Raw genomic sequence first — 57,671 nt, 5'->3', positions numbered from 1 at the left:
ATCATTAAACTCTACCACCGCTTTCTCACTGGCATAATTTACTGCCGCATGTACACCTGGTAATTTGTTGAGATTCCTTTCAATTCGAGCCGCACATGCCGCACAAGTCATCCCTTCTATCGGCAACTCAATGTGTTTATGCGTAAGTATACTCACCTTGATCCTCCTCACTTTTATTGCAAAATTAAGCTCATCGTATACCCCACATGGGTATGTGTCAATATACTTAGAGACCAGCAACAAAAGAAATGAATGCGGAATGAACTGCCAAACGGTTTATTTCTGCCTTTTTTATCTCTGTTTTTCTTGGCAGTTGATTTTTTGTTCAATAAGATCATTTTCCATGATTCAACAATTTTTTAAAGCAAACTTTAACTTAATCATAAGATTAAATATGAAATGAAATACTAAAGAATAAAAAGGTATCTATACAAAAGATTGATTTATTAATAAGTTACTAGAAAGCAAATAGACGCAAGCTTGACCTTCTCACAGTATTTCCTTTGAACCTATTTGGGTATTCCCACACTTATTACTTATATCCCGTACGGCTGCATGAAGTAGAATGTTACTGCCGACCTGGCTGGACATTGTTCATGCTTTCTTATACCAGTCTATCAGTCATTTTAAGTATGAGCATTTCCGCACTACGCTTGACTAGCGATTAGTTCTGATGATATGTGGCGCAACTTTTATCGCTATCGGTTCATTCGCTATAAAAATTAATTACCGGATTTCTGCATTAAATCAATCGAACAAACAAAAATATCTATACCTTATCAATTAATTGATTGATTGATTGTATAGTAGGTAATCTTAATAATCGGATACGATATGTGAATGCCTCAATTCGATTGATAAAGTAACTTCCAGAAGCAGCTTCAGAATGGTAGATTTGTTATAAGGAGTTAACATGGAGCTTAATTCAAAACTTACCAAGTTGAAGGTTGATCCAAACACACAGGTAAACTTAATCAATTGGCCAACCAACATTAGACCACTCTATTCATCCAAAAAGAAACACCAAGAACTTTTAAATGAATCACATGAAGAATTAGGTGCGCTTCAGGATATGCTTTATGCGCACAATCGCTATGCCATATTACTCATTCTTCAAGGCATTGATTCAGCAGGTAAGGGAAGCATTATCAAGCACGTCATGTCTGGCATCAATCCACAAGGATGCCAGGTATACAGCTTTCAACAACCTACCGCTGAGGATCTTGATCATGATTTTCTATGGCGAAGCAACAATCGCCTTCCTGAAAGAGGACGTATCGGTATTTTCGATCGGTCTTATTACGAAGAAGTAACTTCAGTTCGTGTGATACCGGGGTTATTGGAGCAGCAACATTTACCCATGGAGCTTCTCGACCCAACAAAATTCTGGCAGGAACGTTTCCAGGATATTGTTAACCTAGAAAGCTACTTGCATCGCAATGGAATCCGCATTATCAAAATTTTCCTTCATATATCAAAAGAAGAACAACGACAACGTTTGCTTGCCCGCATTGATGAGCCAACAAAGAACTGGAAAATCAGCCATGCTGATATGGAAGCCCGCCAACATTGGGAAGCTTTTCAAACAGCCTATGCTGAATGCCTGAGTGCTACCAGTACAGAACATTCACCTTGGTATATCGTGCCGGCAGATGATAAACGCAATGCCCAATTGCTTGTATCTAAAATTGTAAGGGAAATAATGAAAGCGCTCCAGATGAGCTATCCCATTGCTACTGAAGCTCATCGGAAAGAATTAGCGGAAATGAGGGATACTTTGGAAAAGGAATAATTTATTAATTGATTAAGTAGAGAACCGCACAAAACCGTTGATCTCCTGCATAAAGCAAGTGTTCATCCTTACCTGACCAGCTTATTCCATTTCCCAATCAAAAATGACACGAAGGCGAGCCGCAGACAGTATAAATAATACGACAAAATGAAGCCCACAAAGTCAGTTTTGATTTAGAAATGAAATTACTCTCAGACAAACTGAATAAGGACATAAGAGCAATCAATTTCTTCTTTGCTAATTGTTACAATAGAATCAATAAGAACTTTATTCCCAGCAATTCTCTGACAAAGTATTTAGCAGAGAATTGCTACTAATAGTATGCAAAAATGTAGCTTGAATAAAAACTTAGCTTACCGGTTTCTCATTTTTACGTTTAGCCCTACGCGCGATTTCCACCTTAAGTTCCTCAAGGAAGTTCATATTGATTTTGCGCTGTTTTTCACTTTTGTACCAGCTGTAGCAAGTGATCACACCGAGTATGATCAAGATAATACTCATCGCGCTAATACCATCAAAGAAAATAAATACTACCCCTGTTGAAATTGCTATAGCTCCGAGTACAGCAGTTAATAGCCACATGCGGTTTCCCCAGCTTGGGGTAGCATGCTCAAGGCACCAAGCATCAAGCTTATCGCGTGTTGAAGAAAGCTCCTCATCAGTCCATTTATTAATATTCATGATTTTCCGAATATCCTTTCATTTATCTATATCAAGAAGATTTTTATCTTACAGTTAATATTTAACTTTATGTAACAGTAAGTATTATTAGAATCAATAATCAAGTTATAACGCTTTAACCTACTATTGTAGGGGTAATGATTTACTTTCACTCTTTATAGCTTCTCATTAAGCTCAAAATATATCAGTCATTTTTTAGTAATTTTGGCCTATTTATGGTAAAAAGTAAGGTTAATATAAATTGGTATAAGTCATTTTAGCGTTATTTCATGAGCAGTCTATTAAGAAGATAAAAGGAGTTTTTTCTATTTCCACATTAAAGATATCCCTACCAACTAAAATTCTAGCGCTTCAAGCAGTCTTCTTTATTATTGGAATATTTTGCTTACTCCCCGCAATTGCCAAAAATCCCCCTTCAATTAATGCTGAAGCATTGCAAAATCAGCTCGATAATCTGTCTACGGTATCAAATGAGATTGATATAGCTATTTTAAAATATTTTTATGCGATGCGCGATTATCAACCCGCCTGGATACAAAATGACAAATTATCACCTGAACTCGATATAGCAATAGCATTTATTGGAACTGCCGAACAGGAAGGTTTAGATAACGAAGATTATCAGCTTGAACAACTATTGCACTTACGCAAACAAAGCAGCGAGCATTCTATTCTACTTGAACTCGAATTGCGCACTACTCAATCAATTTTGCTGCTTGCTCGAGATTTACGCAGGGGTCGCCTGATAGCATCGGAAGTTGACCCAGATTGGCATATTCAACAGCAAACATTCGATGCCGCAGCTTATTTGCAAAAGTCCATTAGTTCAGGGAATTTAAAATCATCTCTGGCAGATTTACCTCCTAAAACCCAGGAGTATCAGCTGATGAAGCAAGCTTTAGCCAAATACCGTGAATTATTGAGACGCGGCGTTAATTGGACCATTATTCCGGAAGGCCCCTTAATTCGGCCCAACATGAATCACGCGGTTACTCCGCTTCTCCGTTCGCGAATTGCGCAAATTTTTGCCATGCACGACAATTCTGGCTATGATATCGTTCCGAGTAAAAGTAAAAGCGAAAAGTATGATAATGAATTAGTAAACGCGATTAAGGTATTTCAGGAACAGCATGGACTGAATGCTGATGGGGTGATCGGACCAAATACACGCGCGGCATTAAATAAAACACCCGAGCAGAAAATCAGGCAATTACGTATCAATATGGAACGCTGGCGATGGATGCCAAGAGAATTAGGCGATCGCTATTTGTTGGTCAATATTGCCGGATTTCGATTGACTGCTATTGAATATGGGAAGCATGTTTTAAATATGCGCATTATCGTAGGACGTGATTATCGCTCAACACCCAGCTTCAATAGCCGCATTTCTCACCTTATCCTGAATCCATACTGGAATGTTCCAAACAGTATTGCGCAGCAGGATCTACTACCTAAACAACAACATAATTCTAATTTTTTTACTTCACAAAAAATTAGAGTTTATGTAAACAACGCCGGTCATTACGAGGAAATTAATTCAGATTTGATTAACTGGCATGCGGTTGGCAAGAATTTTCCTTATATGTTAAGGCAGGAGCCAGGAGAGAAAAATGCGTTAGGCACTATAAAATTTATGTTTCCGAACCCCTTCAGTATATATTTGCATGATACACCTTCTAAACAATTATTTCAGAAAGATATTCGAATGTTTAGTTCGGGTTGTATCCGGTTGGAGAAACCATTTCAATTAGCTGGGTTTGTTTTGAATGAACCCAATGCAGTGACTGATATCGTTGACAAGATAGAGAGCGGTAAAACAATTACGGTTAATTTATCTAAACACTTACCCATTTATTTAATCTATCTCACGACATGGGTTGACGATTCAAATAATATTTATTTCACGTCAGATACTTATGGACGTGACAAGCGAATTCTAGAGCATGCTCGCTGGTAAGCGATAATATCTTTTCTAGTTTAAATATAATCTTGATATCTTATGGGAGGACTCAAAGTGTTGTTACAACGAGTTAATAATCATAATCATCAACTAACAAAACTAGGTGCTAGTCGGCGCTTTTTTATTAAAACAGGGTTAAGCGCCTGCACACTGCTAGCGTTACCAGCAGCCTATGCCCGCAAGCCAAAAACACCAGTTAAACAATTGGCGTTGCTTAATTTGCATACAGGTGAAAGAGTAAAATCTGTTTACTGGGAAAAAGGCCGTTATATCCCTGGCGTACTCAGAGATATCGAAAAAATACTACGCGATCATCGTACCGGGAAAACCCATGCTATTGATCTCCGATTGCTTGACATATTGCAACTTCTGTATAGTCGAATGGGGGCGAGGAAAGAAATTCAAGTCATTTCCGGCTATCGCTCGCCTGAGACCAATAAAATGCTCGCCTTGCATAATAATAGCGTCGCTAAACAGAGCCTGCATATGCAAGGCAAGGCAATTGACATTCGATTACCTGAATTCTCCCTGGCTGAATTGAGAAAAGCAGCTTTATCGTTAAAAGTCGGTGGCGTTGGATATTATCCCGACTCCAACTTTATTCACCTTGATACAGGGCATGTGCGCTATTGGTAAAACTATATATACTCTGCTGCATAAATGAATTGATCTTTACAGTAAGCTAAGCGAAAAAATAATGAGCAGGTCATGAAGGAAATACAGCAAGCCCAATTTATGCTGGAAGCCATTAGTCTTTCAGCTTACGGAATAATCCATAATGAGGGTGGGCCGTTTGGTTGTGTCATCGTCAAAAATAACTCTATAATTGGAAGAGGTAGCAATCAAGTAATCTCGTCGAATGATCCTACTGCTCATGCTGAAATTGTCGCGATACGAAATGCTTGTCGGCATTTAGGCACTTTTCAGCTTGATGGGTGCCAAATCTTTACTTCCTGCGAACCTTGCCCGATGTGTCTAGGCGCTATTTACTGGGCGCGTCCAGAAAAAGTATTTTTTGCATGCACCAGGGCCGACGCCACCGAAATTGGATTCGACGATCAATTTATTTATGAAGAAATCATGTCTGATTTGCCACATCGTAAGATTCCAATGGAACAAATACTCAGACCAAGAGCGCTGAAAGTCTTCTCAGAGTGGTCAGCAAAATCAGACAAAATAATTTACTAAAAAAGGATAATGCACGAACAGAGCCATTTGGAGCAGCGAAAGCTCATTATTCTCAAATTGATTTCCTTACTTTCCGGCATACTACGGTACTGATTGACCTACATAAACAATTTCCAGTATCACATCATGATCGCTGCTATTCGCATCCTGCATTCAGATGCTTATTCCATTTCTAAATCAAAAAATAACACGAAGGCAAGCCGCAGACAGTATAAATAATACACGGCAAGGTGAAGCCGACAAAGTCAGTTTTGATTTAGAAATGGAATTATAAACAAGAAATTGCGGAGACAATGCATCATCGATGCCGGTCTCAATTCAACCCAGATGTCCCATTAGGAAGATTTTCTAATGGAACATCTGGGATAAACATCAGAATTTGGCCTGGCTCTATGTGTTTTGTAACTTAGTTTCATCTGATATCGCCTTTTCTATTAGATCGCCATAAATTTCCTCAACTAGCTCATTCATGTGTATAGCTAATTTTAGTTGCATCATTGAGATAAAATGCGTGCGTAGCCCATAATTGTTGAGAATTAAGTATTCCGAAAAGCCTTGGAGGTCTACATCATTCTCGTACTTCAAACTTAAAGAATCTAACACTTGCTTAAGCAAAGCAAGTGTTTTTTCTTTTCTTTCCATCGTTGCAAATCCGGGTAAAATTTATAATAACTCCTTGCCTTTTTTGAAGAGGAGTAGATTTATCTTTCATAATACCCAAATAGGCTATATCTGCAAATTCAGCATACTGCCAGATTGGGTAAAATACGCTAAGATGGATATCAAATATCAACTTTGCTCTGATCGATAGATTTATAAATTTGCTTTAATTAAACTTTTTATGCCTATTAAATCCCGTATTCGCACCATTCCTCATTACCCTCATGAAGGCATCATGTTTCGCGACGTTACCACATTGCTGAAAGATGCTGTTGGCTTACGTACCACCATCCAGGAAATTGTCAATCGCTACCGAACGAGCAATATCGACAAAGTTGTCGGCATTGAGTCGCGCGGCTTCATTATTGGTGCTCCCGTTGCGTATGCGTTGGGTGTTGGTTTTGTGCCGGTACGCAAACCAGGCAAATTGCCAGCTGAAACCATGGGCTGCGACTATCAATTGGAGTACGGCAGTGATCGGATTGAAATTCATACCGATGCGATCCGAAAAGGAGAACGGATATTGCTAGTGGACGATCTTATTGCTACAGGCGGTACCATGGAGGCAGCTGTCAAGCTTATCCAGGAGATGGGCGGAGAAATCATCGAATGCTGTTTTGTGGTCGATCTGCCTGAAGTTGGCGGCAGAGCTCGTCTAGAAAAGCAAGGGCAAAAGGTATTCGCATTATGCCAATTTGAGGGAAGTTGAGCGAACACACTTACTTCGTATATTTACTTGATTGAACCGACCATTATCAATTTGACAGAATTGTCAAATTCCAAGTGACTCAAATTGATCGATCCATTATGGTGAAGTATCAGCGCTGTTCGGCTGAACCAGTCCAAGCCAGCTCAAATTTTTATCGATTCAGTGTGAACAGACTTTATTCCATTTCTAAATCAAAACTGACTTTGTCGACTTCAGCTTGCCGTATTATTGATACTGTGTGCGGCTCGTCTTCACGTCATCTTTGATTTGGAAATGGAATTAAACCTCAAACATAAGAAATATTGTAATTACAGACATTAATCTGTCCGGTCAGTTAAGATGAGCCACTTCTTTTGGAGTAATACATGTTAGACATTCAACAATTACGCACCGATCCAGAAAATATCGCTTCACGACTAGCCAAACGTGGCTACACCTTCCCAGTTGCACAATTCCAATGGCTGGAAACGCAACGCAAATCGATCCAAACTCAAACACAGGAATTACAGGCAAAACGCAATACCACTTCTAAGCAAATTGGCATTGCCAAACAAAAAGGCGAGGATGTGACTACGATCATGGCAGAGATTGCTCATCTAGGAGATGAACTTAAACAGACCGAAAGCCAGCTCGAGCGCATTCAAGCCGAGCTGCAGCAGCTATTACTAACTATCCCTAACTTAGCGCATAGCAGTGTTCCAGAGGGAAAAAGTGAAACGGACAACCTTGAAATACGGCGTTGGGGAACGCCCAGATCATTCGATTTTGCCATTAAGGACCATGTCAGCATAGGTGAAGAATTGGGTTTACTCGATTTTGAAACTGCAGCCAAACTGAGTGGCGCACGATTCAACGTGATGAAAGGTGGCATTGCTCACCTACATCGTGCGCTGGCACAGTTTATGCTGGATACGCATACTCAGGAGCATGGTTATACTGAAATTTATGTCCCCTATCTGGTCAATGCAGATTGCTTGCAAGGCACAGGACAATTGCCGAAATTTGAGGAAGATTTGTTTGCCGTGCATGCGGGAGCTAGCGATCATATGAGTGCAGCCATATCAATTGATCATGATTCGTTCAAATTATACTTGATCCCCACTGCTGAGGTACCCTTAACCAATATGGTGCGTGATGAAATTATTCCGCTTGAACAGCTTCCGCTGAAATTTGTTGCTCATACTCCTTGCTTCCGTTCTGAAGCAGGCAGCTATGGCAAGGATACGCGTGGCCTGATTCGCCAGCATCAATTCGATAAAGTTGAACTTGTGCATATCGTACATCCACAAAAATCCTATGAAGCATTGGAACAGCTCGTCAGCCATGCAGAAAAAATTTTGCAAAAATTGGAATTGCCTTATCGAGTGATGACATTATGTACTAGTGATATGGGTTTTTCGGCTGCAAAAACGTATGATATTGAAATATGGTTACCTGCACAAAAAGCTTATCGGGAGATATCTTCATGCAGCAATTGCGAAGCTTTTCAGGCACGACGCATGCAGGCACGTTTTCGCAATGAGAAAGGAAAACCGGAATTGCTCCACACGCTAAATGGCTCTGGTCTGGCGATTGGACGAACGTTAGTGGCTATTCTTGAAAATTACCAAAATAGGGATGGCAGCATAACTATTCCATCTGTTTTACAGTTTTATATGGGTGGCCTTGACCGACTTACCATTGAAGACGGAAAATGAATCTGCAATATGACATATTTATTTAAATCCGGAGGTATCTAAAATGCAAAATGAAAGCAATAGAACGATGCATGACCAGGATGATATGGCGCAACTCGAAGCCGATGTACGCGAAGCAATTATACATGGCGGTGACGTCAAGGAAGCTGTACGGCGATTAACGCTCAAGTCAATGCAAGCACATCGTTTAGACATTCAATCGTTGGGTCGGATTGCTACCGCTGTGATGCAAGGTGTGCACGACGGTGCGCAGCAGAAATTGGAACAGACCTCGGAACAATCCCATACTGCTCAGAGCCAAATATCCCATGCAGTTTCAGGGTTGGACACCGCCTTCGCACAATTTGCCGAGGCTTCAAAATTGGTAGTAGAGGAAGCGGCCGGGAAAGCCCAGCAATTTTCCCGTGAAGAGCTCACAAAGACGCGCGCTGATTTAGCAACTCTGGAAGAGTTATTTATGGATATATTGCAACAATCAGCATCTGTTGCAAAAGGTGTAATCGCTGAAACGTTAAATGATTTATTCACTCATGCACAACGCAACGGAACCACGATCGGTGCTCAACTCCAGGAAACACTCGCCACCTTTACCCATCAGATATCTTCGGTCGGGCAAGCTCAGTTTGAAGCTGGATTGCAGCTTTCTCAAGCAACAGCCGATCTGTTGCATAAAATTGCTGCTGGCGTTTTATCAGGAATTTCAGAACAAGCCAAGCACGAGAAAAACAAATAATTAGGAACTGCTAGGCTAGCTACCTGCTTGCAAGCCCCACTCAGCCACGCCACTTCTTGGCGTCGGCTGAATAATTTGCTACATAAAGCAGCTGTTTTATCCAAGTTTAACCTGAAAACTGCTCGATGACTGAAAATCATCACAAAATATATAGCTGATCCCATATAAAATTTAAATCATTTTATATGGGATCAGCTATATCAAAAAGGGTTATTAAGACAAGACCTTGGTTTTATTGATATTTGAGGTTCTAATGGAAAATCTGGGATAAAATAAGAACAGGAAATTTTATAAATCGATGAATGATCCAATTCAGTAGCACTGCAATCTACTGATCCGGAAACATTGAAAAACGATTGGAAAAGTTTCGGTGATTCCAGCCTGGACAGGCTAATGAATCGGACTTTGTCAACTGATCTCAATTTCAAAATAATCCTGGATTACATCAATCAGGCTCGTTAGAGCGTCTTGCATCGCACTTGTCACCCTATGCTCCACTCGGTCAACTGAAGATTCCAAGATAATTATTCCATTTCTAAATCAAAACTGATTTTGTCGGCTTCACCTTGCCGTATTATTTTTTATACTGTCTGCGGCTCACCTTCGCGTCATTTTTGATTTGGAAATGGAATTACTACGTGTTTACACGTATTTAATTGTCTTCTATTTTTCGATAAATTATTAGGATTGTTAAATCACGTTGTTAGCATAGTGATGTAACACCAAGATTATATTTGTCTATTATCTCACTAATTGTGGTTGCTTTATTAAAGAAGAGGCAAACGTCACTCACAGGCAGCGAATCTCTTTTCATTTCCAAATCAAACATGACACGAAGGCAAGCTGCAGACAGTATGAATAGTACGGCGAAGTGAAGTCGACAAAGTCAGTTTTGATTTAGAAATGGAATAACAGTATGCAACTGAAGGAAGATCATTACTCTCGTAGTGCTGTTTCAATTTATCACAAGACGCAGGCTAGAGGATCTGAACCAGGACATGAACTGGGTGATTGGTTGGCTACAGAAACGGAGGAGAAACAATGAGTACCAGTAACATGAAACCAAGAAATAATTTTGATATTAAAACTGAAAATATCGAAAACGAGCAAGCAGTTTTGCTACTTTCTGATGATGGTTTGATTCGCGATTGCAACGAAGCTGGCGCAAAGTTATTGGGTTATTCGCCCAAGAATTTTCCGAAGCTCCATATCTCCAAGCTATTGCCAAAGCTGGCAAAAATCGAGCTATTAAAAGGAGAACGGACTAACCCCTATTTGCGCTTTCTTTCACGCATAGGGCATCATTTTGAAGTAGTGAGTATGAATGGAGTACATTTTGCCGGAAAATTATTTTTCAGCGATGTAAAAAGTCGCGGTTTACACCGCCTGATTGTTATGATCTCTCCAATCTATCAAGAAAATACTTTGCATTAAAAAACTAGACGGGTTAGTACCATTGGATTAACGGTTCTCACCCGCTTAGTATTCCAACTGTAGCATAAAGCATTCATTACCGCTTGTTTCTCCTGTGTGCGTTGTCGCCACGGGCGGACTATGAACTTCTCTGAGATTGTGAAAATGCAAAAGCATGCTATCGGTAAAGGAAAGAGCGCAAAAAAAAGCTCATGAAGATGCCTCGCTTGGTGATGCATTACTTGCAGGATTTGCCCGCTGAGCTGTTGCCACTACTTGAACAGATTACAGACTTGGCTACAGACCTGCGCTGGACCTGGAGCCATGCTGGCGATGAGGTATGGAAAACAATGGACCCACAATTATGGGAACAGAGTGAAAATCCATTTGTAGTATTGCAAAACTTGTCGCGCGAACGACTAGATGAATTAAATCGAAGCACGCAATTTAAGCAACACCTTGATAGTTTAACCAAGGCGCGCAATGGCTACTGTGATTGCTGTGGTTGGTTTGGAGAAGTACATGCTGAAGCCAAACTTAAAGGGGTCGCCTATTTCAGTATGGAATTTGGTTTGGGTAAGGCCTTGCCATTATATGCAGGCGGGCTGGGTATTCTAGCGGGGGATTATCTCAAAGCTGCCAGTGATCTGGCCGTGCCTGTAACCGCGATCGGCCTTCTCTATCAGGAAGGTTATTTTCGACAAATATTGGACGGGAATGGATGGCAGCAGGAAATTTATTCTTATAATGATTCTAGCAGTCTACCATTACGTCCAGTATTGGCTCATAACGGTGCTTGGTTACACATCCCCATCGAATTGCCTGGCCGAACGGTACGCTTGCAGGTTTGGGAAGCAAGAGTAGGACGGGTTAGCTTGTATTTACTCGATAGCAACAATCTGCTAAATAGTGCGCCTGATCGTGGTATTACCAGCAAACTCTATGGTGGCGGAAAGGAAATCCGGCTGGTGCAGGAGATCATTCTGGGAATAGGTGGCTGGCGGTTAATTGAAGCATTAGAACTGGAAATTGATATCTGCCATCTGAATGAAGGTCACGCCGCTTTCGTGGCACTGGAACGTGCCCGCTGTTTTCAGGAGAAACGGCAAGTGGATTTTTGGGAAGCGCTTTGGGCGACGCGTCCTGGCAACATATTCACTACGCACACCCCAGTGGCAGCAGGATTCGATACCTTCCCACGTGAATTGCTCGCAAAATATGGCTTGATTTATGCCAAGAAACTAGGCGTAGCGCCTGAGGAATTAGTGAAACTAGGCCGCCGGAATGGGCAAGATGATAATGAGCCCTTCAATATGGCCTACCTGGCGGCACGATCTTGTGGCCGGATAAATGGGGTTAGCCATCTGCATAGTAAAGTCAGCCAAAGTATCTTCCAGGATCTCTACCCCCATTGGCCTGAATGTGAAGTACCCATAAGTTATATCACCAACGGCGTGCATGTACCATCGTGGGATTCTCCCTGGGCGGATGAGATTTGGACACAATCTTGCGGCAAAAACCGCTGGCTCGGCACAGAAGAAATGCTTACTGCCGCAATTAACAAATTGGATGACGCCAAGCTTTGGACTTTGTGCGGCCAAGAACGTACCGATTTGGTGCGTCAAGCGCGACAACGGCTTCGCTTGCAATTGAGTCAACGAGGTGCAGAGAAAGAAATTATTGATGAGGCCGACCAGATTCTTGATCCCAATGTGTTAACAATCGGATTTGCAAGACGTTTCACTGCTTACAAGCGTCCTAACCTGTTGCTGCATGATCCTAACCGTCTGATCCGAATACTTACTGATACGCAACGACCAGTACAAATCGTTGTCGCTGGCAAGGCTCACCCTGCCGATATTGAAGGAAAACGCCTCGTTCAGCAGTGGGCTCAATTTGCCGCTCAACCGATTGTTCGTAAACGAGTTGTCTTTCTCGAAGATTACGACATTGCCTTAGCCCAGGAATTGGTGCAAGGTGTGGATGTATGGATCAACACCCCACGTCGACCGTGGGAAGCGAGTGGCACCAGCGGTATGAAAGTATTGGTAAACGGTGGTTTGAATCTTTCGGAATTGGATGGATGGTGGGCCGAAGCTTACACACCGGAAGTTGGCTGGGCGTTAGGTGATGGCAAAGAGCACACTGAAGCCAGCTGGGATGACGTGGAAGCTGAACAACTCTACCAGCTTCTGGAACAAGAAATTGTACCGATGTTCTATGATCGCGACGCAACGGGTATTCCCAGAAGCTGGGTTGCCCGCATGCGCGCCAGCATGGCTCATCTCGCTCCGCGGTTCAGTAACAATCGCATGGTACGTGAATATGTGGAAAAATTGTATCTTCCCGTTGCTATCAATTTTCAACAACGAACAGCCCAAGGAAGCGTCATTGCTAAAAAACTTCGCCTGTGGGATGAACAGTTAAGACGAAATTGGCATCAAATACATTGGGGCAATCTGACGATATCGGAAGAAAAAGATGGCTGGGCCTTTGAAGTACAGATTTATCTAGGGGAAGTTTTACCCGATTCTATCCAGATCCAGCTATATGCAGACCCGCTGGATAGCGAAACGCCTATTTGCGAGACAATGCGACACTACGCCAGCATCCCGGGTGCTTTAAATGGCTATCTTTATAGAGGTAATTTACCTACCACGCGTCCCTATACTGATTTTACGCCTCGCTGTGTGGCCTATCACCCAGATGCTTGTACTCCAATTGAGAACAACCTGATTCATTGGTGGTCAGGTACGGCAATGTTGCATGGAAATTCACCATAATAGTGTTTAACCAGTGATTGAGCAGGCATTACGCATTGAGCTCAGCAATGGCAATGGCAACGGCTACCACAATCCCAGGAACCTGACATTAATGCCATGAACTAAAATTAGGAGGTAGGTTATGAATGTTAATCCATTACTTCAGATCAAAGCACTCGGCCAGAGCATCTGGCTCGACTATATTCAGCGTAATATGCTAAAAAATGGTGAAGTTGCTAGAATGATAAAGGAAGACGGCTTGGCAGGGATAACGTCCAACCCGGCCATTTTTGAAAAGGCAATTAACGAACACCATGACTACGATGAAGCTATTACATTGCTTACGCACCGTGATACGCCGCCCAAAGAAATTTATGAAACACTCGCCTTGGAAGATGTCGCTCGGGCTGCCGAGCTGTTTCGACCACTCTACGATGAATCAAACGGCCGCGATGGTTTTGTCAGCCTGGAAGTTTCACCCCATGTTGCTTATGATACGCAACAAACCATCAACGAGGCTGAGCGGTTATGGGCAGCACTTAACCGGCCTAATGTCCTGATCAAGGTGCCGGCAACCCAGGCAGGATTACCTGCCATCACGCATCTGCTTGCCGCGGGTATCAACGTTAATGTAACGATCTTGTTCAGTCTGGAACGTTATCGGCAGGTAGTCGATGCATTTTTGGCAGGATTGGAAACCCGTGTAGCTCAGCATAAGCCTGTTGATCATATTACTTCCGTTGCCAGTTTTTTCTTGAGTCGCATTGATGTATTGGTGGATAAACGTCTGGATGAGCTTATCCAAATTACTGGCGACAAATCGGTGAGTGCTTTACGAGGTAGAGCCGCCATCGCTTGTGCACGTCTTGCCTACCAGCACTATCTGCAATGGATTAAAGATAATCGCTGGCAATCCTTATCGAGCCATGGTGCCCGCGCCCAGCGGCTGCTATGGGCGAGTACCGGAACTAAAGATCCTGCTTACAGCGATACTAAATACGTCGAACCTTTAATTGCTAAGGATACGATTAATACGATGCCACTCCAAACACTGATCGCTTATCGTAATCATGGTCAACCAGCAGTGCGTATCGAGCAGGAATTAGATGAAGCTCGTAGCCTGCTAGAAAAACTACATCAAGTTGGCATTGACTTGGAAGCAGTCGGCGAACAATTGGAAGCGGAAGGCGTACAAAAATTTGCTGTCCCTTTCGATAAATTGCTGGAACGAATCAAGCAGTGGTGATCTCTGTTTTAGCTGGCAAGTGGGTAAGGGTATTCGCGATGTCTTTTTCGTTAATTTATTTACTTATTTACGAACAAGAACATAATGACAAACCAATTTGTTCAGTTTCCAAAGGTCATTGCAATGACCTGTTCTTTATTCCTTGTCATACATGCTTCGGGCTGCGTCAGCTTCGGCAAAGGAGTCGCTGAGGCAGTCCTGAGTGTACAAGGCAAGAAAGAGGATACCCGAAAGTGCTATATACGGGGTCGTGCGTTCGAAGGGCTAGAAGCAAAGTTAAAGTGGCAAGAGCAGCTGTCTCAAGCAGGCAAAAATGACCGTCCTGTGATCAAAGTGCTCGTAGTGCATGGGATTGGTTCTCATCAGCCAGGTTACTCTACCCGTTTGGCCGAGAACTTGGCGCAGGCCCTCTCTCTCAATCGTGTCCAGGAAACGATCAAGGAGATTACTATCACTCATCCTAAGTATCCAACCCAGGAACTGGGATTGCTTCGCTTGATACGTTACATGAATGCTGATGAAAGCAGGGAAATTATTTTCGCAGAACTTACTTGGGATTCGATTATAGCGAAGGAGAAACAAGCCATACTCTTTGATAACTCCGGTGAGTATTCCTTCCGACGTGCACCCTTTAACAATATCATGAAGGTATTTGTCAATGACACCATTCCTGATGTGATGATGTTCAATGGTACCTCACGGCAAAAAATCCATATTTCCGTGGGTCAGTCACTGTGCTGGCTCATGAGTAATAGCTGGAATTCACTTAAGACCAAGACCACCCAATTTTGCGATGGGACTGCTCCTACCAGCCTTGACAGGCTGGATGATGAGTTTGTTTTTATAACGCACAGTCTTGGTAGTCGAATTACTGTGGATGCTTTGCAATGGATAGCCAGTATCGTTAGTGACACCACTCAGCTGGAAGCCGCTCTTGCAGAGAATTTGCAGTTTTCCCAAAGTACCACCGCAATCTCTCTTCAAACAAATATAATGAAGAATTTCCTGGAAAAAAAGCGCCTGTTACAACAAAAGGAATTTACGGTTTTTATGCTTTCCAACCAACTACCCCTCTTGCAAATGGGGCAGCTCAAACCGGGAGTTACGGGTCGAATTGCCGATATCTGTAGCCCGAACGCTACTCATGCTGCGGAAAAACTTTTCAGTAAAACTCATCTCATCGCCTTCAGCGATCCTAACGATTTATTCAGCTACGCGCTTCCTCCCAGTTTTATCGATGAGTATGTGGATTCACGCCTTTGCCCAACCCTGACTAATACCATTCTGAACGTGATCAGTATTACAGATATTTTTGTAGGACAGTTTGCTAATCCCTTTACTGCTCATACCGAGTATGACAACGATCCGAGAGTGATCGGTCTTATTGCTAAAGGAATTGGTCATAGGGAGATCGATCCAGAAGTAGCTGAGCGTTGCACTTGGCTTGAATCTGTACCAGATGGTCAGTAATTGCATTTCTAAATCAAACCTGATTTTGTCAGCGTTTCCTTGTCGTATTATTGATATTGTCTGCGGCTCGCCTTCCAACCTGCATGATTTTGAAATAGAATAATGAGGCTTCAGCTCATATATCTTCCTCGCACTTCAAGATTTGGTACGACAAGACCTTCTTTCAATGGAAGAAGGCAGATGAGGACTAGGAACAACCAAATTTTGACGTGGGAAAAGTATAGCTGCAGCAAAAAATAAACATCATGGAAAAGCTTATCAGGCTGCATACCCTCATTATGATGTTCTGAGTCACTCTGGCTGGTTCCCCATGTAGCGTAACATTCATCATCCTGGTCCGGATAATTGATAGAAGTTAAGGTATGATTTATTGTTTGGAGGAACTCCCTATGCACAAGATTGTTTTATTTATCTTATTATCAGGAACCCTGTCAACTTTGAGCTGGGCGGAGGACATTATGCGGCCGGGATTATGGGAGGTAACGACTAAGTCTGATTTGTTGGCGTTGGTGCCCCATATTCCCTCGGAGCAAATGCAGCAGTTGACTAACTTGGCCAGACAGTATGGATTAGAGATACCGCAAATCCGCAATGGTGCGGCTACTTCCAATGTCTGCATTACACCGGAAATGGCAAAGCAAGAGGTGCCCACTTATTTGTATGAAAACCAATCTGGCTGTACGGTCACAAATGCCAACCGAACAGGCAATCGCTATCAGATGGAACTGATGTGTGATAACCCGCAATTTAAAGGTAATGGCTACGCGGAAGGAATTTTTATGTCCCTTGAAAGTTTCAGCGGGCGAACAGAATTCGACAGCGTTGTGCGAGGCGCGCCGCTCTATGCTAAAGCCGATACCCAGGGCCGCTGGATCGGCGAGCGATGCGAAGTAGCAAAGCCTCTGCGATAAAGTATCGAAAATGGCAATAGTAATCGCATTATTCCATTTCTAAATCAAAACTGTCTTTGTCGGCTTCACCTTGCCGTATTATTGATACTGTCTGCGGCTCGCCTTCGCGTCATTTTTGATTTAGAAATGGAATTACATAGAGTCAGCCAATTAATTGCTTTTTTCTTTTTCATCCTATTATCCGAAATCGTTAAGTAGTGACAGCACACAAAAGCTATGGAATGACCTGGTGGGGAACGCAGTGGCTTAACTCACTCTCGCAAATCGATTATGACAACCGTCTGCCACGCGGACGTAGTTATGCCAACAAAGGGGCAGTAACAAAAATCGAGATTCAGCATGGAAATATTCATGCCAAAGTAAAGGGCTCCCGTCCACGCCCTTATGACGTCACAATTAAAGTACCTCCTATGCCTTCGCAGCAGACCAAGGCTTTGCTTGACGCAGTGGCGCTCGATCCGGTCATTATCTCGAAAATGCTCAATCGCAAGCTTGACCCCGCGGTGCTGGAGCATGCCAAAACGCTCAAAGTGGCTATTTTCCCAACACGCTGGACAGATCTTTCCATGTCCTGCTCCTGTCCGGATTGGGCAGTGCCCTGTAAACACCTGGCTGCAGTCATTTATCTGATCAGCCGGGAAATCGATGGTAATCCCTTTATAGTATTTTCTTTAAAGGGAGTTGATCTCACTCAGGAACTGGCAGCGCGTCATATTTCAATCGAACGCGAAGCCAAGGCGACTTTGCCGACGGTAGAGGATCTGCTGGATCAGCCGCATCATCACGAATCCTTGGTGCAGAATATGTCTGACTTGGATGACTATAGCGCACTTGATTATTCCCTTTTGCCCGATCTCGCTGCTTCCCTGGTGAGTGTATTGCCTGCGAATCCAACTTTTTTTCAACCGGGCGATTTTCGTATTACTTACGAAAAAGTGATGAAGCGAGTAATCAAGCAGGCCCGCCTTGCACTTAAAACCGCTACCACAAGCAATAATAGCACTGACATTCGCTCGGCAGTCATCACCCCCGCAGACAAACCCCATGTGATGCTTGATCAGCTGTATCAACCCACTCTTGCGGGATTAACGCTGCAAGCCCACTGGATGGACTGGGTAGCCGCTCTGCAGCAGCTTACCGAAGCTGATTTACCTGATCTCCAGCCGGAAGTAGCAGCTATGTATCATGCTCGTATGGCTTGTCTGCATCTGCTGGCGCAAGGCTCGGTCCTACCCCAAGTGTTCCAGGCAGGCAAATTGGAGGTAGGCCTGCGCTGGCTACCAGCGATACTGGATGGAACGATGAACGCTTTGGTCAATCAACTGGCAACACTACTGCCAGCAGGATTGCTGGCTTACTGCAACGGCAAGAAAGTAACCAATCTCTCTGACGAAGTGCAAGCCATCGCATTATGCAGCTTATTTCTGGGTGAGTTCATACGTTATTGGAGCGATGTTCGCCATGAGAAACCGTATGGCAACAAACTGCTTGGCCTGTTTTTCGGCCACGGCAGCGCTCGGTTTAATGGTCCCGGTGAAGGGGAAATCAGTGCCGGGGTGCAGTTGTGGTTGTCGCGCTTTCATATTGGCCAGCAAACTTATACGCCGGTGTTGCAGCTCGAAGATGGCGGTGTCGGATTCAGCTTGTCGCTCGGCGTCGTGGCACGGAATGCTTCATTGCAGGAGCCTGTACCATTTGCACGCTTGCTAACGGATAAAGCATGGCAGGCAAATCTATACAGTGTATTGCAAACAGTCTCATTACTGGCAGAATTTTTTCCACCCCTCAATCACTATATCAGTGCTGGTGCTACCACCCCGATCGCACTGAATCCTGAAGCCCTACCTGCTTTTCTGTTCGATACGCTGCCGATTATTCGGCTGCTTGGAATACGCGCATTATTGCCCAAAGCGCTCGATCACATCCTGCGTCCACGCTTATCAATGAAGTTATCTGGTAAAAACACAGGCAGCACAGGTTTTCTCAATGTAGGCGATATTTTAGGTTTTGACTGGATGGTGGCGATTGGCAATAACCAGCTCACCCGGGCCGAATTTGATGAATTGGTCAAGAATGCCCAAGGCATCGTGCGCTTCAAGGGTGAGTATGTCTATCTTGATCCTGCCGATATTGAACAGTTACGCTTGCAACTGGAAAAACCACCCTCCACTACCCCGGCAGAACGCTTGCGTATTGCCTTGAGCGAGGAATATCTCGGCACGCCCATCATCCTGGATGCAAAAGCACGAGACATCATTCGCGAGTTGATTGAAGTGGGTAATGTACCGCTACCCACTACGCTCAATGCCACCCTGCGACCGTATCAGGAACGCGGCTATGCTTGGTTATATCGCAATATTCGTGCAGGGTTTGGCAGCGTCATCGCTGATGACATGGGCTTGGGCAAGACGCTGCAGATGATCACCACTTTGCTGAAACTCAAAGAAGAAGGAAGTCTGCATGAGGCAAAAGCGCTGGTAATTGTGCCGACTAGCCTGCTTACCAACTGGACCAAAGAAATCGCACGTTTTGCTCCGACCCTGACAGTAGCCATTTTCCATGGCGCAGAGCGCGCATTGACAAACGAACGGGCAGATGTACTACTTACCACCTACGGCATGGCGCGCTCTGACCAAACCAAACTCAAGAAACTCTCCTGGCGCATCGTCATCATCGATGAAGCTCAAAACATCAAAAATGCGGCTGCCGCACAAACCAAAGCTGTTAAATCCATTCCAGCTGCTACCTTTGTTGCCTTGACTGGGACCCCGGTGGAAAACCGGCTGGCCGAATACTGGAGCATCATGGATTTTGCCAATCGCGGCTTTCTGGGTAATCTCACCCATTTCACCAAAGAGTTTGCCGTCCCGATCCAGAGTCATCATGATCATCAGGTAGCACAGCGTTTCAAGCGCGTCACCAGCCCCTTTTTGCTGCGACGGCTTAAATCGGATAAAAGCATTATCAGCGACTTGCCAGACAAGATCGAACAGAATCAATACTGTGAGCTGACCAAGAAACAGGCGGCATTGTATGAAACCGTAGTGCGTGAAGCCTTGCAGGTGATCAATGGCGAATCTGACACGTTCAAACGTGAGGGATTGATTCTGCAGATGATCCTGGCTTTGAAGCAAATCTGCAATCACCCAGCACAATATCTTAAAACGGGAGATAGCGAGGCAAGTTTATCTGGTAAAGCAGAACTGTTTCTCGATCTGCTCGAATCTATTTATGCCGCTCATGAAAAAGTACTGGTATTTACGCAATTTCGCGAAGCAGGAGAATTGCTGACGGTATGGATCAAAGCTCGCTTCGGGCGCGAGCCCCAATTCCTGCACGGCGGCGTTACGCGAAAAACGCGTGATAGCATGGTCGAGCGCTTCCAGCATGACCGCACCGAACGCGTTTTTCTGCTATCGTTAAAGGCAGGCGGTACTGGCCTCAACCTGACAGCAGCTGCCAGTGTCATTCACTTTGATCTCTGGTGGAATCCCGCGGTTGAGGCGCAGGCAACCGATCGAGCCTACCGTATCGGCCAGCTTCAGAATGTGCAAGTACATCGCCTCATCACCCGCGCCACCTTCGAAGAACGCATCAACGACATGATCCAATCTAAACGCAATCTGGCTGACTTGACTGTGGGTATCGGAGAGAAATGGATTGGCAATCTAAGCAATGCAGAGCTTAAGGATGTATTCAGTTTGGGGTAAAAGTTATCCTGTTTTTACGGTTTTAAAATCGTTTGATAAGATGACATGTGGATTCAAATTCGAAGTGCAACTTCCGAAGGCTGATGTGGCTTATAGGTTCCTAGATGAGAAGTTTGCTGATGGAAAGGAAATCCATAACATCCTGCTTAAAAAAGTGACCAAGGAAAAAACTTTCCGAAAACGAAGTTGTAGAACTCATTAAAAATAAGGGTTTCAAGAAATTTAACTAAACAGCCCATCAGAATTTTTGGAAGGAACGCTAGCCTACAGCAGCGGCAAGAAACTCTCATTCAAATGCTAAAAATTATGGTGAGCTAATAATAAATAACGTGAGTTCGACATAAGGATTACGCTACCACAACTGAAAGAGTTTGAGGGAGTCTGATATTAAGTGAGGGTTTCTTCTCCCGAAAAGTATAAGCCACCAGCCCGGCTATCAGATTAACAAAGAAATTAACTGGGCTGCGATGACGGGAATGCTCGATTTGCGAGATATTCTTCAATTGATCATTGACGGTCTCAATAACGTTTGAGATTGTGGACGCTTCATCCATCGTATCTGGACGCACGTCGGCTGGTCGCGCTGTGGCGCGAAGCGCTACTTGCTCAAGCAGTGCTCAGCCGTACAACGGGAGGATATCAGCATCATCCGCAGCTGGCCCGCTTCAAGGCTTGTACCGAACCCAACGACAGCCATTGCGGTGTATCTTCAGGAGGTCTATGCGGAAGCCACCCAGCGGAGCTACCGCTTCAACGCCAAACTCATTGGCCATTTCGGCCCAGTAGAACAGATTCCCATGACCGAAGGCCAACTCGATGTCGAGTGGCTGCACCTCAAGGAGAAACTTGAAGCCCGCGATCAAGCCTGGCTGAAGCAGTTTCTGAACGTTCTCAGGCCCGATCCACATCCACTCTTCGTGATCGTGCCGGGTGAGAAAGAATGGTGGGAGCGTGCAAGCCCAGGCAAGCAGGGGTAGCCGCTCCTCTGCGCCACCCCTTTTACTCCTGCTCACTCACGGAACATTCCGCAAGCATTGACAAAAACTCACCGTCTGACCCATGTAAAAAATACTAAGCCAAAACGACAGAAGTCAGTCAGCATCTTTGCGCTATTTTTTGTCTGTAAGGTTCTTCGGCCGAGAAGCCCCGTCCAGGATGATCAGCGACGGATTCACGAGCAACCTGGGGTCCGGACCCCGGGTTGAGCCCGGCACGACATAATCCCGCTGGACGAGCTTGAGTTCACCGTCTTGGGGAATCATGTCCTTGGTAATTTCATGGCAATTCGGCAGATCCGTACAGTCACGCGCGAAGTAGTGGACGTAGAATTTTTCGGTGTTGTTGACCATTTCAGCAAAGGCTGATGCACTTCCCTCAAGATCGACATCCGACACGTCCAAGACGCCCTCGAGAGGGGGTATCCAATTGGGCGACAGGCTCACGTAGGTGGCATTGCCAGTGACAGTGCCGAGGGTACCCACCACGGCAAGGATTTCGCCCGAGTCAAGGCGCGCCGTCGGACTGATCTGGTAGTCGGCGTCTGAGTTGTCACCGATGCAGTTCATGGGACGGGGAAGGCAGTGCTCGCCGAGGAGATCCACCTTAAGCAGCAGGCTCTCGAACTCTCCCACCTTGGAATTGGGCTGTCCCCAACGCTGCTTGACCGCATCGACCAGATCTTTGGCATCGCCTTCCAGCTCCAACTCGGATTGAGCAATTCGCTCCTCCCGGACAGGGAACGGGAAGGGCTCGGTTGCGCGCGCTGTGTCGGGATCCCTCACCCGGAACACAGCGAGCGGAAGTTGCTGACGCCATTGGTCACCGGCCACCTCGTCCTCCGGATGCGTATAACGGGCAATAATCATCAGGTCGTCCGCTTCAGCGCCAAGCCCCAACCGGGCGACATCAGGCGAGACGGGCTCGGTGAACACCTGGTTGCGATCCGGGACACCCGCGCGCAACAGCGCCTGAGTTAGCTTGCGCTTCATTACTTTATCCGGCGTGATGATGAAGAAACGCTGCTGATCAAAGGCCGCTCCGGACTGCTGTTCAATGACGACGTTGTTATTGTTGTCGCCCACACTCGCGAACGTCAGCAAGCGGGACGGATTGGGTGACTTCTTGAAGAGGATACTCTGCATGAAGGGATCAGCTTGCACGGACTGATAGATCTCATCGTTAGTATTTATTTTTCCTTCGCGCGTAAAGACATAGGTCTCTAATGAAAAATACTTTCCGGGCGGTGGTAGCTGTGCCAGCACTACCAGCGCTTCACGCTCGTCGAGGCGATATGTCCACCAGGTGTCCCCCTGGGTCGGCCCGAGCAGGTCTTTCATCTTATCGTCCACGAATTCATCCGGCCAAAGCGGAAGAGTGGGGATGACGTAGGGAGCTGCAGGATTGTTCCCCATACAGATTCCGATCGTCTCGATTGGGAACTTGCAATCTTCGATCGTAAACAAATTCCAGTTTCCCTGGGCGACTTGATATCCTCTTGCCTCAAGATCGGTGCGAAAGTTCTTGACCTTCTGCTCAAGTGACTTTGGAAGCTTATTGTCGTTATTTGAGTGATTGTTCGAGCCGCTCAACGCGGGCGATGATGCAAGCATCGCAGTGAATAGAAAGCAAAAAGTGTGGAATTTCATGATGTCTCCTCCTTATCAACAACGACCATCGCGGTCATAGCAATAACAAAAAGCGCAAAACGCTCTGTGATAGAACATGGATTCGAGTAGATATGATGAGGTTTGGCATAGGAATATTTTTATGCCTGCATAAATTTATTCGATTACAAAATCTGGTTTTTTGTTCCACCTTGGTTCCGCTTGTGTAGTCAGAGTAAGATACCATCTAGTGCGCTGAATGAAAAATAGCTGGTGCAATGCGTTTCGCTTATTGCACCCTACACTACCGATGCTGCCCAACAAACCTAATTCCATTTCCAAATCAAAAATGACGCTAAGGCGAGCCGCAGACAGTATAAATAATACGGCAAGGTGAAGCCGACAAAATCAGTTTTGATTTAGAAATGGAATTAGATGCATATCTCAGCGTGGAGGAATTGCCACAAGGTTAATTACAGCGAAAACAGTGCGTAGCATGCCTATCAATGTCAGCGACCAGATTAGCAATGCAAACCAGCCCCAGTATTGCGAGATCATCGCCAAAGAGCCAAAGCTTGTTACTTTTGCCAGAGAAAGGGTGCTGGCCGTATACATCCCCATGGGGAAAACTCTGCTCCAGCAAGGAGGATCGTAAGCATGAGATTGCCTGCCAAATGCGAGTCTGACCCATGGAAAAGTTTTTAACCATAGCGGTGCTGAATCTGCGATGTTCACACGAGTGAATTTCAGGATATCCATGACCAAGAGATAAGGAATCCACATCGTTCCAATCATCCAGGCAAACACCGTTATCCACAAGGTAGCCAACCAGATGCCATGCCAAGCTAATAAGCCTGGCATGCGCAAGACAAACTCGGCGCCTCCCAGAGTAATGATGGCCGTTGCTCCCATGCAAATCCAGTAAGGGGCATCCCATTCGGCAGGTTGAAACCGTTGGAAAAACAGCCGGTAAATTAACAACGTTACAATCATCAAATAAAAGACAAAAGCCAGTGCCCAGAAACTCCCTGCTATAAAATAAGCATAGCCCGCATGGCTACCTGTTGCCTCCAGAAGACGGACGCCTAGCAGGGATATCGATACTGTGCTGACGACAATCAGTAAGGTAGCGCCATTTACGATTTCATGTAGGGGTTTTCCCTGCATAAGGATAAAACCGAGAAGAATGAAATAGAGGCATACAACCCAACCAATCAATGCGACAAACCATAATAAAATGGCTAATTCTGTCGCTTGATGAAAAGTAACAAGTTGCATACCGATGGTATTGGTGCCCACCACAAACGTCAAAAAAGGCACGGCACGCCGTAAAACCCTGAGGTCTGCCATCACATCTGGCAGAAAAAACGCTATGCGTATGGTCAGAATGGTGCACAAAACCAGATAAAAAACCAGATTCAGTGCAAACAGTGTGCTCGCAATGCCAGTAAAAGCCATCGCTTCAAATGCAATCGACACGATACCAGTCGCCATCACCATGGCAAAATAAGCCGGGTGAAAATTTCTTATGCCGTCGAGGATGATAGAACTGCGCTGTTTCATGAATGCGCCAACCTAATCTAATTGCGATCTACTTGACAGTGACAAGACCTCAAATCTTACTGACTCGATTTCTTACTCTTCTCTTTAGTAATCGGATTTTGTAAAGTATAACCATTCTCTTTCATTTTATATCCCCCGTAAGCACCCGCGCCCGCCGCGACCAAAGTCCAGCAACCGGATAATAACGGCAGTATCAACAGTAAAACAACCATGCTCAATATCTGCTTTTTCTTCATTATGAATTCCTGCACAGAATTAGATTCTAATGATTAGACTCTATTTGATGAAAATATTTTCATGGGCATATGGTATAAATCATTATTCACTTTTAAATCAAACATGACGCGAAGGCGAGCCGCAGATAGTACAAAAATAATACGGCAGAGTGAAGCCGACAAAGTGACTTTTGATTTAAAAATGGAATAATAATAGAAAAAATGGTGATAACTCCATTATTCCTAGCTCACATTGCATGACTTCCCTTACGTCGCTAATTAATGAAGCGCATGCCTGTACTCTTTGCGCCGAGCACTTGCCACTCGGTCCACGTCCGATTTTCCAAATACATGAGTCGGCCCGCATTCTGATGGCAAGCCAAGCGCCAGGCAGGAGAGTTTATGAAACGGGTATCCCGTTCAATGATCCAAGCGGTGATAGATTACGCGCTTGGTTGGGTATCTCGCGCGAGATATTTTATGATGCCAAGCAGGTAGCCATCCTGCCTATGGGCTTCTGCTTTCCTGGCACAGGTAAATCAGGCGATTTGCCTCCCCGGCCCGAATGTGCGCTAAAGTGGCGAGCAGCATTGCTGTCACACTTGAAAAACCTCAAACTGACGCTGGTATTAGGACAATATGCACAGGCCTATCACCTTCCGCATACAGGTACATCGTTAACCGAGACCGTTCGCGCATGGCGAAAAAACTGGCCTTATATTGTTCCCCTGCCTCATCCAAGTCCACGCAACAATCTGTGGCTCAAGCGCAATCCGTGGTTCGAGCAGGAACTTATTCCTGTTCTTCAAGTCCGGGTAGCAGAGGTACTCAAACATGACGGTTAACTCTTTCATTAAGAAAACTGCCAGCGGCTTCGTTATAGCTTATTCCATTTCTAAATCAGACATGACGCGAAGGCGAGCCGCAGACAGTATCAATAATACGGCAAGGTGAAGCTGACAAATTCAGGTTTGATTTATAAATGGAATTACCCCGCTGAACGGTTGCTTAACCGAAACGCCTTCGGGCGCTTTTGTGCACCCGTTTTGGAATCGGTTTCAATTGGCTAGTGGTTAGCAACATGCTTAATTCGCAGCTTTGCGGTTGAGAAAGCGTTTTGTTGGAATAACTAATTTAGAGATGATCTGGTCAGATCTGATGAAGGCAAAATTAATTAGCTACCCCAAAAGCAGACGCTACACGGTAAACGGATTGGAAATGTGCATAGATTTTACTTCGTTACTGCCTGACGTCCGAAGCGGGATGCGCTGAGCTCCACATCGGCACGTGCCCAAGCCTTCTTGAAACGCGCTTCAATCAACACTGCCTGATCGTCTTTCTTCTGTGCGCGCAGTGCCTGCATCAATCCGTAAAGCGCCCAGCCATTGTTACGATTTTTCTTCAGGTCATCCCAATACACTGTTTCCGCTTCGTCCGGACGCCCTGACTCCAGCAGAATAGCCCCCAGAGCTAGCCGCGGCGGAAAATGAAATTCCAATGGCTCCGTATACACCAGGGCATCTTCAAAGCGTACCGCTCGTTCAAGGTGCGTGATGGCCTGATCGAATTGACCTCGCGCAGCCGCGATTTCACCGGCGAGCACTTCGGGTGCCGCGCGTAAGACGGTTCGTGGAGTATTCTTCGATAGCAGCGAGCCATCCAGTGATGGATCATGCATAGTCTCACGCAGCGTTTCCAGTTCTTGCCCGGCTTGTTGCAATTGCCCTGTGGCGACAAATGCGAGACCGCGTACATAATGCCAGGTTCCTTTCAAAAATGCGCTAGTGGGTGGCGGCGCAGGCTCGGCAAGAATCTCCTGCCAGCGTCCGAATCTTGCCAGTGCCCAGTATGGCTGCATACGGAATAGTGCGGTCAGTGTCAAATCTTTTAGTATGGTATCGTCTATTCTGCTGGCTGCTTCCCGGGCCGATTCGATCGCGATCCTGCTTTGCCCATCCATCGTTGCAGCAAACGACAGGAAATGGATGTTATGTGGATAATAGACCATCGGATAAATTCCCTGCGCGTGGCTCTGCGTGATGTAACTCTCATCCGCAGCGATGGCCAGTTGATTGCTTTTCATCGCGTCGGCATAGCGGCCCACGCGTAGATAGATATGCGAAGGCATATGTATCATGTGTCCCGCGGTAGGTATCAGCGTCAGCAGCGTGTCGGCCGCCTTTTCTGCCCGTTCCGGCGTACTCGTCGGCTCGACGAGGTGGATATACATATGCAACGCGCCCGGATGCTGCGGATTGCGCCATATTACTTCCTCAGTGAGCGCGACGATTTCAGTCGTCCTTTTTTGTGCATAACCATCACGCATCCAATAATCCCAAGGATGGATATTCATCATTGATTCGATATAAAGCGTTGCAATATCATCATCGTCCGGAAAACGCTGATGTACCTCCCGCATCGCATCCGCATAGGCTTTGTCATTTGCCGCCCGTTGCTCAGGCTTTCCTGTATAACGTTTTTCAAGCGCATTGATAAGCGCCTGCTCCCGCACTGATGCTGCTGCCTTGCTTGCTACAGCCTTCTGGATGAGTTCCAGCGCCGGTGCTTCATCCTTTGGATTCATCGGCGCATTGATATTGGGACCCAGCACCAGTGCCTGGCCCCAATAAGCCATGGCGAGCGCGGGATCGAGCCGCGCCGCTTCCTGGAAGGCGCGATGTGCTTCCGCATGGTTGAATCCATAGGCAAGATTAAGTCCCTGGTCAATGTACTGTTGCGCTAATTTGTTGCGGGTACTGACCGGAAATGTGTGAGAACCCAGATTCAGCAAGTTTGGCGCACACTGATCATCCGGACCTAACTTAGCCATTATGCCGGATTGCACATCATGCTTGTGGCCCGCGTTAGATTTTATGGCAGCTGCACGATTTTTGGCCGAAACCGCTTCGCCAGCCTCTGCGAATGCACCAGAGACACCGACAGCAGCTAAGGTCAGACCCATTATTATTAGATTGATGGCATGGCGTTGCATGAACATGATCTCCTCCTTAATAAGTTTTCTGTGCTCTTTGGAATTAATTCTCGGCAGTGGTCGGATCAATCACGGCTTTGATTCGAGAAATACGGTTCGCGGGAAACTCACCCTGATCAGCATGCGCCCTGATGGTCGCTTCGTCGGGCGCGATGTAGATGCAATAGACTTTATCGTCCGTTACGTAGCTTTCCAGCCATTGAATTTGTGGGCCCATCTTGTTCAGAATGCTGCAGGATTTCTGAGAAATAGCCTGAAGTTCCTGTGGCGTAAGAGCGCCAGCGCCAGAAATGTCACGTTCGATAATATACTTCGGCATTTTTTATCCCCTATAAAATAAATTTTTAATATATGACCGGTCGTCTTATTTTGTCACAAAAAATTTAAGGTTTGAAAAAACCTTCCAACAGATCTTTGCAGCATTGCTTAACTGGAGCAGATGATTTTTCTATTTTCATCCTCAGTAAAGCTCCCTGCCAAGTATTTATAAGTAAATCCGCCATCTCTTCAGCCGATTTGTCTGATCTTACCGTGCCCTGCTGCTGCGCTTTAGCCAGTCCAGATTGCAATAAATCCCGATAACGTCCAACGGCAGACTGAAGAGATTTCCGGCAAATTTCACTGGTATCGCCTATTTCCCCCATCAAATTACCCAGTAGACAGCCGCCTTTAAACTCATTTTTTTCAAGTTCTATGATGAGTTCATCAAAATAATGCTGTATCGCGCTCAACGCGTCAATCTCGGATTGTTGTAAATGTGCCGCTAATTGCGCAATAAAGGGCTCAACATAGTGCTGAATGACTTCCGCACCAAAATTTTCTTTACTGCCAAAGTAATTATAAAAAGAACCTTTAGGAATATTTGCCGCATCAAGGATTTCCTGTAACCCCGTGCCATGATAGCCATGCCCCATGAGCATGGCTACCCCCTGATTCAACAAGTTTTCTCGCTTGAGCTCTTTTTTCGTCACTTTAGGCATGTATTTATAATATGACCGGTCGTATTAATATGTCAAGAGAAAATGAGGTTTGCTTGCACTTAATGGGTTTGTCGTAAAATTCAAAGAAATTGATATAAATAAAGAATCCAGCAATATCAGCCAAGGAAATCGCAAAATTAGCGGAAGCTTTACGAGACAGATGGTGTAAAATTGGGAAGTATTTACGATAGCTTCATTTCTGAATTCAATCTTCTGGAGGCCGAAATTGTAATAGCGCCACCGGAAATGATGTGAATAACGCGGAAGCAAATAGCTCGGGTAGGTCATTTGTTTGAGCCACTGTCACGATTTCACCTGTCAATACATTCACACCCTGCGCTCCTGCGGTAAGAATGGGCACTTCAATTGTTGTTGCACTCCACATGGTATTGCTCAGAGGGACCTGTTCAGATGCTGTAGGCATGAGTCGAGAAAACCAGCGCGGGGCAACCACTATCAGCATAATGTCATCTGCATGACGAGCAAAAGCGCACAGATGATCCTTGCGCGACCCTGCTGTCGTGAGGGGTACATATGCACCATTCTGGAAAACGTGTGGCCATTGCTTGCGGCTATGCAGCAATCGCCAGGTTAAAAACAACTTGGCACGCCCATCCGACATGTGATCAAGCAACTTTCGAACTTGCTTTGCTAGCGCATCTTGGGGAACAGTCATATAGGTTTCTTCCAGTTCCTTTAGCAGATGTTGACGCTGGACATAGTCCACAGGACGGCGATTGTCTGGATCCACCAGGCTAAAATCCCAGAGCTCATTACCCTGATAAATGTCTGGCACCCCTGGTGAAGTCAATTTGAGCAGGGTCTGCGAGAGCGAATTAAACATCCCCCAGTAAGTCACACGCTGCTGGAAAGGAAGAAAATCAGCCAGAAAGGTATTTTTTTTAGACAGATCCATTACTTTCCTAATAAAAGCTAATAGACCCTCTTCATAAGGTATATTGGGATTGATCCAACTAGTATGTTGTTTTGCTTCACGCACTGCCTTGAGCATATAAGCCTCAATGCGCGCCAGCAAAGTTTCATGCTCAGCTTCAGTCAGCTCTCCAAATGGCCAGATACCAACTAATGTTTGGTAAAGCAAGTATTCATCATTAGCACTCGGGATTTCCTCACGATCGACCAGCAGCTTTTTGCTTTTATTGAGATGCTGCCATCGCCGCACTTGCTCCAGCCATTGACTAGGTATTTCTGATAATACATTGATGCGGGCACGCACATCTTCGCTGCGTTTGTTGTCATGGGTGGAAGTAGTGAGCATAGAATAAGGCCAGCGTTCCAGCCTTTTGGCATTCTCAGCATGAAAGGCCTTGACCGAAAAGCCGAAAATACGTGGATCACCGCCTACCTCATTGAGCGAAATCAGGCGATGGTACAGATAGAACGCAGTATCTTCATATCCTTTGGCCATCACTGGGCTGGAAAGCTGCTGAAACTTCATGGCAAATGCAGTAATGGCAGCGACATAAGATGGGTCTTTGTCAGTCGCTGCATCCAGCAGGAGAACAGAGCTGAGAAAATCAAAGATACTGGTATCCAGCACCTGTGTGAATTTCTTCGCTTGCGCCACCGCCCATTCCACATAGCGTCGGTCCAACATTGTAGCCTGCCCGTCGCGCACATACGTGCGATAGACCGGAAGTCGGGCAATCACTTCAGCAAGCGCGTTGCGCAAGCTGTTAGTAGTAAAATCACGTGTATGTGGGCGCAATTCACAAATACGGCTCAATTGTCCAGCCATGACGTTCAATTCACTGGCCATGGCATGTGTCATGATCTTGTGCTTGCTGCGGTAGACAAGTTCTTCGAAGTTAGGCCATGTATGAGTAAACAGACGATAAGCGCGTTCCAGCATTGTTTTAGCTCGAAGATCGATGAACAGCCTGTTGACCAGATTGCAAAAGTCATAGCCGGTAGTACCATGGATAGCCCAGTCTTCACGCAATGATTCATGATCAGCCAGAATTTTTTCTACCACGATGTAGATGGCTTTTTCTCCTTCCATCGGTAAGGACCGCACAGCGACGTGGTCCTGCAGTCGCTGAAAATACTGCAGTGGATCATATAATCCATCTGGATGATCAATGCGCAAGCCATCCACTTTGCCCTCGGCAATTAATTCCAGCGCTAACTGATGAGTTGCATCAAAAACATAACTGTCTTCCATACGTAAGCCAGCGAGATCATTAATGTCAAAAAAACGGCGATAGTTGATTTCATCGGAAGCAACACGCCAGTTGGCAATACGCCATGGCTGTGCTTCAAGCAATCCATGCAAGAGAGTAAATGATTCAAAATCGCCCAAATTACCATTGTAGTCGTTGACCGTATCCAGTACCATTTGCTTGATGGGCGTGGAGACGCTGACCAATGCTGCCAGGCGACGTTTGAACAACTCCTGGTCGCGGTGTCGTTCCAGGATCTTATCGGATGTAGTGACCTCCTGCGATGGTAAATTGTCGAAAGCCGTAATCAGGCTGGCGATTTCCTGCAAATCCGGGCTATCTGGCCGCAATTGCGCTTCCAGCAAGGACAAGCGATGCCGCAACAGCCGGGGATATTCACGCGGAGCGATGGGCAGGCGGTGCTGGTAATACCACACGCTGAAGCTACCACATTCCTCGTCAAAGCTGAGTTTTATTTCACCACTTTCTAATGTATCGCCATATGAACGTCCCAGAATAGGCAATAGCACCTTACCGCGTAGTTCTTCTTTGAGGGGTTGCCAGTCGATATCAAAAAAAGGAGCGTAGAACGAGGCCGGACCACTTTCCAGCACATCCAGCCACCATTGGTTGTCTGACCCCATTATTCCCATGTGATTGGGCACCAGATCCAGGATTTGCCCCATGCCATGCGTATGCAATGCAGCACAAAAAGCTTCAAATTCTTCCTTTGTACCAATTTCCGGATTCAATGCGTTGTGATCCACGATATCGTAGCCATGGCTACTGCCGGGACGTGCTTTCAGATAGGGAGAACAATAGACATGACTGATGCCAAGCATCGCTAGATAGGGCACCAGTTGCGCCGCTTGGGAAAAAGTGAAATTCCGGTTGAGCTGAAGGCGGTAAGTAGCAAGTGGGATACGTAAGCGCCGTTTCGGCATAGGTGCAGAACGGATATGAGGACGTTCCTGCCGCATTGCTGCAGCCAGCGCGAGCACTCTGCGGTCAGCCCCCCAGGCTTCGAGTTGAAGAGGTAATTTACGTCGCCAATTGGGATGCTGAGTGGTAGTAGAAGGAATATTGATTTGATCCAGTACTTCCAGGATATCTTCGAGCTGTATCATCATTATCCTGGCTGGACTTTGGGCTAGATAGGTATAGACTGCCTGGATAAATTCCGGTGTCGCAATAGATAATGACAATGAATTAACCGTCGCGTCTTCCGGTAATAATCCAGCTTCTTCCAGCATCAGTAAAAGATAAGCACGTTCCTGGGCGCGCGCAATCACTTGACTGCGACGAGCCTCATCGGAACTGAACAATTGCAATTGCGTGCGTTGGATGATATCCCGTCCTTGCCAAAAGCCCGGCAGGGTGGGTAAATCATGCGTGGAAACCGCGGCAAGTGCTTGCGCGGGATAATTCATGGGTGCCACGAAATTACCATCAGCTTCTTTTTCCAGTAGCAGCAATCGGTAGGAGAGAACATTCATAGGGGATAAGGCAGTACGCACTTCTTCCGGAACAGTTCCCAGATCTTCACCGACTACTAAACATTGGTTACGCTGACTTTCCAGCGCCAGGATGCCGAGCAAATCGGCGAAAGGATACCGCACATACGCACCTTCGGTAGGGGGAACCCCAGCAGGTACCCAGTATTGGCGCATTAATCCCATGACATGATCGAGGCGCAAAGCGCCTGCATGCCGCATGTTATGCCGCAACGTCGCAATGAAAGGCGCATAAGCTGCCTCACGCAAGCGGTCTGGCACAAAGGGCGGCAGCCCCCAGTTCTGGCCGAGTTGATTGTGGAGTTCCGGTGGCGCGCCAACCCCTACACCAATGGCATAAAGTGCTTGATTGGACCAAGCTTCTGCTCCACCATTGTCCACGGAGATCGCAAGATCAAGATAGAGACCTACTCCAAGTTCCAATTCGAGCGAGCGCCATCCTACGGCACCAAGTTGTAAATCAGCTTGCCACTGGAGATAGGTGAAAAACTCGATGCGCTCCCGATTTTGACTTTCAAATTCACGCACCTCTGCCGATTCAGCATGGCGATAGGGTTCCGGCCATACAGGCCAACCCCATATAGTGGGATCTTGGTTATGGAAATACTCTTGCAATGCCTCGAACAGGGTATGGCGGTATAGTCTATCTCCCTCACGCGCTTGGAAGGCTCGAAACGCGGTGGCACGCTCACTACCTTTCGCTAAATGCTGCTCACAGAAATAGTGATACAACATTTCCAGCATGGGAAGCTTGAGCGCAGCGACACCTGTGTAATCGACTATATCGCTTGCCCGTAATCCTTCCAGCCGTATCTGAAACTCAGGAGTACGAAGTATGGCGCGCGCTGCATCGCATTCGTGAAAATCAACAATAGCCTCTACATCAAGATAAAGAATATTGAGAAATAAACGACTTGAAGGGCTGTATGGACTGGCATGTTCTGGATTATGTGGAAACAAGGCGTGCAGCGGATTAATGCCGATCACATCCGCACCTTGTGCGGCCCATTGCTCCAGCAGTAACCGTAGATCCGTAAAGTCACCCATTCCCCAGTTACGCTCGGATCGTACTGTGTACAATTGTACCGCTGGCCCCCAGATGCGGCCAGAATTGGCAACTGCCTCAGGCTGATAACACGTAGCAGGAGGCACAATCAGTAATTGTTCTCCCAATTGCTTCTCTGCGCATAATAGTCTCAAGCGGTGATAACCTGGAGGAAGATGTTCAGGTAACACTAACCGCCAGGCAGTATGGGCAATCCCTTCAATATTTTTGGTTTCAATTTTTGCTAGCGCTTGGGGGCGGAACTGACCCTGCTGATTACGACCATCCTCGCGCTCCAGGCGCCACCCCCACTCTACTCCAGCACAGGTATCTTGCACGACCAAACGCACCCACGGCGGTTGGTCTCGTACCACCGATACGGGTTCAAGTGCGCGCCGCCAAGGACGTAATTCACGCTCTTCAATAGCTGCAATAATTTTTTCCGGCGTGGAGACATCGAACCCCATGGCAGTCAGCAACATACGCTGAGTTGCAGGAGAAGTGATATGGCGTTTCTGCCAATTATCGGTATAGGCTGGCAAGATTCCCGCTAGCTCGCTTAAATGGGCCAGTAATTCAGATTCTTTTTCAAGTTCATCCATAATCTTCCCTATAGCCCTCCTTTAAATACCAGCCTACGGTGAATGCAGGCAGAATGCCAGACGACAGCTGGCAATCAAGATCTGCCTTGCTACCGTAAAATAATTTGCCTTGTGGCGAGGCAGTCAAACTAGCAGGGGTTGCTCCCAAATTGGCATAAACTACTATCCCCGTCTCATCGCCAAGCTGCCAACTGGCATGCAGCGCGTGTGACGTCAACACCTCAAACCCACCTCCACGCAAGAGACATAAGCGCGGAACAATGACGCGTTGCCGCAAAGTCAGCAGATCTTGATATAAGGTAAGCCATTCACGGTGCAGTGGATGATGCTGTGCCTGCCAATTCAGTTTTGCCCGCTCAAAGGTAGATGCTGCGCACGGATCGGGGATCGCTTCACACGCAACCAGATCGTGGAAGCGTTCAAAGCGGGTAAATTCCTTGCGCCGTCCAATGGTCACTGCTTGAGCCAGTTCGCCGCTGAACCCACAAAAAAAGAGAAAAGATTCTCGTGCACCCCATTCCTCCCCCATGAACAACAAGGGTACCGAAGGTGACAACAGGAATAGGATCGTAGCAGCACGTAATGCTTCAGGCGCAGCCAGTGTAGTAAGGCGTTCACCGAACGCACGATTGCCAATCTGATCATGATTTTGTAGAAAGGTAACAAAGGCCGAGGGGGGCAGATGTGCACTGGGCTCACCCCGTGATTCACCATGACGATACGCAGAAATTTCACCTTGATAAGCAAAACCTTCTGTCAGGCAGCGGCCCAAATGATGGATAGGTGCGTCCGCATAATCTGCATAATAACCATCGTACTCATGAGTCAATAGCACATGGCAGGCATGATGCACATCGTCATTCCACTGCGCATCGTAGTGGATGGCTTGTCCATTCGGTCTACGTGTAAGGTAATGAGCGGCATTATGATCATTTTCCAAAATGAGATGGATATGACGTTTCGCACCGAATGTTGTGCGTACCGTCTGTGCTAGCTCTTCCAGAATATCGGGTTGACTGTCATCTAACATCGTGTGTACTGCATCAAGGCGCAGACCATCAAAATGATATTCTTCCAACCAATAAAGCGCATTGTGAATGTAGAAATCGCGCACAATACGACAGCCTTCACTATCATAGTTAATGGCGGCCCCCCAAGGCGTATGATGCCGTTCGGTGAAAAATTGGGGCGCATACACATGTAAGTAATTGCCTTCCGGCCCGAAATGGTTGTAAACGACATCGAGCAGTACCATCAAGTGGCGGCGATGAGCGCTCTGGATCAGACGTTTGAGATCGTCGGGCGTACCATATACCTTGTCCGGTGCGAACAGTAAGGTGCCGTCATAACCCCAATTGCGTTGACCAGGAAAATCAGCAACAGGCATCAATTCGATAGCGGTCACGCCCAGATCCGCCAGATAGTCGAGTTTTTGCTCGAGCGCAGCAAAAGTACCCTGTGGCGTGAAGGTACCGACATGAATTTCATAAATCACGGCCTCTTGCCAAGGTCGACCGGACCACATCTCATCTTGCCACTCGAAAGCAGCAGGATCAATTACCTGGCTTGCTCCATGTACATCATCAGGGTTATAGCGTGACGCGGGATCGGGTACACGCAATCCATTATCAATTTGATAACAATAACGACTGCCCGCATGCGCATGCTCGCTTATCCACTCATGCCATCCATTTCCTTGTGCTTGCAAAGACACCGGGACTCTATCATCAATAAACAGCATGATCTGACGCGCTGCTGGTGCCCATAGGCGAAACCGTACCTTACCTTCTCGCGTAATTTCAGCACCGAAAGGCATGCAGTGTCGTCGTTTCACGTTTTCACCTTACAGGTAACGGCCGATAGAGCGGTCGTACTTTCCTTTCGGCACGACCACAATTCCTGAGTCAGTAACGGTGAAATACTTCGCATCTTCTTGTCGATCATAGCCGATTCGACTATCTGCTCCAATCAGATTATAACGATCTATAATGGCTCGTTTAATGCGTGATCCGCGGCGTATAATGGCATAATCCATGATGATGCACTCATCGATCTCAGCCCCCTCTTCTATTAATACCTCACGGCGTATGATCGAATTGCGAATCTTCGCGCCCTTTATAAAGCTGCCATCATCGATGATGCTGTTCTCGATTTCGGCACGCATGAACTTTGCTGTAGGCCCTTGATATTCACTGGAAGCAACCCGCCACTGCGGATTAAACAGATTGAATTTTGGCTCAAGTCCCAGCAAATCCTGATGGGCAAGAAAATAGGCATCAATTGTGCCGACATCTCTCCAATAGGACTGCTCCTCGTAATCGCGTACGCCAGGTATGCGATTATCGGCGAAATTATAAGCAAATACACGATGACTCTGGCACAAGCGCGGCAACAGGTGTTTACCGAAATCCTTTTCGCCACGACGTTTGCCTTCCTCCAATGCGGCATACAATACCTCAGTACTGAACAGGTAATTACCCATAGAAGCATAAGCGCGGGCAGGGTTTCTCGGCATGGTAGGGGGATGTTTTGGCTTTTCATGGAACTGATGAATACGTCCATCCTCACAACACTCAATTACGCCAAAAGAACTGGCTTGCGTGATATGCACTGGCAGCGCTGCTACGGTTACATCAGCATTATTTTCCAGGTGAAACTTTGCCATCTGCTGCACATCCATGCGGTAAATGTGATCAGCTCCAAATACTGCCACAAGCTCCGGCGCATGCTGTCGAATCAGGTTAAGGTTCTGATACACCGCATCTGCTGTCCCCTGAAACCACTCTGGCCCTTCGCGCATTTGTGGCGGCACCACAGTAACGAACTGCTCCGGGAAAATAGGTGCTAACCCCCAAGAACGGCGGATGTGCTCAATTAGCGACTGCGATTTGTACTGTACAAGCAAATAGATCGCAAAAATATGGGAATTCACCAAGTTAGACAAAACAAAATCAACAATACGGTAGCGCCCTCCAAAAGGAACCGAAGGTTTGGAACGTTCGCAGGTAAGCGGATAAAGGCGTTTACCTTCACCACCGGCCATCACCATCGCAAGTATTTTCTGATTAGGCATACTTATTCTCCCCAGCAAATAGTGCTGTTTGTTCAATTAAGTCGAGCAAAAGCAACATGACAGATTCCAACCCGCTGGACCGTTCATCTAGAGCCAAACTCAGTTCATCCAGAATTTTTTCCAGCAGGAACAATTCGAGTAGTTTTTGCGCTTCAACCAGATCGGTCGGGTAAGCGCAGCAGCCGGCAATGGATGACTGGTACCCAGACATGAATGCATTAATGGCAAGACGTTCCCACTGACGTGCATAGCTTTCCAACAAATCCCGATGATTCTCGCGTTCCGCACGATGCCGCTTCAACGCCAGGCGCGCCTTAACTTTAATCGAATAGCATATGCCAACAACATCCTTGAGTGGTGATTGCTTGGCGCGTCGTATTTCTAAAGGCTGGTTAGGATCACCCTCGAAATCGATAATAATAAAATCATTATGGCTGATTAAAACCTGATCAAGGTGATAATTCCCATGTATGCGGATTTTGTGCAAAGCAAATTCATCAGACAGTGAATATACAATACGGTTAAGCATTTGCGAGCGCAAGCTGAGCAAGCGCTCACAAATCCTGTATGACTGCTCAGATAGCTGCACTAATGCTTGTTCCAGTTTGTTGAAAACGGAGATAAAATTCTCCTGTAACTGGGCTACCAGCGCCGCAATTTCACTAGCAGTCTGGCGCTCTGGATCGAATGCAGCATTGCCTGTAGTCTTCGCCAGTGCCTGATGTAATTCAGCTGTGCGCTGACCAATGATGTTTATTTGTACCATTTGGACTGCATGCACATCAGGTTCTTGGGCGCGGTCAGGTTCATCTACACATAATTTAAAGTAGCGGCCTAAATAGTCTTGCGTGTGGTTCCCAAAGGTACCCCGGTTCGTCACATAGCGGTGCAGTACTGCAATAGCAGTAACGGAATCTCCACTTTGATATTTTAGGCTGCCTGCCAGCGGTGCTACGCTTGCGCATGGCGAAATTTCGGTCAGAAATTGCCCCATTTCCAGCTCTGGGTTGATACCTTCTTGTACACGCCGATAAACCTTGAGTATGGCTTGATCGCCATAAATGATGGAAGTATTGCTCTGTTCCTCTGCCAGATGAATCACATCAATGCTTTCAGGCAATTCCGGAAAAGCTGATGTTCTGGAACAAACCATCTCACCCGAGGCAAAAGGCAGGTGCATCTCTGCCATGATAGCATCCAGCAAGAAGCGGCAAAAAATATCTTCACCTAGAGCATCGTATAGCATACCCTCTTGCGCATGTTGTCTGGCCTTGGCGAGCATCCAGGGTGACAAGTCGTGGTATTGCTGATCCGCAGCTTTTCCGAGCAGTAGACCCAGCGGAAGAAAATAGGTCTGTGATCTATCTCCATCGAATTGCAGCTTGATTAAAAGTGGTAACCATTCTTTACCATCACTGACTTTCCAGACTTGATTCAAGTGTAATTCCAGTTGAGTAATCGGTTGCCCCGGTCCGGTGAACCAGCGCTGAGCAGCAAGAAATGGTGGTAACACTTGTGTTTCCAATTGAGCGCGCGTTTTGCGGGCAAGCACATCACTTACTTTTCCTTCAGGCTTTAGCATCAACGCACTCAACAACCCTTCAGGCAAAACCAGTACTGGCAGTAATTCACGAGGTAACTTATCAACGTGCCAGACAGGCGCTTCTACATTGCCGGACAAACGGAACCAATAAAAACTGTAACTGGGTAAGCTCAATAAATAAGGCAGTTCACCAATGGCAGGAAAAGCAGTACGCCCCATTAACTCTACTGGCACACGACCCTTGTACGCCGCGAGATTCAGTTCTACTGGCTGAGCGCTATTGGCAAGATTAGCCACACATAAAATACTTTCGTCTTGATATTCGCGCAGGTAGGCAAGTATCTTGCGATTACCCGGATGTAAAAATTTAATAATGCCACGGCCAAAGGATTTGACTGATTTACGCGTGGCAATTAAATGTCTCATCCAGTTGAGTAACGAATAGGTATTGCGGCTTTGCGCTTCCACGTTGATTGCTTCATAACCATAAAGCGGATCCATGATGGGTGGTAGATAAAGTCGCTGCGGGTCGGCGCGGGAAAATCCTGCATTGCGATCGGGGCTCCATTGCATCGGAGTACGCACTCCATTACGATCGCCCAGATAAATATTATCGCCCATGCCGATTTCATCACCATAATAGATAATCGGGGAGCCCGGCAGGGACATTAGCAGGCTATATAACAGTTCGATCTTATGGCGGCTACTTTCCATCAGCGGTGCCAAGCGCCGCCGGATACCTAAATTAAGCCGCGCGAGCGGATCGGAAGCATAAGTGAGGTACATATAATCACGTTCACGGTCGGTGACCATTTCCAGAGTCAATTCATCGTGGTTACGCAGAAATACTGCCCATTGGCAATTCTCTGGTATTTCGGGTGTTTGTCCCAGTATTTCGATGATAGGGTGGCGATCTTCCTGGGCTACTGACATGAAAATACGTGGCATCAAGGGAAAATGAAAAGCCATGTGACATTCATCTCCATCGCCAAAATATTCACGCACATCTTCCGGCCATTGATTAGCCTCTGCAAGGAAGATGCGATTAGCATAGTGCTGGTCCAGCTCAGCACGTAAATATTTGATGATGGCGTGAGTTTCAGGAAGATTTTCATTAATGGTGCCATCGCGCTCACACAGATAGGGTATGGCGTCCAGCCGCATACCATCCACTCCCAAATCGAACCAAAAGCGCATAGCACGCAGTACTGCTTTGGCTACACGCGGATTATCAAAATTGAGATCCGGCTGATGTGAAAAGAAACGATGCCAATAATAGGCTTTTGCCACTTCATCCCATGCCCAGTTTGATTTTTCTGTATCGGTGAAAATGATACGTGTTCTTTCGTATTTTTTGGGGGTGTCGCTCCAAACATAATAATTACGCTTGGCAGAACCGGGTTGGGCTACGCGCGCTGCCTGGAACCAGGGATGCTGATCAGAAGTATGATTGATAACCAATTCGATAATGACTCTGAGATCGCGTTTGTGCGCTTCTTGCAGGAAAGTACGAAAGTCAGCCAATGTACCGTAATTGGGATGAATACCGCGGTAGTCCGAAATATCGTAACCATCATCGCGCAGGGGAGAGGGATAAAATGGCAGCAACCACAGCGTATTGACCCCCAGTTCCTTCAAGTAATCCAGCTTGGAAGTCAATCCGGCGAAATCACCAATGCCATCGCCATTACTATCACTGAAAGCGCGCACATGTAATTGATAAATGATGGCATCTTTGTACCAAAAAGCATCCTCTTCACTAGGCATACATCCTTCCTATTATCTGTCAATTGGCGCATGGGGCCCGCAGCCCCTCTACTCGTGATCATGTTTGCAATTAGCTGGCTAAAATACCTATCTTTTGCCCAATTTATTACCGCCTGCCATTAGCCCATTAGCTTGGGCGCTGATTGAAATTTTTTGCACACGCATACTGCGTGTTTTTATTTAGAGCCTTTTTTTATTAGATCTTACCTATATCAGACGCTAATTCCATTTCTAAATAAAAACTGACTTTGTCGGCTTCACCTTGCCGTATTATTGATACTGTCTGCGGCTCGCCTTCGCGTCATTTTTGATTTGAAATTGGAATAAAACCCATAATTGCTTATTATCCAGAGAGGTTGCTGCTTTGATCATCAAAGCAGTTAATCGTCCAATAAAAAATCAGACAAATGTGAAGGAAATAAAATCCCGGAAATAATGGTTAATGAGAGCTTATTCTTTTATTACTGAGTAAGCATGGTACGGCCAAGCCATTTCGCACTTTGGTATCAATTTCAGCAGGTATATTTCAAACCTAAATTTGAGATCAAATTGATGTTATTAATCAAAAATGATGCGTGCTAAATGGCCCACTGCGCGAAGCCGCTCAGCCAGCTCAAATTACTCCTGTTTCAGTTTTGCCAATATATCATTCTTGTCTGCTTGAAAAAAGTATGGAGGGTCTGAGCTCGAACATGCCTCCGGCACCAATGCTCGCCAGGAAAGTCTTCATAAGTTTATCGTCAAGAGCTTCGAATATAAAATGCCTTTCCCATTAAAAACCAAACTTTTTGGCCGTTTTCCTTGCTACCTCCGCCCGTTTGGTAGTGCCACTCATATCATAAACTCCATACTCAGCAAACCCTGATCTGATCGCTTGGACTGATTTCAGCAAGAGGCCTTGATAGTTTACCCTTAAACATTTTTATTTATTTTATAAACAGTCTTGTGATTGGTATCTTGTGTCTTAATCAGGTATTCTGCTCTCTGTATTCCAGAATTCGAGGCGCTGAACTGAATTTTCTTGTATCGTCAATCTCCATGCTCATTAGATCTAATTCCATTTCTAAATCAAAAATGACACGAAGGCAAGCCGCAGACAGTATAAATAATACGGCAAGGTGAAGCCGACAAAGTCAGTTTTGATTAGAAATGGAATAAAAAAGAAAAACATCAGCAATTCAATTTATTTACGGACCTGGTCGACCTCGGAGTAGATGCGTGAAAATATTAAACCTTCCAAAATCAATTTTGGGAGAACGGCAAGACTCCCTTTTCATCACTTTGAAATTAAGCAATATTCGTATATACCGATTAGTTAATAAGCGCTGTTCAGTAAAGTGTCGTCGAGGCTATGTATTGAAATTTTCAATCAAGCTTGCTCGCTTTTTCTGCGTGTGCTTGCTCACATTAGGCAGCATTTCTGTGGTGCAAGCTGAGGATAATTCATGTCAACAAATCGGCGAGACGCATATCTGGATCTCTCCTCTTAATCCTAAAGTCGATAAACAGATTAAGATCATGGCTGTGTCCACGGATGGTCTCGTGTCGGAACTCGCGCTGATTGACAATCAAGGTCAGCGTATACCGCTTCGCTCACACCGTCGAGGTGGCCCACCTTGGAGTCTTGTCGCTGAATTGGCAGGTGTCAACGAAGGTCATTATCGAGTAGAGGCGGGCCGAAATGGAAAGCTAATCGCTTGCCATTCACTCCTCATTGGCGAGTCAGGAGCTCAGAAAAAAGAGGAAAGAGCCAAAACATGGAATCTTGCTACGGAAGCTTTTTATTCTGCCTGGATCGAAGGGTTGTTTGGCGCGCCACCTGAGGAAAACCTTCATTTCCCTTCTTTGGAACCCGTGTTGCGCAACGATGAACGCAACTTCCTGCACAATTATCTTAGCCTCAATGAAGATCATAACTTGCCACTTACCCCCGATTGTGCCGATCTACCCTACACCTTGCGGGCTTATTTTGCCTGGAAAATTGGTTTGCCAATCTCCTTCCGCGCTTGTGGGCGTGGCTCAGCCAAAGCGCCACCACAATGTGGTGCGGCTACCATCATAACCGAATTTACCCACGGCATCAGCTCACAGGCCGGTTTCAGAAAAATCAGTAGGCAGTTGGTGAATACAGTCCATTCAGGCTCATTGCGGACAGGATTGGAGAACGAGTCGACGGATCTGTATCCCATCCCTGTCAGCCGGGAGACGCTCTGGCCGGGCACAGTTTATGCCGATTCCTACGGTCATGTGCTGGTGCTGGTTGAATGGGTTCCGCAAATAGAAGGGCACCCTGGCATTTTAATGGCCGTCGATGCCCAGCCAGACAACTCGGTTGCGCGCAAACGGGTCTGGGAGGGTACCATGCTGTTCACGAATAATGAAAGCGCCGGACCTGGCTTTAAAGCTTTTCGCCCTTTGGGGCCAACGCCCTCAGGGGGGTTACGGCTATTCTCCAATGACGAATTGATCGACCACCCCGATTTCACCCCTTTCTCCTTGGAACAAGGTCAACTCTCTGCAGACAATTTCTATGCCAAGGTAGCGAAGCTCATCAGTCCTGCAGGTCTTGAACCCAAGCAAGCTTACGAAGCCATGCTGGATGCCTTGATAGAACAAATCGAAACGCGCGTGACTTCAGTGGACAATGGTGAAACCTATTTTCGCAAATATTCCGGCAGCATCATCCTCATGCCTAGCGGCACGGCAATTTTCCAGACTATCGGCCCGTGGGAAGATTACTCCACTCCGTCCCGTGATATGCGCATGATCATTGCCATCAATGTGCTAAACGGCTTGCCTGAGAAGATCGTGCGCTACCCAGAATTATTCGTGCTGAAAGACCAGAGCCCCGAAGAAGCCAAGGCCGAAATCGAGCAATACCACGCAAGGCGCATCCATGAACACAGCATTCGCTATACCCGCACTGACGGTAGCCCATGGGAGCTTTCCATAGCTAAGGTGTTAGCACGGAAGCCAGCCTATGAAATGGCTTATAATCCCAACGATTGCCCTGAAATACGTTGGGGCGCACAGCCAGGAACAGAAGAGTATTCCACCTGTCGCCGCCAGGCACCCGCGGCACAGCGCGCAAAAATGGAGCAATATCGCATCTGGTTCCGCGAAGCACGCAGGCCGGCACCATGAAAACCCTCTTATTTAATTTCCTAATCAAACATGAAGCGAAGGCGAGCCACAGACAATATAAATAATACGGCAAGAAGAAGCCGGCAAAATCAGGTTTGATTTAGAAATAGAATTACTTTAAGCAGGAAAATAGTAGCAAGAAAAAATCATCTTTTGCAGCAATAACATTTTTACCTGATTGAAATTAACTCTTATTAGAGAAAAGGGAACATCCTCAACCGGGAATTAGGGTAGGCAGAACCGGATCAACCAAGTCTCCATTTCACGCCGCAAACCATGAAAATATCATTATATATTTCCGTTTTATCTATCCCAATTGATCCGTACATTCCCTGCGATAACCTCATGAATATGTTTCATTGTTGGATGAGTATCATACTTCTTAGTGACGACTTCAATATAGGCACCTGTTCCCGAACTTTCAGCCCGCGCGAGGGCTGCATCCAGCTCTCCACATGTCGTCACCCGCGCTGTGAACCAGTCGCTGCAACCTAGAGCGGCCGGAAGCTGGTGATAACGCCATTGTGTAATGTCATTGTATTCCATATCGGGATTCTTACAAAGCACCCGCTCAATAAGATAACCGTTGTTATTCAGCACAAAGATGATCGGTTTCAGCCCGTACCGTCCAAACTGGCCGACTTCCTGGACAGTCATTTGATGGGCGCCCTCACCTGTGATAAGCACCAGCCGCCGTTTTGGATCGGCGATTGCAGCACCAAAGGCAGCAGGCGTTGCCCAGCCAATCGCGGCCCACAATAATTGATTATGAAACACAGAGCCCTTGGGCATGCGTGCGCAAAACATCGGAAAAGCGCTGGAGCCTGTTTCCTGAATCAGAATGTCGTTCGGTTTCAGGAATCGCTCCCAGCGCGGATATAACGCATGAGCTGTTATCGGGTCATTACCCTTACCTTCCGGCTCACCCAGGCCTATAGGCGTAGGTCCTTTGACGTCTGTGCGTTTGGGCAGGCGCCGGATCAGTTCTGCGAGGGTGTCAGCCATCTGGACATTACGAAAAACGGCATGCCCTACCCTGACTGCATGCAGCTCAATGTTGATGGTTTTAGAGCGGTCAATTTTCCCGAAGAAGAAATCAGTCATGTAAGCGCCGAGACCTAATATACAGTCCGCACCTTCGACAAAGGTTTGCGTCGCATCGGGAATACCCAATCGTCCGGACCATATGCCGATGAAATTCGGATGTGTTTCGTCGACATCGGTCTTATCTGAGGCGATTGTGGCACAAGGCAACCCTGACGAATTGATAAGCGCCATGACTTGGTCCTTTAGTCCAAGGCGCGAAGTGATGTTTCCTGGCATAATCACTGCGGTATTTGCTTCGGATAGCATAGCGATCATTGCGTCGACCGCAGCTGATAGTGATATGGGGTCGCTCAGAGGGGTTGGAATAGGTTCAGCCTGGCCCAGTACCTGCATGGTTGCATAGTCAAGCGGAAATGCCATATACACTGGCTGGCGATTATAACAGGCAGCGGCAATCAATCGCTCAGTCTCGCTTGCGCAGTTTTCCGGTGTCATGATGGCACGGGCACAGGCGACTGGCTCTGACATCTTGTAGAATAAGTCGAATTCCCCGTTACCCAGAGTGTGATGCACTTTCCCTCGCGACTCCATCATCGCCTGCCCCGGGATGCCGACCAGGTGAAACACCGGCAAGTTCTCGGCATAGGAACCGGCGATGCCGCAGAGAGCGCTTAGCTCGCCTACACCATAGGTTGTGCACAAAGCTCCGAATCCCCTGATGCGTGCGTAGCCATCCGCAGCATAAGCCGCATTTAGTTCGTTGCAGCAGCCGATCCAACGTATGTTTTTATCGTTGCAGATCGCGTCGTTAATTGGAAAAGAAAAATCACCGGGTATTCCGAAAATATCCGTTATCCCAAGATCTCGAAGACGTCCTAACACATATTGAATAACTGTTATTGTCATATCGTCTTCTCCTATTTTTACGTTGGTGACCGTTATGCTTCACATCCTGCTTAAAGGATAGTCTCTTGTCCAAGCCCCATACTCTCCTTGCAGAGACGCAATACTCCATTCCTTATTCCGAATTATTCCTTTAGTCAGGCAAAATCTGCATCCAGCACGACACGGTAACGCGCTTTGCCTGAGCGGAGATGTTCCAGCGCTTGGTTAACTTGGCTCATCGGAAAATGCTCCACTTGCGGTGCAATACTGGCCCGCGCGGCAAATTCTATCATCGTGGCTATCATGGTGGGACTACCTACCGGTGACCCTGAAACACACTTATGTCCTAAAATCAGATCGATGGCTATAATCGGTATCGGCTCAGTCACTACGCCCAGAATATGCAATCGACCTCTGGGCTTCAGTGTTTTTAACAGCGCTTGCCAATCCTGCGGCACGTTGGCGGTCATGATCAGCAAATCAAGCGAGCTGGAGATTGTCTCTAAGGCCTCACTATTATGGCTCAACACCACATGATGGGCGCCAAAACCTCGTGCCTCATCAGCTTTGGATTGATGAGAAGTAAATGCCGTCACCTCGCAGCCCCAAGCTCTGGCAAATTTGAGGGCCATATGACCCAAACCGCCGACACCGAGCACACCGACGTGGTCAGTTGATTTGATGCCAAAGGTTACCAATGGTGAAAATACTGTGACACCGCCACATAACAGCGGCCCTGCAGACGATATGTCGAGTATGTCTGGCAGCGGAACGGTCCAGGCCCAATGCGCACGAACACGGTTCGCAAAACCACCGTGGCGCCCGACGATTGTCGGCGCGACCTCGAGGCAGAGGTTATTGTGACCAGTCATGCATTCGTGGCAATGCATGCAACTGCCGGCATTCCAGCCGATGCCGACCCGTTGACCGATTCGCAAGCCCTTGGTGTGATCGCCCAAGGCTACGATTCGCCCAACCACCTCATGCCCTGGAATAAACGGATAACGGGACCAGCCCCACTCATCATTGATCATCGCAATATCGGAATAGCAAATACCGCAGTATTCAACGGCAACTTCCACCTCTTCCGGCCCAAGGGGTCCTGCCTCATAAGTAAATGGCTTAAGTTTCTGCTTGGGACCGTGCGTGGCCCAGCCGTGAATTTTAATCACTAGGCATTTCTCCGGACTATTGATGAACGTTCAACCCAGGAGATTGTTCCAGCATCAAGTTTACAAAAGCATCGTTCGGGCTAAGCTCATCGAAAGTTGATGTAATAGGGTTCGACAAACTCCGCCAACGGTAAAAAATTTATTGAAACGATCTACTAGATTCTGTTTATCCGAATCAGCAAGAATTTGAATTCATGGATGCAAACTCATCAACGGATCCTCAAAACATGAAGACTCACTCCTGCGTGAATTATCTGTTTTCTTTAAATCACTGGGTCAACATAACTTAATATTTGAATTATATTCTGCTTGACTCCCAAGACCATGTAGAAACAACAAATCGATTCAGGCAAACCTTATTATATGAGTAAACTATGGCATAGCAAATAAGCTGGCAATAATGCGAATGCATACAATTTGAGCTAAATTAACTATGAGCGTCAGAAACTTCGCCAGGAGCTTAGAAAAAATAATCAGATGATCTGACTATCTCACTATTAAGAATGGGCACATAAGACTTGGGGCCAAAGTAACTATATATTTAGTTACTCTGACCCCAAATTTTCAACCTTAACAAGAGGGGGTATACTCCCCTCTAATACGCTATTAACCTTCCGCGGTAATCACGTTATCCCAAGTAGGTGCTTGACCTACTAATGTAATCGATACATCGTCGCCAAAGTTGACGATGAAGGTATCAGCCTCAATTGTGATATTTGTAATCTGACTCGCTATCTCATCACGAGTTAAACCATACTCAGTGAAATCCAGCTTGTCTCCTTCCTGCCCATTATAATTGTCAATTCTCCAGTGCCCCTTGTCATGGAAGACAAAATCTTCTGCTCCTTCTTCCCCACGGCAAGATTCACCTGGACGTGTGTCGACATGTTTACCACCATGGTCTTTACCATCGCGGCCTTCACCACCGTTGCTGGCTACATTATCACCACCGTTGTTGGCTGCATTATCACCACCAGCGTTGTTACCATCTTGAGCGGCGTCATCCTGGCCTTTACCATCATGACCTTTTTTACCATCATGGCCTTTACCATCACGGCCTTCACCACCGTTGTTGGCTACATTATCACCACCGTTGTTGGCTGCATTTTCGCCACCAGCGTTGTTACCATCTTGAGCGGCGTCATCCTGGCCTTTACCATCATGACCTTTTTTACCATCATGGCCTTTACCATGGTGATGGTCTTTGCCATCGCGGCCTTCACCACCGTTGCTGGCTACATTATCACCACCGTTGTTGGCTGCATTATCACCACCAGCGTTGTTACCATCTTGAGTGGCGTCATCCTGGCCTTTACCATCATGACCTTTTTTACCATCATGGCCTTTACTATCATGACCTTTTTTACCATCATAGTCTTTACCATCACGGCCTTCACCACCGTTGTTGGCTACATTATCACCACCGTTGGTAGCTGCATTTTCACCACTAGCGCCAGAGTTATTTCCTTCACCTTCCTGGTCACCACCCGTAATGACATTATCCCAAGAGATATCATCAGACTGAACATTTGCCAGCTTGATCTCTACATTATCGCCAAAGTTAACGATAAGATTATCAGCTTCAATTCTAATACTTGTGACATTACGCGCTAATTCTTCACGGGATAGGCCATAGCTACTTAAATCCAGCGTATCTCCTTCCGACGCTTTAAAATCACCAATTTCCCAGCGTCCTTCACGATCATGGAAAACAAAATTATCTGCTCCTTCTCCACCACGGCAATGTTCACCTGCGTGGGCTGCGATAGTATCGTTTCCGTTCGTGCCATTATTAGCTCCATTTTCAGCACCAGCGTTGTCGCCCTTAGTAGTATTGTTGCCCTCAGCGTTGTTGCCTGCAGCAGCGTTGTTGCCTGCACCGTTGTTGGGTTCAGCAGCGTTGTTGCCTGCACCGTTGTTGGGTTCAGCAGCGTTGTTGCCTGCACCGTTGTTGGGTTCAGCAGCGTTGTTGCCTGCACCGTTGTTGGGTTCAGCAGCGTTGTTGCCTGCACCGTTGTTGGGTTCAGCAGCGTTGTTGCCTGCACCGTTGTTGGGTTCAGCAGCGTTGTTGCCTGCACCGTTGTTGGGTACAGCAGCGTTGTTGCCTGTACCGTTGTTGGGTACAGCAGCGTTGTTGCCAGCACCGTTGTTGGGTTCAGCAGCGTTGTTGCCTGCACCGTTGTTGGGCTCAGCAGCGTTGTTGCCTGCACCGTTGTTGGGTACAGCAGCGTTGTTGCCTGTACCGTTGTTGGGTACAGCAGCGTTGTTGCCTGCACCGTTGTTGGGTACAGCTTGGCCACCCGCAGCAGCTCCAGTTTTGCCACCCGCAGCAGTTCCAGCTTGGCTACCAGCGTTGATGGCTGCATTTTCACCACCAACACGATGATCTTTTAACCACTGTGCTAGAGCTGAATTAGCTGCGCCAGTAGTTTGACCACCTGCAGCGGTGCTTGTGCTTGTTGTATTTTGTGTACTCATCGTATGCTCCTTTTAATTGTAATCAATATTATTTGTGAAACTATTTTTCGCAACAAACATGTTGTTAGGGGTAGTTATCTTCTGAACTCATCTCGTGCCTCCTTTAATATGTCAATAATGGTTGGTACGATCAAAGAACTCATGAAGTAACATCACAGCCCGTTTTTTCTAGGCTATTGTTTGAAAGAAATTACCTCATGAATTAATTTAAATTACCCCTAACAATGCAGAAGTAATTTAGTTACTTTGATTTTTAAATTTCGATGGATTCTCAAGATTGGATAATATTCATCTTGATTATTTGTATGATATGCAAGCAGTTGTTTTGTTATGTATTTCCAACTTCCACTTCACATTTAATATCGTCATTTCACGCTCCTTGATTTCATCCATTCGTTCCACTGAAAAGTCAGTTAGAACTAACAAACATTCTGCTTTTCTTTGATCCTTTGGTTGCTCACAAAATACTACCCTCAGCCGCTGACTAGTCTTTGCTGTGCCGCCAAAATAAAACTTATTCTTGGCAATAAGTTGATTTCAAGCAGTTTCGCAAGCGTAGTAAATCGCTTAGTAACGTTAATACCAAAAATAAATAAATTTGTTGTATTAAAATCTCTTAATATTTAGGTCTATCAATACTGTTTAATAAAACAATTTGATATTTAATGCAAAGCATCAATGAATCAAGTTACTTCAACTTATCTAGGTAAGGATGCTAGGGAATAATAAAGAGGCTGGCAATAATGCAAATGCATACAATTATTATTAACATGCATCTGGAATAACAAGGAAATAACGCCAAAAGCCCGCCAGATAAAGTGTACAGATCATAAACAAGAAGTAAAGTTACCCATCGGTAACGGAAAACTATTAAGCCTAAAAGCTTGATCATTTAACTGATTGCTTCAATTCAATGATGATGGAAATTAAATGACTATCCCCGCCGCAAGCAGCGGAGTATGACGCCATTTTTCCTTCCGGAAGGACGTCTTTCCAGTCTTTAATTCTATTTCTAAATCAAAACCGACGAGAAGGCGAGCTGCAGACAGTATAAATAATACGGCAAGGTGAAGCCGACAAAGTCAGTTTTGATTTAGAAATGGAATGAAAATACCTAAGCAGCAGAAGCCTCGGGGTCACCTTTGGCTCAATGGTAGTAGTTGTCTTAGCATACGGCTAGAGCATCGCAATCATGTTTGGAGCTATGACATTGTTCTGATCCGAGACGCTTATGGCCGGAAGATTCGTATGGCTTACCATGAGCGACGATTTCAGTCGAACCTGTCTGGATATCTATTGTGCCAGACGCATAGGAGCTAGTGAGGTGATCGCCCAACTAGCCAGTATGATAATTGCTCCGGTATGCCTGAATACATCCGCAGTGACAATACACCAGAGTTTGTGGCTAATCGCTTGCGCACAGGGTTGACGGATAAAAGGATTAAAACGGCATATATAGTATATCCCCTATAAATTGATTATAATTTACGGATGACCTATCCGATATCATTTCGCCGTAAAGTATTCTCCGCGCGAGAGAAAGAGAACCTCTCAATCGCGCAAGTGGCGCAGCGTTTTTGCGTAGGGGCGTGACCCCGTTGGATTAAAACTCCCGGGCCCAGGACCACTTGCAACAAGCCTGCAACTAAGATCGACATGCAGATGTTGGCGCAGGACGTCAAGGATCATCTGGACGCGTATCAGTACGAGCGAGCTAAACGGCTTGGCGTCAGCACTTAAAGCGCATCAATCATGCTTTAAGATGTCTGGGCGTGACTTATAAAAAGGCCTGCGTCACCCCAAATCCAGCGAAGAAGAGCAGCACATCTTCCGGGAAAAAATTGAAGGCTATGAGCGCGAAGGTCGCGTCATCGTTTACCTTGATGAAAGCGGCTTTGCGCATGACATGCCACGCACGCATGGCTATGCGCCAATAGGTGAACACGCCCATGGCGTAAAAGACTGGCATGCAACAGGCCGAGCCCATGTGATCGGCGCCCTGAGCGGAAAGGCGCTCCTGACCATAGACCTGTTCATAGCCCATATCACCGCCGACATTTTCTATGCATGGGTGACCCAGGACCTTTTGCCTAAACTTCTGCCTGCGTGCGTAATTGTCATGGACAACGCGACCTTCCACAAACGGCAGGATATCCAAACCCCCTTTGCCAATGCCGGGCATACGCTTGAATATCTGCCATCTTATTCCCCAGACTTTAATGACATTGAACCAAAATGGGCCCAGGCCAAAGCCATCAGAAAAAGAGAAGGTTGTTCCATCGAACAGCTCTTTGCTGCTTATGGAATTTGAATCATTTTATATGGGATCAGCTATATTACACTTGGCAGCCCATGGGAAAATGGCTGTTATGAAAGCCTTAACGTAACATTACGTGACAATTTACTCAACGGAGAAATCTTCTATGGCGTTCAGGAGGCGTAAGTTATCGTGAACCAACGGGTTCGTCAGTACCATCCTATCAGGATACATAGATCATTGGCTTATAAACCTCCGGTACCTAAATTGGGTTCGCTCCTTCATCACAAAATTTATACCCATTCATACATAACGTATGATGCAGATACTCTCTCAACAATTGGCACTAAATCGACAGCAGTTCATACCGGAAGCTCGTCAGCGACAGAAAGCTTCAGATTTCCGGGCTGACGGATAGGTTCCGTGCCGGCCGGTGAAGCGTACGAACACGCGGCTGCCCGCTACCGAGCTGGCAGTGGACGAGGGCCGCGTCTGCGCCGGATCACTCAACGACCGTGAGCGAATGCGGCGGCAAATCATTGGTGAGCATCAGATCGTCGATGACAATGCGGCCCTTGCTCGATCCGAATGACGGGCCGACATTGAATCGTATCGCGACAATGCTAGTCAGATTGATGCCGGTACCGTTGTTGGCAAAATCCGTCGTGCGCAGGCGGACGGTTTCCATCTCGTTGTGCCAACCGCCGTCACGCTGATAAGGCTCCTCGAGCCCGCCGCCGTAGGCACCGATGTTGATGTGACTCACCACACCTGCGCCGTCGCGCAGCGTGACTGTGAAGGTGAGGTCTCCGAGCTCGGCTACGGTATTCGGGTGCCGCGTGCCCTGCGCCCCACGGAATGACAGAAACTTGAAGCGCGTGAAATCGTTACCGCCGGCAGGTACCTGCCATTCGTAGAAATGGTCCGCGTCCGTCCAGTCGAACACGACGCCGCGGCTATTATCGGAACGCATGGTAAGGCTATCGGTGGTGCCGGCTTGTGTAGCTCCGTTAAAAGGATCCGATGCATTCCAGTCGAAGTCGGAGTTGTTATCGTCAAGACGACCTTCGGTTAAGTTCTCGACGTCGAAGGTCACCGCCGCACCAGAACTGCTCACATTAGTTTCGGGCTGCGTTTGGTAATCATCGATGATGAAATTGCCGTCCGCCGCGCCGTTTCGGTATTCATGGGTGACGACGATACATGGATCGTCTGTCGGCACACCGATTGGATTGAAGGACTCGTACTGGCGCGTCAGGAAATCGAGCGCGGGAACATTTCCTTCAACGTAGTGTTTAACGAGCGGTAGTAGATAGCCCAGCAGGATGAGATGAGTATTGGTTTCACCAATCGAGCAAGGGCCGGTGAACCAGGAAGACGAGGAAGAGTCGCCGCCGTTATGAAACCAGGCATGCCCAGTTCCCTGCACGATTGTCGACTGCTTGTAGCCTGTAGCGCGGTCAAGCAAATGAAAGGTCTGACACCGCTCAAGAAAATTGACGCCATCGTCGCTGCACTCATTCCCTGCCGAGCCATCTACGTCCGAATCGCCAGAGGCCGTCCACAAGTGATAGTTGGCGTCGTGCGGATTAGCGATATCACTACCGTTAAAATCCGTCGGTAACATGCTGCTGATCAGCCGGATGTCACTTCGGCCGTAATGAGTCGGCGTGGCCGTGCCATCGAAGAGGCGGTGGTAGGCGATCGCCACCCCTTCGGCGCCGCGGCTGTGGCCGATCCATACGATGCGCCGCGTGTCGAGGTGCCCGACGAGCGCGCCGTCGGCTATGGCACCTGCTTCAGCCTGATCGATAAATGCATCGGTGTGGCCGAGTGTCGTGGTCGCGGCGAACTCTGGACCAGGTTGCGTGTTGTTGTCGTGGCTCATCACCACGTAGCCATAGGAGGCAAGATGATTTCCGATATGGTCGTACCAGCGGAAATTATGGCCGTTACCACGGCTGATGATGACGAGAGGCAGTCTCCCCATTGCGGCAATGTTGGTTGGAAAGTAGAGGTCTTGGCCAAGCTTGTTGCCCGGAATGCCGAAATCCGCGGCGACGGTGGAGTCAAGGTTGTAAACCAGTTCACTGACGGGATGCGGCCCTGCCACTGTCGTGTCGGATACCATATAGAGCCCGGCTTCGCCGCTCAAGCCATCGATATAGTCGCCATCGCTTAAAGATCCATTCTGGTCGCAGTCGAGCACGACGTCGTAGGGCACGCCGAGGGCCTCTCCAGCGTTGGCATCCAATGTGGAGGCTGCAGTCACTTCAAAGGTATTCTCCTGAATCGTTCCCGCGCTGAACGTGTGCGTCTGCATTCCGCCAGGTGTCACATCGACGAGCCCGGGATTCATAGCCCAGTCGGACGCGCTCTTGTGGTTGACGACATAAACATCGCAGGTGACGCCAACAATGGCGGGGAAGCGCGTCGGATCGATCGCGACGTTCACCGGCGCGTCGACGTTAAACGCGCGCACGTATTCGAAGAACGGGTATTGCGTGAGGGGATTGCCGGCGAGTTCCGTTTCCGTGATCGCCGCCGCCACGGACAGCGGTAACAACAGGCTGAAGGCGATGAACCTGACCTTAAGCCTCCGAAGGTGCGTGTTCATAATTATACCTCTCCATGTCAAATATTTATATCCGAAACACGGTTGTCGCTAATCAGATTTGTTCTTCGGTGGCGCCTTCGCTGTTGGTAAGCGCCAAGACTCCGCAAGCTCTTTTTCCTGCGGGGAGTACTCAAGGATGAGCTCAGCGCCGATATCGCGCAGCAGCGCCGCAAGATCCTTTGCGACGACAGGCGGGTGCAAGACACTGGCAATCGTCGTTTCCGGGAATGCACGTATGCCGGCCCTTTCGGCGCGTATGCGTTCGGATTCGACTGTATTCGCCGTGATGCGCTCAGGCAGATCCGGCGAACCGAACCAGATGAGTGTACTGGCGAGATCGAGGCTGCCCGGCACAATGCCTATGACGCGACCAGAGACGTTGCCGTGGTTCAGTCGCTGTACCGGAACATTGCCCGCGTAGAGTACCGGTTCCAGCGTGTTGCGCGGAACGACGTATGTCGGGTCTACCTCAAGAACGATGAGAACACCCGTCGACACCATGATGCGTTCCTTGCTCCAGGTGTATGCGTAAGGTGTTTCAAGTGTGAAGGGACGTGCAGCAAGGATGTTCTTGATCGGTGCAGGCGTTACCGGGAATGCGCGCACTGCATCATAACGGGTAGTCTGAGAAAGACCAAGAATGGGTATAACAAAAAGATAAGCGGTGAAAGCAACTGCAAGAAGTTTCATACACGTGCTCCTATAATAGTCGGCAACACTGCTATTTCTAACTTACAGATTAATTACTTACCAATTAATTATACATAAAAAAGCTGAGCTCGTTAACATTTAAACAGCTGATCGAGTAAACGTCTTAGATTCCTGACGCCCGCTCAGGTATTGATCAGGCCAAGCGTTGAACTTCATAGTTGAATCCGCGACTTACTTTCATACTACAGCATATCCCCTATAAATTGATTATAATTTACGGATGACCTATTCGATATCATTTCGTCGTAAGGTATTGTCCGTTCGAGAGAAGGAGAACCTCTCAATCGCGCAAGTAGCCAAGAGTTTTTTGCGTAGAGATAGCCAGTGCGACGCGCTGGATCAAAACTCTCGCCCCAGGACAACCCGCAACAAGCCTTCAACTAAGATTGACATGGGAATTTTGGCACAGGATGTCAAGAATCATCCGCACGCGCATCAGTACGAGCGCGCTAAACAGCTTGGCGTCAGCACTTAAGGCGCATCCATCATGCTTAAGGCGTCTGGGCGTGACTTGTAAAAAAGCGTGCGCCACCCCAAAGCCAGCGAAGAAGATCGGTGCATCTTCCAGCAAAAAATTGAAGGCTATGAGCGCGAAGGCCGCGTTATCGTTTACCTTGATGAAAGTGGCTTTGCGCACGACATGCCGCGTACGCATGGCTGTGCACCTGTGGGTGAGCATTGCCATAGTGTAAAGAGTTGGCATGCAGGAGGCCGAACCCATGTCATTGACGCCCTGATCGGAAAGGCGCTCCTGACCGTAGGCCTGTTCAAAGCCCATATCAACGCCGACATCTTCCATGCGTGGGTGACGCAAGAGCTTTTGCCCAAACTCCTGCCTGCTTACATGATTGTCATGGACCACGCGACATTCCACCCACGGCAGGATATCCAAACCGCCTCTGCCAATGCCGGGCATACACTTGAATACCTGCCGTCTTATTCTCCAGACTTTAATGACATTGAGCCAAATGGGCCCAGGCCAAAGCATTCAGAAAAAGGGAAGGTTGCTCCATCGCGCAGCTTTTGCCGCCTATGCATTTTTAATCATTTTTATGAGATCAGCTATATTGGCGATTCTTCAAAAAAGAAATTCTGTATGGCAAGTACGATCAAACTTTTGCCTTGTGCACGCGAATTTTGCGCATATGCAGGGCGGTGACCAATGAGGGGCTTTTTACTCCTCATTTGGCGTCCTGTTTCTTACGCTCAAACTGTCCATCTTTGCCCGCTAAATTAGATGACCTCTCTGCTTGTCGCCCCCACCTTTGCATTCTCGCGCCACTTTCATCGAACTGCCGTGCGGTTGCCTGATTTCTCCCGGAAGCCGGGTGACACGCGCAATCAGTGCCATTGTTTGAGGCCGTCACCGGACAACCTATTTCAAACTCCTGGAACGCGGCAGCCTCCGGACGCTATGGCTGGCGCGAGCCTTGTTCGAAGTAGTCAACAATGCATTGCTGGTGGAGACGTTGAATCCGGTCATCGACAATACGCTGGTTCTACGCCAATCCGGGAAGGTGCCGAGCAGCACCATTGGCATTGGGCACAATCACACCAGGAAGAACGACCAGCCGCAGTTTCTGCTGGCGCAATGCCGGGTCACGTTGGGCGCCAGTGTGCCGGGCAGTGCAGGCCGAAAGTATCTGCTGCCGATGGTATCCCGTTCAGCTCCCGCTACTGGCAATCGCAACAAGCTGACTATTGCGCTGGCGTTGCTGCGCAGTCTGGCTCCCGGGATGACGAACAAGCCCGTCCGGTTGCTGGGCGATGCTAGTTCATGCGAGCGCAGCTGGTATGGCCGCTGTTGTCAAAGATGCAGCTCACCGGTCAAGCACGATGCGATACTGCATTATTGATGTTGCCAGACGTATTACCCGAGCCTGGATGCGGGCGAGTCGGAACTTGCGGGGTCAAAATGATGCCCGATGCGATCCGGAATTTGCCGGTAACCGAAATCAAGCTGACACTCCATGGCAAGGAGCAGCTGGTTCGCCTGCGCACTATGGTTGCAATGACACGTTTGCTGAAAGGAACTCTGGTACGCGCGCTAACCTATATAAAATGATTTAAATTTCATAAGCGGCAAAGAGCTGCTCGATGGAACAACCTTCCCTTTTTCTGATGGCTTTGGCCTGAAGCCCATTTGGGTTCAATGTCATTTAAGTCCGGGGAATAAGGCGGCAGGTATTCAAGTGTATGCCCGGCATGGGCAATGGCGGTTTGGATATCCTGCCGTGGGTGGAATGTCGCGTGGTCCATGACAATCACGCAAGCGGGCAGAAGTTTAGGCAAAAAGTCCTGCGTTATCCACGCATAGAAAATGTCAGCGGTGATATCGGCTATGAACA

Annotated in this window: 45 protein-coding genes and 1 pseudogene (1 of these 46 running past the window's edge); 24 read left to right on the top strand and 22 right to left on the bottom strand. The window is 47.0% G+C overall.

The features are described from left to right. Nucleotides 1-156 carry the 5' end (the start) of a heavy metal translocating P-type ATPase gene (locus BM122_RS00215; RefSeq protein ID WP_074902557.1) on the bottom strand. 2,238 nt of this gene lie to the left of the window's left edge, so the window shows 156 of its 2,394 coding nt (coding positions 1-156); its start codon is at nucleotides 154-156; the stop codon falls past the left edge of the window. A 757-nt stretch (nucleotides 157-913) separates the two neighbouring features. Here BM122_RS00215 and BM122_RS00210 point away from each other — a divergent pair. Beyond that, nucleotides 914-1,792 carry a polyphosphate kinase 2 family protein gene (locus tag BM122_RS00210; protein WP_074902554.1) on the top strand — a complete coding sequence of 293 codons (879 nt, stop codon included), beginning with the start codon at nucleotides 914-916 and terminating at the stop codon, nucleotides 1,790-1,792. A 348-nt stretch (nucleotides 1,793-2,140) separates the two neighbouring features. Here BM122_RS00210 and BM122_RS00205 read toward each other — a convergent pair whose 3' ends face one another. Then, entirely contained in the window at nucleotides 2,141-2,473 is a 333-nt protein-coding gene (locus tag BM122_RS00205) for a hypothetical protein (RefSeq protein ID WP_074902552.1), read from the bottom strand. Nucleotides 2,474-2,906: 433 nt separating this feature from the next. On the opposite strand from BM122_RS00205, the gene BM122_RS00200 reads away from it, so the two are divergent. From BM122_RS00200 to BM122_RS00190, 3 genes are all read left to right on the top strand, one after another. Then, a complete protein-coding gene (locus BM122_RS00200; RefSeq protein WP_143083257.1) occupies nucleotides 2,907-4,430 on the top strand; it encodes a L,D-transpeptidase family protein in 1,524 nt (507 codons plus the stop codon). Between the two features lie 42 nt (nucleotides 4,431-4,472). Next, the gene (locus tag BM122_RS00195) at nucleotides 4,473-5,069 is read left to right on the top strand and encodes a peptidoglycan L,D-endopeptidase MepK (RefSeq protein ID WP_074902546.1); all 597 of its coding nucleotides are present in this window, start codon (nucleotides 4,473-4,475) and stop codon (nucleotides 5,067-5,069) included. 72 nt (nucleotides 5,070-5,141) lie between these two features. After that, the gene (locus tag BM122_RS00190; RefSeq protein WP_074902544.1) at nucleotides 5,142-5,621 is read left to right on the top strand and encodes a nucleoside deaminase; all 480 of its coding nucleotides are present in this window, start codon (nucleotides 5,142-5,144) and stop codon (nucleotides 5,619-5,621) included. Nucleotides 5,622-6,011: 390 nt separating this feature from the next. On the opposite strand, the gene BM122_RS00185 is transcribed toward BM122_RS00190, so the two are convergent. Further along, nucleotides 6,012-6,263: a hypothetical protein gene (locus BM122_RS00185; RefSeq protein WP_074902541.1), complete on the bottom strand. Its 252-nt coding sequence runs from the start codon at nucleotides 6,261-6,263 to the stop codon at nucleotides 6,012-6,014. A 199-nt stretch (nucleotides 6,264-6,462) separates the two neighbouring features. Here BM122_RS00185 and BM122_RS00180 point away from each other — a divergent pair, with 199 nt between their 5' ends. The 10 genes from BM122_RS00180 to BM122_RS00140 all read left to right on the top strand — a co-directional run bounded on the left by BM122_RS00180 (nucleotide 6,463) and on the right by BM122_RS00140 (nucleotide 20,932). Further along, on the top strand, nucleotides 6,463-6,990 hold the full coding sequence (locus BM122_RS00180) for an adenine phosphoribosyltransferase (RefSeq protein WP_074902539.1): 528 nt from the start codon (nucleotides 6,463-6,465) through the stop codon (nucleotides 6,988-6,990). A 365-nt stretch (nucleotides 6,991-7,355) separates the two neighbouring features. Beyond that, nucleotides 7,356-8,687, top strand: coding sequence for a serine--tRNA ligase (serS, locus tag BM122_RS00175; protein WP_074902536.1), 1,332 nt, complete (start codon nucleotides 7,356-7,358; stop codon nucleotides 8,685-8,687). 43 nt (nucleotides 8,688-8,730) lie between these two features. Then, nucleotides 8,731-9,420, top strand: coding sequence for a DUF6781 family protein (locus BM122_RS00170; RefSeq protein WP_074902534.1), 690 nt, complete (start codon nucleotides 8,731-8,733; stop codon nucleotides 9,418-9,420). A 916-nt stretch (nucleotides 9,421-10,336) separates the two neighbouring features. Then, nucleotides 10,337-10,465 carry a hypothetical protein gene (locus BM122_RS24685; protein ID WP_256211810.1) on the top strand — a complete coding sequence of 43 codons (129 nt, stop codon included), beginning with the start codon at nucleotides 10,337-10,339 and terminating at the stop codon, nucleotides 10,463-10,465. Then, complete coding sequence (locus BM122_RS00165; protein WP_074902531.1) at nucleotides 10,462-10,854, top strand: nitrogen regulation protein NR(II); 393 nt, start codon at nucleotides 10,462-10,464, stop codon at nucleotides 10,852-10,854. The genes BM122_RS24685 and BM122_RS00165 overlap by 4 nt, the downstream gene beginning before the upstream one ends. A gap of 191 nt (nucleotides 10,855-11,045) precedes the next feature. Continuing rightward, nucleotides 11,046-13,616, top strand: a complete 2,571-nt coding sequence (gene glgP / locus BM122_RS00160; RefSeq protein WP_083398252.1) for an alpha-glucan family phosphorylase — start codon at nucleotides 11,046-11,048, stop codon at nucleotides 13,614-13,616. 121 nt (nucleotides 13,617-13,737) lie between these two features. After that, on the top strand, nucleotides 13,738-14,841 hold the full coding sequence (tal, locus tag BM122_RS00155) for a transaldolase (RefSeq protein WP_074902528.1): 1,104 nt from the start codon (nucleotides 13,738-13,740) through the stop codon (nucleotides 14,839-14,841). 123 nt (nucleotides 14,842-14,964) lie between these two features. After that, on the top strand, nucleotides 14,965-16,311 hold the full coding sequence (locus BM122_RS00150) for a hypothetical protein (protein ID WP_074902820.1): 1,347 nt from the start codon (nucleotides 14,965-14,967) through the stop codon (nucleotides 16,309-16,311). Nucleotides 16,312-16,700: 389 nt separating this feature from the next. Continuing rightward, nucleotides 16,701-17,222 carry a DUF3617 domain-containing protein gene (locus BM122_RS00145; protein WP_074902524.1) on the top strand — a complete coding sequence of 174 codons (522 nt, stop codon included), beginning with the start codon at nucleotides 16,701-16,703 and terminating at the stop codon, nucleotides 17,220-17,222. A gap of 221 nt (nucleotides 17,223-17,443) precedes the next feature. Next, nucleotides 17,444-20,932 carry a DEAD/DEAH box helicase gene (locus BM122_RS00140; protein WP_074902521.1) on the top strand — a complete coding sequence of 1,163 codons (3,489 nt, stop codon included), beginning with the start codon at nucleotides 17,444-17,446 and terminating at the stop codon, nucleotides 20,930-20,932. Nucleotides 20,933-21,279: 347 nt separating this feature from the next. Here BM122_RS00140 and BM122_RS00130 read toward each other — a convergent pair. Continuing rightward, nucleotides 21,280-21,459 (bottom strand): annotated as a pseudogene (locus BM122_RS00130) (transposase); the annotation flags it as partial. 2 nt (nucleotides 21,460-21,461) lie between these two features. Here BM122_RS00130 and BM122_RS00125 point away from each other — a divergent pair. Beyond that, nucleotides 21,462-21,782: a pyrimidine dimer DNA glycosylase/endonuclease V gene (locus BM122_RS00125; protein ID WP_371264868.1), complete on the top strand. Its 321-nt coding sequence runs from the start codon at nucleotides 21,462-21,464 to the stop codon at nucleotides 21,780-21,782. Between the two features lie 259 nt (nucleotides 21,783-22,041). On the opposite strand, the gene BM122_RS00120 is transcribed toward BM122_RS00125, so the two are convergent. The 3 genes from BM122_RS00120 to BM122_RS00110 form a co-directional block, all read right to left on the bottom strand. Continuing rightward, on the bottom strand, nucleotides 22,042-23,577 hold the full coding sequence (locus BM122_RS00120; RefSeq protein ID WP_074902516.1) for a hypothetical protein: 1,536 nt from the start codon (nucleotides 23,575-23,577) through the stop codon (nucleotides 22,042-22,044). A 402-nt stretch (nucleotides 23,578-23,979) separates the two neighbouring features. After that, nucleotides 23,980-25,098: a tellurite resistance/C4-dicarboxylate transporter family protein gene (locus tag BM122_RS00115; protein ID WP_074902514.1), complete on the bottom strand. Its 1,119-nt coding sequence runs from the start codon at nucleotides 25,096-25,098 to the stop codon at nucleotides 23,980-23,982. Nucleotides 25,099-25,154: 56 nt separating this feature from the next. Beyond that, the gene (locus BM122_RS00110; RefSeq protein ID WP_074902511.1) at nucleotides 25,155-25,334 is read right to left on the bottom strand and encodes a hypothetical protein; all 180 of its coding nucleotides are present in this window, start codon (nucleotides 25,332-25,334) and stop codon (nucleotides 25,155-25,157) included. A gap of 236 nt (nucleotides 25,335-25,570) precedes the next feature. Here BM122_RS00110 and BM122_RS00105 point away from each other — a divergent pair, with 236 nt between their 5' ends. After that, entirely contained in the window at nucleotides 25,571-26,158 is a 588-nt protein-coding gene (locus BM122_RS00105; RefSeq protein WP_074902508.1) for a uracil-DNA glycosylase family protein, read from the top strand. A 386-nt stretch (nucleotides 26,159-26,544) separates the two neighbouring features. Here the strand turns inward: BM122_RS00105 and BM122_RS00100 are convergent, their stop codons facing one another. The 7 genes from BM122_RS00100 to treS form a co-directional block, all read right to left on the bottom strand. Then, nucleotides 26,545-28,305, bottom strand: coding sequence for a tetratricopeptide repeat protein (locus tag BM122_RS00100; protein ID WP_074902818.1), 1,761 nt, complete (start codon nucleotides 28,303-28,305; stop codon nucleotides 26,545-26,547). Between the two features lie 43 nt (nucleotides 28,306-28,348). Then, nucleotides 28,349-28,624 (bottom strand): DUF4242 domain-containing protein, encoded by a 276-nt coding sequence (locus tag BM122_RS00095; protein WP_074902506.1) that lies wholly within the window; start codon nucleotides 28,622-28,624, stop codon nucleotides 28,349-28,351. A gap of 64 nt (nucleotides 28,625-28,688) precedes the next feature. Beyond that, nucleotides 28,689-29,285, bottom strand: a complete 597-nt coding sequence (locus tag BM122_RS00090) for a TetR/AcrR family transcriptional regulator (RefSeq protein ID WP_074902502.1) — start codon at nucleotides 29,283-29,285, stop codon at nucleotides 28,689-28,691. A 205-nt stretch (nucleotides 29,286-29,490) separates the two neighbouring features. Then, a complete protein-coding gene (locus BM122_RS00085) occupies nucleotides 29,491-34,629 on the bottom strand; it encodes a malto-oligosyltrehalose synthase (RefSeq protein ID WP_074902498.1) in 5,139 nt (1,712 codons plus the stop codon). Then, nucleotides 34,622-36,463, bottom strand: coding sequence for a malto-oligosyltrehalose trehalohydrolase (gene treZ / locus BM122_RS00080; RefSeq protein ID WP_256211808.1), 1,842 nt, complete (start codon nucleotides 36,461-36,463; stop codon nucleotides 34,622-34,624). The genes BM122_RS00085 and treZ overlap by 8 nt, the downstream gene beginning before the upstream one ends. A gap of 9 nt (nucleotides 36,464-36,472) precedes the next feature. Next, nucleotides 36,473-37,702: a glucose-1-phosphate adenylyltransferase gene (gene glgC / locus BM122_RS00075; protein ID WP_074902491.1), complete on the bottom strand. Its 1,230-nt coding sequence runs from the start codon at nucleotides 37,700-37,702 to the stop codon at nucleotides 36,473-36,475. Further along, nucleotides 37,695-41,012: a maltose alpha-D-glucosyltransferase gene (gene treS, locus BM122_RS00070; RefSeq protein WP_074902489.1), complete on the bottom strand. Its 3,318-nt coding sequence runs from the start codon at nucleotides 41,010-41,012 to the stop codon at nucleotides 37,695-37,697. The genes glgC and treS overlap by 8 nt, the downstream gene beginning before the upstream one ends. A 1,356-nt stretch (nucleotides 41,013-42,368) precedes the next feature. On the opposite strand from treS, the gene BM122_RS00065 reads away from it, so the two are divergent. Further along, entirely contained in the window at nucleotides 42,369-44,156 is a 1,788-nt protein-coding gene (locus BM122_RS00065; protein WP_256211807.1) for a hypothetical protein, read from the top strand. A gap of 303 nt (nucleotides 44,157-44,459) precedes the next feature. Here BM122_RS00065 and BM122_RS00060 read toward each other — a convergent pair whose 3' ends face one another. The 4 genes from BM122_RS00060 to BM122_RS23835 form a co-directional block, all read right to left on the bottom strand. Then, nucleotides 44,460-46,109, bottom strand: a complete 1,650-nt coding sequence (locus tag BM122_RS00060) for an alpha-keto acid decarboxylase family protein (protein WP_074902486.1) — start codon at nucleotides 46,107-46,109, stop codon at nucleotides 44,460-44,462. Between the two features lie 134 nt (nucleotides 46,110-46,243). After that, a complete protein-coding gene (gene ahr / locus BM122_RS00055) occupies nucleotides 46,244-47,260 on the bottom strand; it encodes an NADPH-dependent aldehyde reductase Ahr (protein WP_074902483.1) in 1,017 nt (338 codons plus the stop codon). Between the two features lie 606 nt (nucleotides 47,261-47,866). Then, nucleotides 47,867-49,738 carry a hypothetical protein gene (locus BM122_RS00050; protein ID WP_074902480.1) on the bottom strand — a complete coding sequence of 624 codons (1,872 nt, stop codon included), beginning with the start codon at nucleotides 49,736-49,738 and terminating at the stop codon, nucleotides 47,867-47,869. A gap of 1,551 nt (nucleotides 49,739-51,289) precedes the next feature. Beyond that, a complete protein-coding gene (locus BM122_RS23835; RefSeq protein WP_218151928.1) occupies nucleotides 51,290-51,427 on the bottom strand; it encodes a hypothetical protein in 138 nt (45 codons plus the stop codon). On the opposite strand from BM122_RS23835, the gene BM122_RS25770 reads away from it, so the two are divergent. After that, on the top strand, nucleotides 51,395-51,478 hold the full coding sequence (locus BM122_RS25770; protein ID WP_218151949.1) for a hypothetical protein: 84 nt from the start codon (nucleotides 51,395-51,397) through the stop codon (nucleotides 51,476-51,478). The two genes, BM122_RS23835 and BM122_RS25770, sit on opposite strands and share 33 nt — an antisense overlap. 37 nt (nucleotides 51,479-51,515) lie before the next feature. Here BM122_RS25770 and BM122_RS23825 read toward each other — a convergent pair whose 3' ends face one another. Continuing rightward, nucleotides 51,516-51,659 (bottom strand): hypothetical protein, encoded by a 144-nt coding sequence (locus tag BM122_RS23825; protein WP_218151927.1) that lies wholly within the window; start codon nucleotides 51,657-51,659, stop codon nucleotides 51,516-51,518. Here BM122_RS23825 and BM122_RS00040 point away from each other — a divergent pair. Continuing rightward, complete coding sequence (locus BM122_RS00040) at nucleotides 51,645-52,049, top strand: transposase (RefSeq protein ID WP_074902478.1); 405 nt, start codon at nucleotides 51,645-51,647, stop codon at nucleotides 52,047-52,049. The two genes, BM122_RS23825 and BM122_RS00040, sit on opposite strands and share 15 nt — an antisense overlap. After that, nucleotides 52,050-52,181 (top strand): integrase core domain-containing protein, encoded by a 132-nt coding sequence (locus BM122_RS25765; RefSeq protein ID WP_083398264.1) that lies wholly within the window; start codon nucleotides 52,050-52,052, stop codon nucleotides 52,179-52,181. A gap of 316 nt (nucleotides 52,182-52,497) precedes the next feature. Here the strand turns inward: BM122_RS25765 and BM122_RS00030 are convergent, their stop codons facing one another. Continuing rightward, nucleotides 52,498-54,612: an alpha/beta hydrolase gene (locus BM122_RS00030; RefSeq protein ID WP_074902475.1), complete on the bottom strand. Its 2,115-nt coding sequence runs from the start codon at nucleotides 54,610-54,612 to the stop codon at nucleotides 52,498-52,500. Between the two features lie 48 nt (nucleotides 54,613-54,660). After that, on the bottom strand, nucleotides 54,661-55,302 hold the full coding sequence (locus BM122_RS00025; RefSeq protein ID WP_074902472.1) for a hypothetical protein: 642 nt from the start codon (nucleotides 55,300-55,302) through the stop codon (nucleotides 54,661-54,663). Between the two features lie 241 nt (nucleotides 55,303-55,543). Here BM122_RS00025 and BM122_RS23820 point away from each other — a divergent pair, with 241 nt between their 5' ends. From BM122_RS23820 to BM122_RS00010, 4 genes are all read left to right on the top strand, one after another. Beyond that, nucleotides 55,544-55,798: an IS630 transposase-related protein gene (locus BM122_RS23820; protein ID WP_218151926.1), complete on the top strand. Its 255-nt coding sequence runs from the start codon at nucleotides 55,544-55,546 to the stop codon at nucleotides 55,796-55,798. A 48-nt stretch (nucleotides 55,799-55,846) separates the two neighbouring features. Next, nucleotides 55,847-56,482: a transposase gene (locus BM122_RS23815; protein ID WP_218151925.1), complete on the top strand. Its 636-nt coding sequence runs from the start codon at nucleotides 55,847-55,849 to the stop codon at nucleotides 56,480-56,482. A 78-nt stretch (nucleotides 56,483-56,560) separates the two neighbouring features. Next, nucleotides 56,561-57,097 (top strand): hypothetical protein, encoded by a 537-nt coding sequence (locus tag BM122_RS22105; protein ID WP_143083256.1) that lies wholly within the window; start codon nucleotides 56,561-56,563, stop codon nucleotides 57,095-57,097. Between the two features lie 3 nt (nucleotides 57,098-57,100). Next, complete coding sequence (locus BM122_RS00010) at nucleotides 57,101-57,388, top strand: hypothetical protein (RefSeq protein WP_143083255.1); 288 nt, start codon at nucleotides 57,101-57,103, stop codon at nucleotides 57,386-57,388. An 8-nt stretch (nucleotides 57,389-57,396) separates the two neighbouring features. Here BM122_RS00010 and BM122_RS00005 read toward each other — a convergent pair. Then, nucleotides 57,397-57,671 (bottom strand): transposase (locus BM122_RS00005; RefSeq protein ID WP_177198003.1); only part of this gene is annotated, 275 nt, incomplete at its 5' end.

The organism is Nitrosomonas communis (assembly GCF_900114745.1).
In the GTDB taxonomy this organism is placed as follows: domain Bacteria; phylum Pseudomonadota; class Gammaproteobacteria; order Burkholderiales; family Nitrosomonadaceae; genus Nitrosomonas; species Nitrosomonas communis_A.
Note: the sequence above shows the minus strand (reverse complement) of the source record. Positions and strands in the feature narration are given on the sequence as shown.

Coding starts and splice junctions, on each gene's coding strand:
- BM122_RS00210 (WP_074902554.1), top strand. CDS start 914: ATGGAGCTTAATTCAAAACTTACCAAGTTGAAGGTTGATCCAAACACA.
- BM122_RS00205 (WP_074902552.1), bottom strand. CDS start 2,473: ATGAATATTAATAAATGGACTGATGAGGAGCTTTCTTCAACACGCGAT.
- BM122_RS00195 (WP_074902546.1), top strand. CDS start 4,473: ATGGGAGGACTCAAAGTGTTGTTACAACGAGTTAATAATCATAATCAT.
- BM122_RS00190 (WP_074902544.1), top strand. CDS start 5,142: ATGAAGGAAATACAGCAAGCCCAATTTATGCTGGAAGCCATTAGTCTT.
- BM122_RS00185 (WP_074902541.1), bottom strand. CDS start 6,263: ATGGAAAGAAAAGAAAAAACACTTGCTTTGCTTAAGCAAGTGTTAGAT.
- BM122_RS00180 (WP_074902539.1), top strand. CDS start 6,463: ATGCCTATTAAATCCCGTATTCGCACCATTCCTCATTACCCTCATGAA.
- serS (WP_074902536.1), top strand. CDS start 7,356: ATGTTAGACATTCAACAATTACGCACCGATCCAGAAAATATCGCTTCA.
- BM122_RS00170 (WP_074902534.1), top strand. CDS start 8,731: ATGCAAAATGAAAGCAATAGAACGATGCATGACCAGGATGATATGGCG.
- BM122_RS24685 (WP_256211810.1), top strand. CDS start 10,337: ATGCAACTGAAGGAAGATCATTACTCTCGTAGTGCTGTTTCAATTTAT.
- BM122_RS00165 (WP_074902531.1), top strand. CDS start 10,462: ATGAGTACCAGTAACATGAAACCAAGAAATAATTTTGATATTAAAACT.
- glgP (WP_083398252.1), top strand. CDS start 11,046: ATGAAGATGCCTCGCTTGGTGATGCATTACTTGCAGGATTTGCCCGCT.
- tal (WP_074902528.1), top strand. CDS start 13,738: ATGAATGTTAATCCATTACTTCAGATCAAAGCACTCGGCCAGAGCATC.
- BM122_RS00150 (WP_074902820.1), top strand. CDS start 14,965: ATGACCTGTTCTTTATTCCTTGTCATACATGCTTCGGGCTGCGTCAGC.
- BM122_RS00145 (WP_074902524.1), top strand. CDS start 16,701: ATGCACAAGATTGTTTTATTTATCTTATTATCAGGAACCCTGTCAACT.
- BM122_RS00140 (WP_074902521.1), top strand. CDS start 17,444: ATGACCTGGTGGGGAACGCAGTGGCTTAACTCACTCTCGCAAATCGAT.
- BM122_RS00120 (WP_074902516.1), bottom strand. CDS start 23,577: ATGAAATTCCACACTTTTTGCTTTCTATTCACTGCGATGCTTGCATCA.
- BM122_RS00115 (WP_074902514.1), bottom strand. CDS start 25,098: ATGAAACAGCGCAGTTCTATCATCCTCGACGGCATAAGAAATTTTCAC.
- BM122_RS00110 (WP_074902511.1), bottom strand. CDS start 25,334: ATGAAGAAAAAGCAGATATTGAGCATGGTTGTTTTACTGTTGATACTG.
- BM122_RS00105 (WP_074902508.1), top strand. CDS start 25,571: ATGACTTCCCTTACGTCGCTAATTAATGAAGCGCATGCCTGTACTCTT.
- BM122_RS00100 (WP_074902818.1), bottom strand. CDS start 28,305: ATGCAACGCCATGCCATCAATCTAATAATAATGGGTCTGACCTTAGCT.
- BM122_RS00095 (WP_074902506.1), bottom strand. CDS start 28,624: ATGCCGAAGTATATTATCGAACGTGACATTTCTGGCGCTGGCGCTCTT.
- BM122_RS00090 (WP_074902502.1), bottom strand. CDS start 29,285: ATGCCTAAAGTGACGAAAAAAGAGCTCAAGCGAGAAAACTTGTTGAAT.
- BM122_RS00085 (WP_074902498.1), bottom strand. CDS start 34,629: ATGGATGAACTTGAAAAAGAATCTGAATTACTGGCCCATTTAAGCGAG.
- glgC (WP_074902491.1), bottom strand. CDS start 37,702: ATGCCTAATCAGAAAATACTTGCGATGGTGATGGCCGGTGGTGAAGGT.
- treS (WP_074902489.1), bottom strand. CDS start 41,012: ATGCCTAGTGAAGAGGATGCTTTTTGGTACAAAGATGCCATCATTTAT.
- BM122_RS00060 (WP_074902486.1), bottom strand. CDS start 46,109: ATGACAATAACAGTTATTCAATATGTGTTAGGACGTCTTCGAGATCTT.
- BM122_RS00050 (WP_074902480.1), bottom strand. CDS start 49,738: ATGAGTACACAAAATACAACAAGCACAAGCACCGCTGCAGGTGGTCAA.
- BM122_RS25770 (WP_218151949.1), top strand. CDS start 51,395: ATGCAGATGTTGGCGCAGGACGTCAAGGATCATCTGGACGCGTATCAG.
- BM122_RS23835 (WP_218151928.1), bottom strand. CDS start 51,427: ATGATCCTTGACGTCCTGCGCCAACATCTGCATGTCGATCTTAGTTGC.
- BM122_RS00040 (WP_074902478.1), top strand. CDS start 51,645: ATGCCACGCACGCATGGCTATGCGCCAATAGGTGAACACGCCCATGGC.
- BM122_RS23825 (WP_218151927.1), bottom strand. CDS start 51,659: ATGCGTGCGTGGCATGTCATGCGCAAAGCCGCTTTCATCAAGGTAAAC.
- BM122_RS00030 (WP_074902475.1), bottom strand. CDS start 54,612: ATGAACACGCACCTTCGGAGGCTTAAGGTCAGGTTCATCGCCTTCAGC.
- BM122_RS00025 (WP_074902472.1), bottom strand. CDS start 55,302: ATGAAACTTCTTGCAGTTGCTTTCACCGCTTATCTTTTTGTTATACCC.
- BM122_RS23820 (WP_218151926.1), top strand. CDS start 55,544: ATGACCTATTCGATATCATTTCGTCGTAAGGTATTGTCCGTTCGAGAG.
- BM122_RS22105 (WP_143083256.1), top strand. CDS start 56,561: ATGACCTCTCTGCTTGTCGCCCCCACCTTTGCATTCTCGCGCCACTTT.
- BM122_RS00010 (WP_143083255.1), top strand. CDS start 57,101: ATGCGAGCGCAGCTGGTATGGCCGCTGTTGTCAAAGATGCAGCTCACC.